Here is a 56,989-nt window from a genome sequence, read left to right as displayed (position 1 = left end):
ATACAGATATGAAATCAAAAATGATTCTTTTTTTTGTAAGTTTTGTCATGTTGTTCAGCGCTTGCCGGAATGAAGATGAACCTACTCTTCCGGCGTATGGTTCGCGTACGGTTTTAATTTATATGATGGCGCAAAACTCTTTGTCTCCATTTGCCCGGCTGGATATGGAAGAAATGATAAAAGGAATGAAGCAGGTGGATGCAACGTCTAATAATCTGTTGGTTTATATCGATGACTATTCGGCTCCCCGTCTGGTTCGTTTGGGTAAAAACAGTAAAGGGCAGGTTGTGGAAGAAGTGGTTGCCAACTATCCGGAACAGAACTCAACGGATGTGGCTGTTATGAAAAAAGTCATTTCAACTGCTTTCAATACTTATAAGGCAGAGAGTTACGGTATGGGCTTCTGGTCGCATGGAGAAGGATGGATACCCTCGCCGGCCAAAACGCGCTGGTTCGGACAAGACGGCAATGATTATATGAATATAGCCGATCTGCACGAAGCCTTACAGGTGGCTCCAAAGCTTGATTTCTTGCTCTTCGATGCCTGTTTCATGGAGTCGGTGGAAGTGGCTTATGCTTTACGTGACTGCGGTGACTATATGATCAGCTCGCCTACTGAAATTCCCGGTGTAGGAGCTCCTTATGAAGACGTGGTTCCCGCTATGTTTACTGCCGGAAACCCGACCATGAAGATTGTCTCTGCTTATTATACCTACTATGAAAACAGGTATAACGACGGGGTAGGGCTGACTAATGAAAACTGGACCGGTGGGGTTTCGGTGGGAGTCGCAAAAATGAGTGAACTTGAAAATCTGGCAGCTGCCACAGCAAAGATACTTCCCAAATATGTGACGGGAAAGACTGATTTCGATCTTTCAGGGGTGATGTGTTATGACCGGAGATACCTGGCGTTATATCATGACCTCGATCAGTATATTTACAAGCTGACAGCCGGTAACAGCGATTATGATGCATGGAAGGCGGCTTTTGATAAGGTAATGGTTTACTGGAAGTCGACTCCGCGCAACTATTCGGCATACGTCGGCATGTTTACCATGGACTCAAAGGCGAAAGGGCTTTCCACTTATATTCCAATGACGAATAGGGAGTCTACCAATACGTCCTACCGGGATACGGGATGGTATAAGGCTTCCGGTTGGGCAGATACCGGTTGGTATAAATAAGCAATAAAAGTGAGGCTGAATCAAAACTCACCACAGAGGACACAGAATAACACAGAGGCGATTTTAAGTTATTGATTATTAGTTAAAAGACTCTGTGCTACTCTGTGTTACTCCGTGGTGAAAAGAGTTTTGACACACTTTTTATGCATTGTGTCAGGTCGGTCACCTGTCACGGTTTTAGTACTTATGGGATGAATTCTCCTTTTGCGGTGATTTTCACTTTTACTTCCAGCTCTCCTTTTTCCAGTTCAACCAGATAGTATTCGCCTGTGGGAGTTTCAAAAAAGTCGGCTTCATCTACGTGATATCCGGCATATTGTGGTGAAGAGGCAATTGCATTGGTCACCTCAACCGGTAGTGCATTCCGGTGTACGTCCCAGGAAGTGTATGCCCATTGGTTGGAGCTGTTGAATACAACCTCTTTGCTGATATTGTTGTGGATAATATCGACTTCTGTCATTCCATGTTCCACTTCAACCTCTGCCAGGCGCGCATTCGGATACTTCTCTTTTATAAAGTTCTCGATGGCTGCGGGGACTTCGGCCGGAAGGTAATTCCCCGAATCATTGTCCGTGTCTGCAACGTTTTTAATAAGGATTCCTTCTGCCGAATAATACAGGTCGAACTCTTGTTTGCCGGATTCTACTTCGATGACATATACGGTTTCCATATCCAGACGTTCCAGCATATCTACATCATCTATTTTCCATTTTGCATATTCACTGCTTTCAAAAGCACTTTTTACCGCTGAGGGCAGAGCCTGATATGGAATGTCGGTTTCTGTCATTTGCCATGTTCCGTCCGGAGTAAACCAAGCAGAGGTTTCATAGTTTTGATGGCGGAAGTCAGCCACATAATAGTTACCTTTTGTTTCCCACTTTTCATTGCTGACTGTCGGGTACTTTGCGGTGAATGCGTTTTTCAGTTCTGCCGGTACATAAGACAGATCATCATCATCATCGTTATCACAGCTTTGTAATCCCAGGGCACCCAGTGCCAAAAGAAGAAAATACATTTTCAGTTTCATTTCTACTATACTTTTTTTAGTTGTCAATTCATGTTATGCGCATATTGTAATAAAGCGGAATTATACCCGTATATGTGCGTAACATCAGTTATCAATATCGATTAAATTAAATTTAGAGTCGAATTTTAGTTCCCATCCGTTGGACAGTTTCACTTCGTAATCCGCTTTATCACGTTCTATTTTCAGAATCTTCGCGTCCGCATAGTTGGTGGTTACGTACTTCTGGATAGGAGCGGGTATTATGCCCTGTGGCACTACACTGAATTTGCAATTTACTTCAGTCCAGTTTCCTTTCTTGTCGAATTCCACTTTGTTGCCGTCGGTGAAAATGACGTCGTAGCTTTTCTGTAAGAAATCGCTTTCAACTTTGGCCATGGCAATGTTGTTGCCGGCAAAATGTTGTTTGATGAACTGCTGTGCCTTCTGCGGCATTTGGCTTACCTGGATAGGTTTATCATCGTCCGCTCTTGCGATGGTTTGCAGAGTGAACAGGCATACGAATAAAATAAGTAACTTTTTCATATTCATCCTTTTTTAATGGTTTTTACTGTTAGCAATTAATTTATATTGCAAAGATGAAGGTCGATTCTGAAAAGAATTGGGAATTCTCTCCATTTTGATACTTTTTTCTAAATAAAAGTTCGATTACTCTTGTTCATCCGGTTGAACTTATACTGTATATTTACACAACATTTAACGCTGAGCGAGAAGTCCTTCTCGCAATAGATATGAAAAGATTTTGTACAGGCAGGTGTGTTGGGGAGTCGCATCCACCACAGATTACACGGATTTGTGCAGATGAATGTCGCCGGCTTTCAGTAGATTAGATTCGTTCTGTGTTAATCTGCGTAATCTGTGGTGAAATTGTTCTTCCGTAATTCGAAACAGTGTTCATCTTTCTCAAAATAATACCTGAGTGTGAGATGCTGTAATTTGCAGATGGAGTCGGCTATGGCAAGTCCCAGTCCGGTCGAACCTTCCTTTTTGCTTCCCTGATAGAATCGTTCAAAGATATGGGTCGCATCCAGGGGACGGTCTGTGCCGCTATTCCTGAAGGTCATGCTATGGCCGGTTATTTCAATCCGGATATGTCCACCGTCTACGTTGTGTACAAACGCATTTTTGAGCAGGTTCGTTATCAGGGCGACTGCTAATGATTCATTCATTTCCGCCCGGAATATTCCCTGTTCATCCAGCGTCAGCTCAATTTCCCGATAGCCGTATACTTCTTCATAATCTTCTATATATCGCTTGAGCATGCTGTTGAATTCCACCGTTTGGGTCTCGGAGAATTGTCCGTTATCTATTTTGGATAGTAACAGCAGCGATTTATTGAGCTTGGTGATATGCTCCAGGGTCTGGTGCGTTTTTATCAGCTCTTCCAACTGTGCTTCAGACAAGGAGTCGTCTTCCATCAGCATTTCCAGGCGATTCCGGCAGATGGCTAACGGCGTTTGCATTTCGTGTGAAGCATTGCCGATGAATTGCTTTTGTTGTTCAAAGATGTGCTCGCTTCGTTCCGCATTGCGGATGGCTGCTTCGTTCAGCTTCCTGAACTCCGTAATTTGCGTTTCATTCTTCAAAGGGCGATTGGGACGGCCTATCCTGTAGGCATCCAGCCAGCGCAGCAGATTGTAAAGTGGCTTCATGCTGCGGTGAAATATCCAGATGCAGACAATCAGGATGGTGAGCAGCAGGACGATGTACAGAAAAATAATCCATCCCAGCATGGCGTCTTTCAGGTCGTCCTTCTCGATCGTCGGTGTCGATACGGTAAGCTCGTAATATTGCCCTTCGTCATCTTTGAATAAGGTGGTCAGTATGCGTGCCGGTTCAGTCTCTTCCTTCTCCACAATATAAACCATGGAGTCTTTGTAGCAGATATCTTCGCGTTCGTCGGCATACTCTTTGCTTACTTTTCTAAGATAGTACTGATTGTTCGACCCATTGTTTTTCGAGGGCAGTTCTTCTCCGGCCAGGGCACGGATAATGATGGTTTCCGAGTAATCCTCCAGAGAGTCGTCTACTTCGTCGTTCACTTCATCTATCACGGCTATATAGAAAAATACAGCCCATGCCCCGAGAACAACTGTCAGCATGAGTGCGATGCGGATGATAATGCGGTATATCAACTTCATGGAGGTAGGGTCTTTTTTTATTCAACAGTCATTTTGTAGCCGAATCCATATACAGCCTTCAGTTCTGCCAAGGCACCGGCATCTTTAAGTTTCTTTCTCAGATTCTTGATTTGCGCATAGATGAAATCAAAATTGTCTACTTGGTCGATATGATCTCCCCACACCGATTCGGCAAGTGTGTTTTTGTTTACCAGTCGTCCGGGACGGTTGGCAAAGTAGAGAAGAATATCATACTCTTTGCGGTTTAATTCTATTTCCTTGTCATCTACGAATACCTGGAATGTATCGGGAACGATACGTATGTTGGCCAGGCGTATGTCCATTTCTCCGTCGCGGCGCTGGCGTCGGATCACACTTTTGATGCGGGCATTTAATTCGGCCAGGTGAAAGGGTTTGGGCAGATAGTCGTCGGCACCCAGTTCCAGTCCCAGTACTTTATCGTCCAGGGAGTCTTTGGCCGAGATGATAATTACATTTTCCCGTTTATGCATCTTCTTCAGTTGCTCCAGCAGATTCAGCCCATTGCCGTCAGGCAACATAATGTCCAGCAAGACGCAGTCGTAATCGTAGTCCTCTATCTTGCGTAATCCCGACTGGAAGTCTGCGGCAGCTTCCACTACATAGCGTTCTTTTTCGAGCGAACGCTGGATAAGTTCCCTCAGTGAGGGTTCGTCTTCGATTATTAATATTTTCATAGGGCTTTTTATTTCTACCTGCAAAGAAAAGGCTTATTTCTGAAATAAAACTGAAAAGAAAAGCTATTTTATTTTTCTATCTCAACAGAAGTGTCTAATTTTGTTTCCAATAAACAAAAATAACACGAGTATGAATCTCTAATACTGTAATTTATCATGTTGACTCAAATTATCAATGGACGCATATTTACTCCGCAAGGTTGGTTGAACGAAGGTTCTGTGTTGATGAGAGATGGAAAAATTCTGGAAGTAACTAATTGCGACCTGGCGCTGATCGGTGCCGATCTGGTGGATGCCAGAGGAATGTATATTGTTCCCGGTTTTGTTTGTATGCATGCCCATGGCGGAGGAGGACACGATTTTACGGAATGTACCGAAGAGGCTTTCCGCACGGCGATAGCTGCACACATGAAGCACGGTGCCACCAGCTTTTTTCCGACACTTTCTTCTTCTCCGTTTTCCGAAATACGCAAAGCTGTAGATATATGCGAAAAACTGATGGCCGAATCCGATAGCCCGATACTCGGCTTGCATGTGGAAGGCCCTTACCTGAACCGTAAGATGGCGGGAGAACAGTTTGCAAACCAAGTGAAAGAAGTCGATGTGGCAGAATACACCTCTTTGCTTGAAAGCACCGATTGCATCAAGCGTTGGGACGCTTCTCCCGAACTGCCCGGAGCACTTGACTTTGCACGTTATCTGAAGTCGAAGGGCATTGTAGGAGCTGTTTCGCATACGGAAGCCGAATATGATGGCATAAAGGAAGCATACGAGGCAGGATTTACACATGCTGCGCACTTCTACAATGCAATGCCGGGCTTTCATAAGCGTCGCGAATATAAATACGAGGGAACGGTTGAGAGTGTCTACCTGACCGATGGCATGACTATCGAGCTGATTGCTGACGGCATTCATTTGCCTTCCACTATTTTGAAACTGGCTTATAAGCTGAAGGGAGTGGAGCATACTTGCCTGGTGACCGACGCACTTTCATATGCGGCTGCTGAAGGCAAGGCAATTGACGATCCCCGTATTATTATAGAAGACGGTGTGTGCAAGCTTGCCGACCGTTCGGCCTTGGCAGGTAGTATTGCTACCATGGATCAGTTGGTGCGTACAATGGTGAAGGCTGATATTCCCCTGGCAGATGCCATACGTATGGCTTCTGAGACTCCTGCCCGTATTATGGGAGTTTATGACCGTAAAGGATCTCTCCAGAAGGATAAAGATGCGGATATTCTGATCCTGGATCGTGATCTGAACGTCAAGGCGGTATGGGCTATGGGGCAGTTGGTGAAGGAGTCGTAAATAGTTCACTACGGATTATATAAATTTACTGTAGTCCTCTTATGCCGGTTATTTGTAAGAAGGGCTTTCAATAGAAATTGTTAGTGTCGTTACTATTCTTATTCTATTCTTATAAATGGAAGGGAAGGAGGATAAGAATAGTAACGACTTACTTTAATCTGTGGTTCAATTACCGTTAATTTTCAACTTCGTCTCTTCTTAAATCGGTATATTTCCTTATTCTCCCTTTTTCTCTGATCATTTCTCAATTTTCTGAAAAACGCCCCTATAGCCTCCTTATACGGCCATCCTTTTACTTTTAAAACCAAGACCCTTTACCTCTAAAATCAACGCTTCCTTGGTTTTAAACCAACGAGCCTTTGGTTTAAAAGGTAGGCTTCTCCCGTTTCCATCCCAAATTTTGCTTGTGAAAATATTGTATAACTAGGCTTTACGGATCGCAAATGTGTTCTTCCGAATTGCATTGGCACTTGCTTTAATTGCACCTATACCTGCTCTGATTGCACCCATATCTGCTTTGATCGCAACTATACTTACTTCAATCGTAACTATCCTTTTCGGTCCGCCACTTATCCCTTTTCCCGGAAAACATTCCCTTGTCTCTCTATTGTCTTCATCTTCAATCTTTTTCTTCCTTTCGTTTCTTCTCTTCCTATTACCTGATTTAACAGGATGTTAAATCAAGGCTTTTGTCTCCAAATAACAAGTCTTTTCGAAGCAAAAGCCTTGTTATTTCCATCCCTGAAATAAATGTTTCCCCAACCGCATTAACAATGTTAACGCAGGATTCCGTTCAATTCCCGTCTGATTCTTGTTTGATCCTTGTCTGATTACTGTTTGACTCCTGCTCAATTTCCATTCAATCCCCGTCTGATTCCTGTTTTAATTTCCGTCCAATCCTCGTCTGATTCCCACCGACTTTTCAGTTTAATCCCTGTTTGACTCCCATCTGACTCCCATCTGATTCCCGTTCACTCTCCATTCAGTCCCTGTCCAATTCCAGTTTCATCCCCTCCAATTTTCCTCCAATTCCCTATTTTTCTCCGCAATTCCACCCCAAAACACTCGTTCTCCTCCCTTTCGTAGCACATATCCTTTCCTTTATCTCCTGAAAATTCCCTTCTTATATATTATAATAATGTGTTCCCTTCACCTTCCCTTTCCCCCTCTTTTAAAAGTATGCTCTAAAACCTGCCTCTCCCTCAGTCCTTTACATCTAAATTTATATTTTTATTTAAAAAACTTCCTTATATATTTGCCTTGTATTGGTAAATCGCGTACTTTTGCACCCGCTTTCCAAGAGAGGGAGAGCCGATTGAAATTGACATGTTGCAAGTGCGTATTGATTGCCTTAACGGATAACAAAAATAATCTCCTTTTTCTTTGGAGTTTAATATTAAAATTCGTTATCTTTGCAGTCCGATTCGCGATAAAAGGCGTTTATTCCGGTGCCTTTTCCTTTCGCTAAGAGAGCCAGAGAACAGACCGGGAAAAACATTTAAAAAAAAACTTCCAAAACATTTGGTGTTTTAAAATAAACCTTTTACCTTTGCACCCGCTTTTGAAACGAAGCACAATCGAAAAGAAGAGTTCTTTGAAAAATTGATAAACAATACAAGTAGTACAAGTAAATTTAGAACCGTCAATACTTATTATATAGGTATATGAAAAAATGACCGTCAATAAATTTTCGACATCCTGAACAGAGCTAATATTATCCCTTACGGGATATATAACAATACTTTTACAATGAAGAGTTTGATCCTGGCTCAGGATGAACGCTAGCTACAGGCTTAACACATGCAAGTCGAGGGGCATCAGGAAGAAAGCTTGCTTTCTTTGCTGGCGACCGGCGCACGGGTGAGTAACACGTATCCAACCTGCCCTTTACTCGGGGATAGCCTTTCGAAAGAAAGATTAATACCCGATGGGATAATTATTCCGCATGGTTTGATTATTAAAGGATTCCGGTAAAGGATGGGGATGCGTTCCATTAGGTTGTTGGTGAGGTAACGGCTCACCAAGCCTTCGATGGATAGGGGTTCTGAGAGGAAGGTCCCCCACATTGGAACTGAGACACGGTCCAAACTCCTACGGGAGGCAGCAGTGAGGAATATTGGTCAATGGGCGCGAGCCTGAACCAGCCAAGTAGCGTGAAGGATGACTGCCCTATGGGTTGTAAACTTCTTTTATATTAGAATAAAGTGCAGTATGTATACTGTTTTGTATGTATAATATGAATAAGGATCGGCTAACTCCGTGCCAGCAGCCGCGGTAATACGGAGGATCCGAGCGTTATCCGGATTTATTGGGTTTAAAGGGAGCGTAGGTGGACTGGTAAGTCAGTTGTGAAAGTTTGCGGCTCAACCGTAAAATTGCAGTTGATACTGTCAGTCTTGAGTACAGTAGAGGTGGGCGGAATTCGTGGTGTAGCGGTGAAATGCTTAGATATCACGAAGAACTCCGATTGCGAAGGCAGCTCACTGGACTGCAACTGACACTGATGCTCGAAAGTGTGGGTATCAAACAGGATTAGATACCCTGGTAGTCCACACAGTAAACGATGAATACTCGCTGTTTGCGATATACAGTAAGCGGCCAAGCGAAAGCATTAAGTATTCCACCTGGGGAGTACGCCGGCAACGGTGAAACTCAAAGGAATTGACGGGGGCCCGCACAAGCGGAGGAACATGTGGTTTAATTCGATGATACGCGAGGAACCTTACCCGGGCTTAAATTGCAGTGGAATGATGTGGAAACATGTCAGTGAGCAATCACCGCTGTGAAGGTGCTGCATGGTTGTCGTCAGCTCGTGCCGTGAGGTGTCGGCTTAAGTGCCATAACGAGCGCAACCCTTATCTTCAGTTACTAACAGGTCATGCTGAGGACTCTGGAGAGACTGCCGTCGTAAGATGTGAGGAAGGTGGGGATGACGTCAAATCAGCACGGCCCTTACGTCCGGGGCTACACACGTGTTACAATGGGGGGTACAGAAGGCAGCTACCTGGTGACAGGATGCTAATCCCAAAAGCCTCTCTCAGTTCGGATCGAAGTCTGCAACCCGACTTCGTGAAGCTGGATTCGCTAGTAATCGCGCATCAGCCACGGCGCGGTGAATACGTTCCCGGGCCTTGTACACACCGCCCGTCAAGCCATGGGAGCCGGGGGTACCTGAAGTACGTAACCGCAAGGAGCGTCCTAGGGTAAAACTGGTGACTGGGGCTAAGTCGTAACAAGGTAGCCGTACCGGAAGGTGCGGCTGGAACACCTCCTTTCTGGAGCGATGTTGGAAACGACGTTCATCGGTTCTAAAATTGTACTACTGGTACTTGTTTATTTATAGAATATAGATCGACCGTCTATAGCAATATAGATAGAGATAAACAAGAGAAAAACAGAAGCCGAGTCTAAAAACAGGACACGGTTGAATTGTCGAGCAAGAGAGAGCAGAAGCGATGCTTGCATCTATTATGCCGAACGCAGCCGACAATGCCGATAGGAACTCAGTCCTATAGCTCAGTTGGTTAGAGCGCTACACTGATAATGTAGAGGTCGGCAGTTCAACTCTGCCTGGGACTACCAAGACGAGATTACTATCTTGTATGATTGGGGGGATTAGCTCAGCTGGCTAGAGCATCTGCCTTGCACGCAGAGGGTCAACGGTTCGAATCCGTTATTCTCCACCATTGATACTCCGGCAACACAAGTTGCCGAATGTTATCATACGATCTTTGACATGATGTACAAAAAAAAGTAAATTTAGTAAGAGCTAAAAGTATATATCGAACCATTTGGTTCAGATCCTTTTTAAGAAAAGGAGATGAACCTGGCGATAAAAGAAAGTAAATAAGGGCGCATGGCGGATGCCTTGGCTCTCGGAGGCGATGAAGGACGTGATAAGCTGCGATAAGCTTCGGGTAGGTGCAAATAACCTTTGATCCGAAGATTTCCGAATGGGACAACCCGGCATTCTGAAGGAATGTCATCCAACCAAGTTGGAGGCTAACGCAGGGAACTGAAACATCTTAGTACCTGCAGGAAAAGAAAATAAATAATGATTCCCCTAGTAGTGGCGAGCGAACGGGGAATAGCCCAAACCACCCATGTTACGGCATGTGTGGGGTTGTAGGACCACGCTCTCGCAAGAAAGTTATTGAGAAGAAGCGACTGGAAAGTCGCGCCATAGACGGTGATAGCCCGGTATTCTAAGGTAACTGAAGCGTAGTGGTATCCTGAGTAGCGCGGAGCACGAGGAATTCTGCGTGAACCAGCCGGGACCATCCGGTAAGGCTAAATACTCCCGAGAGACCGATAGCGAACCAGTACTGTGAAGGAAAGGTGAAAAGCACTTCGAATAGAAGAGTGAAATAGTCCCTGAAACCATGCGCCTACAAGCGGTCGGAGCAGCTTATGCTGTGACGGCGTGCCTTTTGCATAATGAACCTACGAGTTACTTTTTCCGGCAAGGTTAAGCATCTTGAGATGTGGATCCGAAGCGAAAGCGAGTCTGAACAGGGCGGATAGTCGGAAGGAGTAGACGCGAAACCAAGTGATCTACCCTTGGGCAGGTTGAAGGTTAGGTAACACTAACTGGAGGACCGAACCGATAAGCGTTGAAAAGCTTCCGGATGACCTGAGGGTGGGGGTGAAAGGCTAATCAAACTTGGAGATAGCTCGTACTCCCCGAAATGCATTTAGGTGCAGCCTTGAGAATTACTAATGTGAGGTAGAGCGACTGATAAGATGCGAGGGCTTCACCGCCTATCAAGTCTTGATAAACTCCGAATGCGCATTAGTTCGATCTCAGGAGTGAGGGCATGGGTGCTAAGGTCCATGTCCTAAAGGAGAAGAATCCAGACCATCAGCTAAGGTCCCCAAATAAACACTAAGTTGAACTAACGAAGTCAGATTGCTAAGACAGCTAGGATGTTGGCTTGGAAGCAGCCATTCATTTAAAGAGTGCGTAACAGCTCACTAGTCGAGGAGTTTGGCGTGGATAATAATCGGGCATTAAGTGTTTTACCGAAGCTATGGGATACGTAAGTATCGGTAGGGGAGCATTCCACTCTGCGTTGAAGGCGAAGCGTGAGCTTTACTGGAGCGTGTGGAAAAGCAAATGTAGGTATAAGTAACGATAAAGGGGGTGAGAAACCCCCTCGCCGCAAGACTAAGGTTTCCTGATCAACGCTAATCGGATCAGGGTTAGTCGGGTCCTAAGGCTCAGCCGAACGGTGATGCCGATGGCAGAACAGGTTAATATTCCTGTACTAGCATTAAGAGTGACGTGGAGACGGAGGAGTGACAACGCCGCGGACTGACGGAATAGTCCGTTAAAGGGTGTAGATGTTGATTATCCCAGGCAAATCCGGGATAAGAGTCGAACCTGATAGTATACCAATTTCCTCGGAAAACGGTAATAGTGCGTGTAAACATACTCCCAAGAAAATCCGCTAAACTTAATCTTAATGGTACCCGTACCGCAAACGGACACACGTAGTCGGGTTGAATATACTCAGGCGCTTGAGTGAATCACGGTTAAGGAACTAGGCAAATTGACCCTGTAACTTCGGGATAAAGGGTCCCTACCCGGTGACGGGAGGGCGCAGAGAATAGGTCCAGGCAACTGTTTAACAAAAACACAGGGCTGTGCAAAATTGAAAGATCACGTATACAGCCTGACACCTGCCCGGTGCTGGAAGGTTAAGAGGAGATGTCATCGCAAGAGAAGCATTGAATTGAAGCCCCAGTAAACGGCGGCCGTAACTATAACGGTCCTAAGGTAGCGAAATTCCTTGTCGGGTAAGTTCCGACCTGCACGAATGGTGTAATGATCTGGACACTGTCTCAACCGTGAGCTCAGTGAAATTGTAGTATCGGTGAAGATGCCGATTACCCGCGATGGGACGAAAAGACCCCGTGAACCTTTACTATAGCTTAACATTGAATTTGGGTAATTGATGTGTAGGATAGGCCGGAGACTTTGAAGCAGGTACGCCAGTATTTGTGGAGTCGCTGTTGAAATACGGCCCTTTGATTATTTGAGTTCTAACTCGCCGTTGCGAGGACACTGTTTGGTGGGTAGTTTGACTGGGGTGGTCGCCTCCAAAAGTGTAACGGAGGCTTCTAAAGGTGCCCTCACGCCGATTGGTAACCGGCGGCAGAGTGTAATGGCATAAGGGCGCTTGACTGGGAGACTTACAAGTCGATCAGGTAGGAAACTAGAGCATAGTGATCCGGTGTTTCCGTATGGAAGGGACATCGCTCAAAGGATAAAAGGTACTCCGGGGATAACAGGCTGATCCCTCCCAAGAGCTCATATCGACGGAGGGGTTTGGCACCTCGATGTCGGCTCGTCACATCCTGGGGCTGGAGAAGGTCCCAAGGGTTGGGCTGTTCGCCCATTAAAGTGGCACGCGAGCTGGGTTCAGAACGTCGTGAGACAGTTCGGTCTCTATCTATCGTGGGCGCATGAAATTTGCGTGGCTCTGACACTAGTACGAGAGGACCGTGTTGGACTGACCTCTGGTTTACCGGTTGTGCCGCCAGGTGCATTGCCGGGTATCTAAGTCGGGATTGGATAAGTGCTGAAAGCATCTAAGTACGAAGCCAGCCACAAGATTAGATTTCTTTTAGGGTCGTTGTAGACTACAACGTTGATAGGACGCAGGTGTACAGGTGGTAACATCACAGCCGAGCGTTACTAATTGCCCGATGACTTTCTTTTATTGTCTTTTATGGTTTATATATCCGTTTAGCTTTACTATCGGTTTGATAGACGGCTAAGTTTACTTTTGTACATTATGTCTGCCTTATTCAGGTGACTATAGCATCAGGGTTCCACCTCTTCCCATTCCGAACAGAGAAGTTAAGCCTGATCACGCCGATGGTACTGCGTAACAGTGGGAGAGTAGGTAGTCGCCGTTTTTTTCAGAGAGTTCATCCCCTCGGGTCAGAAGACACGAGGGGATGACTTGTTTTTGGGTATAAGCAATATCCCCTGATAATCTTTTTATCGGCTTCATCCCATATACTCCTGACTCAATCTTCATTTTTCCGGTTTTATCATAATTCAATGTTTGATGTATTATCAGACTGTTTATCTTTGCCATCATCTGAAAAGATGAAACGGGAAGATAAATGTGTCGGGATCGTCATAACCTTTACTTTTGGACGCTTCTTTTCGCGATTACGAACAGTTTTCTTCCTCTTTTCTCTTTTTTTATCAGATTGAATTTTGTACTTTTGGCGAGAATCTGATGAGAAACACTTAGATATTATAATATAAACTTCTAAATAGTCCGTGAATATGGAAAACAAAATTCAAGAGTTGACCGATAAGATTTATCGCGAAGGCGTCGAAAAAGGTAATGAAGAAGCCCGCCGTCTTATTGCGAATGCTCAGGAAGAAGCTAAAAAAATCGTTGAAGATGCCCATAAAGAAGCTGAATCAATTATTGCCACCTCTCGTAAATCTGCCGATGAACTGACAGAGAATACCAAATCAGAGTTGAAACTGTTTGCCGGTCAGGCAGTAAATGCGTTGAAATCAGAAATAGCCACTATGGTAACTGATAAAATTGTGACCGCACCGGTAAAGGAGTTTGCACAGAATAAAGATTTTCTGAGTGCTTTTATCGTAGCTCTGGCTTCCAAATGGAGCGTAGACGAGCCGATTATCATCTCAACTTCTGATGCGGAATCTTTGAGAAAGTATTTTGCGGCCAATGCTAAAGCATTGTTAGATAAAGGTGTTACCATAGAACAAGTGAATGGTATTAAGGCATTGTTTTCTGTATCTCCTGCAGACGGTTCATATAAAGTGAATTTCGGAGAAGAGGAATTTATGAATTACTTTAAAGCATTCCTGCGTCCTCAGTTGGTAGAAATGTTATTCTAAAGGGATGCGTTATGAGTAAATATTATTACTTGGTAGCCGGTTTGCCGGAACTCACACTTGAGGACAGTAAGCTGAGCTATACAGTAGCTGATTTTAAAACGGAAATTTACACGGGCTTGTCAGCTTCAGATCAAAAATTAATTGATCTGTTTTATTTGAAGTTTGATAATGCCAATGTACTGAAGCTTCTGAAAGATAAGGAAGCCGCCATTGATACCCGGGGAAATTTCTCCGCGGAGGAACTTGCTGAATATATCTCTGTTCTTAAAGAAGGAGGAGAAATCAGTACTAAAGAATTTCCTGCATATCTTGCTACTTTCATTTCCGACTATTTCAATACTCCGGCAGACAATGCTGTTTTACTGGAAGATCATCTGGCTGCACTTTATTATGATTATGCAATGAAATGCGGAAATAAGTTTGTGGCTTCCTGGTTCGAATTCAATCTTACAATTAACAATATCCTTGTGGCATTGACCGCTCGGAAGTATAAGTGGGATGTTGCCCGCAATATAGTGGGTGATACGGAAATATGTGAGGCTTTGCGAACTTCCGGAGCCCGTGATTTCGGACTTTCCGGTGAAGTGGATTTTCTGGATCAGTTAGTGAAAATCAGTGAAATAACAGAACTGGTAGAACGCGAGAAGAAGTTGGATGCTTTACGGTGGAACTGGATGGAGGAAGCTATTTTCTTTAACTATTTTACCATCGAACGTATTTTTGCTTTCTTATTGGAACTGGAAATGATTGAACGTTGGATCTCTTTGGATAAGGAAAGAGGAAATCAACTGTTCCGCAGTATCATAGAGTCACTGAAGAATGAAGTGCAGATTCCCGCAGAATTCAGGTAATCCTGCCAAACTCGGATAAATAAATTAAAAAAATATATGGCAACAAAAGGAACTGTTAGTGGCGTTATTGCCAACATGGTGACCCTCGTCGTTGATGGACCGGTAGCTCAAAATGAGATTTGTTATATCTCAACCGGTGGCGATAAATTAATGGCGGAGGTGATTAAGGTCGTAGGTACACATGTATATGTTCAGGTGTTCGAAAGCACTCGTGGATTGAAAGTGGGAGCCGAAGCCGAATTTACCGGACACATGCTTGAGGTGACCTTAGGTCCCGGTATGTTATCGAAGAATTACGATGGTCTGCAAAACGACCTTGATAAGATGGATGGCGTATTCCTGAAGAGAGGACAATATACCTATCCGTTGGATAAAGAAAGTGTATGGCATTTTGTTCCCCTTGTCAATGTAGGGGATAAAGTGGAAGCATCTGCCTGGTTAGGACAGGTGGATGAAAACTTCCAGCCATTGAAGATCATGGTACCTTTCACGCAGAAAGGTGTTTGCACGGTGAAATCGATTGTACCTGAAGGCGATTATAAGATTGAAGACGTAATTGCTGTTTTGGTAGACGAAGAGGGAAACAACGTTGAAGTGAATATGATTCAAAAGTGGCCGGTAAAAAGGGCTATGACGAATTATAAAGAAAAACCGCGTCCGTTTAAATTGCTTGAAACCGGTGTACGTGTGATTGACACTGTCAATCCGATAGTAGAGGGGGGGACAGGATTTATTCCCGGTCCGTTCGGTACAGGTAAAACCGTACTTCAGCATGCTATCTCTAAACAGGCAGAGGCCGATATTGTGATCATTGCCGCCTGCGGTGAACGTGCGAACGAGGTTGTGGAAATATTTACTGAGTTCCCAGAACTGGTGGACCCACATACGGGACGTAAACTGATGGAGCGTACCATTATTATTGCCAATACTTCGAACATGCCGGTAGCGGCCCGTGAAGCTTCTGTGTATACGGCTATGACGATTGCCGAATATTATCGTGCGATGGGATTGAAGATCCTGTTGATGGCAGACTCTACTTCCCGTTGGGCACAGGCATTGCGTGAGATGTCGAACCGTATGGAAGAGTTGCCCGGACCGGATGCATTCCCGATGGACTTGTCCTCAATCATTTCTAACTTCTACGGTCGTGCAGGTTATGTAAAACTGAATAACGGTGAGAGTGGTTCTATTACCTTTATCGGTACGGTATCTCCTGCCGGAGGTAACCTGAAGGAACCTGTGACTGAAAATACTAAAAAGGTAGCCCGTTGTTTCTATGCGCTGGAGCAGGATCGTGCCGATAAGAAGCGCTATCCGGCTGTGAATCCGATCGACTCTTATTCTAAATATATCGAATATCCTGAATTTGAGGCATACATTGCCGAACACATCAACGACGAATGGATCGGTAAAGTGAATGAGATCAAAACGCGTTTGCAGCGTGGTAAGGAAATTGCCGAGCAGATCAACATCTTGGGTGATGACGGTGTGCCGGTAGAATATCATGTCATTTTCTGGAAGTCGGAGTTGATTGATTTCGTTATATTGCAACAGGATGCATTCGATGAAATTGACGCCGTTACTCCGATGGAGCGCCAGGAAGCTATCTTGAACATGGTGATAGACATCTGTCATACGGAATTTGAGTTTGACAACTTTAATGAGGTTATGGACTACTTCAAGAAGATGATTAACATCTGCAAGCAAATGAACTATTCAAAGTTCAAATCGGAACAATATGAAGGTTTCCAGAAGCAATTGAAGGAGTTGGTTGCCGAGAGAAGTGTCAAATAGTGGATTGTAACTAAATTGTAAATAATAACATGGCTACAAAAGCATTTCAAAAAATATATACTAAGATTACTCAGATTACCAAAGCTACCTGCTCGCTGAAAGCTACAGGGGTAGGTTATGATGAGTTGGCCACTGTGAATGGTAAACTGGCTCAGGTTGTAAAGATAGCCGGTGACGAAGTGACTTTGCAGGTGTTTGAGGGTACGGAAGGTATCCCGACCAATGCCGAAGTGGTATTTCTGGGTAAATCGCCTACGCTGAAAGTAAGCGAGCAACTGGCCGGACGTTTTTTCAACGCCTTTGGTGATCCTATCGACGGAGGACCGGAGATTGAAGGACAGGAAGTCGAGATCGGAGGTCCTTCTGTGAATCCGGTACGCCGTAAACAACCTTCAGAACTGATTGCAACCGGTATTGCCGGTATCGACTTGAATAATACCCTGGTTTCCGGTCAGAAGATTCCTTTCTTCGCCGATCCGGACCAACCGTTTAACCAAGTGATGGCGAACGTAGCATTGCGTGCGGAAACAGATAAAATCATTCTGGGAGGTATGGGTATGACAAACGATGACTACCTGTATTTTAAGAATGTATTCTCCAATGCCGGTGCGCTCGACCGTATCGTCAGTTTCGTGAATACCACGGAGAACCCTCCGGTAGAACGTCTGCTGGTACCGGATATGGCTTTGACTGCGGCTGAATATTTCGCAGTACAGCACAATCAGAAAGTATTGGTTCTGCTGACCGATATGACTTCGTATGCCGATGCTTTGGCTATCGTGTCGAACCGTATGGATCAGATTCCTTCGAAAGACTCTATGCCGGGTTCTCTTTATTCGGACCTCGCTAAAATCTACGAAAAAGCGGTACAATTTCCCGATGGTGGTTCCATCACAATTATTGCCGTGACTACGTTGTCCGGCGGTGATATCACGCATGCCGTACCCGATAACACCGGTTATATCACCGAAGGACAGTTGTTCCTGCGTCGTGATAGCGATATTGGTAAGGTTATTGTCGATCCGTTCCGTTCATTGTCCCGTCTGAAACAGTTGGTAACCGGTAAGAAGACCCGTAAGGACCATCCACAGGTGATGAATGCTGCGGTACGTCTGTATGCCGATGCCGCTAACGCCAAGACGAAGTTGGAGAATGGTTTTGACCTGACCAATTATGACGAACGTACTTTAGCTTTTGCCAAGGACTACTCCAATCAGTTGCTTGCCATCGACGTCAATCTGGATACGACAGAAATGCTGGATGTGGCATGGGGATTGTTCGGCAAATATTTCCGTCCGGAAGAAGTGAATATCAAGAAGGAACTGGTAGATCAGTATTGGAAAAAATAGTAAATAAACGAGATGGCTATAAAGTTTCAATATAACAAAACCTCCCTTCAGCAGCTCGAGAAGCAACTGAAAGTGCGGGTGCGTACCCTCCCGATTATTAAAAATAAGGAGAGTGCCCTTCGCATGGAAGTGAAGCGCTGTAAAAGCGAAGCTGCCGATCTGGAGGAAAGGCTGGAAAAACAAATCCAGGCTTATGAAGCCATGTTCGCACTTTGGAATGAGTTTGACACCTCATTGATAAAAGTAAATGATGTTCATCTTGGTATCAAAAAAATAGCCGGTGTAAGGGTGCCTTTACTCGAGAATGTAGATTTCGAGATTCGTCCGTACAGCCTGTTTAATGCTCCCAAATGGTATGCCGATGGTATACATTTGCTTAAGGAGTTGGCGCATACCGCTATAGAGCGTGAGTTCACGCTGGCCAAGCTGGGCTTGTTAGAACATGCGAGGAAAAAGACCACTCAGAAAGTTAATCTTTTTGAGAAGGTACAGATACCTGGTTATCAGGATGCTTTGCGTAAGATAAAACGCTTCATGGAAGATGAGGAGAATTTGTCTAAGTCGTCGCAAAAGATTCTGAAATCACAGCAAGAAAAAAGGAAGGAGGCAGAGGCATGATTACAAAAATGAAGAAACTCACATTCCTGGTTTATCATAAGGAGTACGAAGCTTTTCTGAACAGTCTTCGGGAACTCGGAGTCGTTCATATTGTGGAGAAACAGCAGGGAGCGGCTGAGAATGCCGAGTTACAGGATAACATCCGTCTTTCTGCCCGTCTTGCCGCCGCATTGAAATTGTTACAGAACCAGAAACATGGGAAAGATGCGGTCATTGCAACCCATGGAGGCAGTGCTGAACGTGGTCTACAGGTGCTTGACGAAATAGATGCTCTGCAAACCGAACATAGTAAACTGTTGCAACAGCAGCAAATCTGCGGAAAGGAAAAAGATGCCTTGGAAGCCTGGGGCGATTTTGAACCGGGAGGCATACAGCGGTTGAAAGATGCCGGTTATGTGGTCGGATTCTATACTTGTCCCGAAGGTAACTACAAAGAAGAATGGGAAGCGGAATATAATGCAATGGTTATTTGCCGTATTTCTTCAAAGGTCTTTTTCGTCACCGTGACCAAAGACGGAGAAGAGGTCGATCTGGATGTAGAGCAAGCTAAACTGCCGTCGCAGTCATTGGCACAACTTGAAATGCAGTATACCAATACCGGGATTGCACTTGAAGAGAATGAAAAGAAGTTGGTTGCTTTGTCTGAAACCGACATACCTTCGCTGAAGGAGGCTTTGAAACAGGTGCAGACTGAAATAGAATTCTCAAAGGTCGTTTTAAGTACGGAGCAGACTGCCGGTGATAAATTGATGTTGCTTGAAGGATGGGCTCCTGCTGCCAGTAAGGTTGAAATCGAAGCCTATCTGAATGACGCACATGTTTATTACGAGATCACAGACCCGACACCGGAAGACAATGTTCCGATTGAATTGAACAACAAAGGCTTCTTTGCCTGGTTTGAGCCGATTTGCAAATTGTACATGTTGCCGAAATATAACGAACTGGACTTGACGCCGTTCTTTGCTCCGTTCTTTATGATCTTTTTCGGACTTTGCCTGGGAGATTCCGGATATGGCTTGTTCCTGTTTGTGGGGGCTACCGCTTACCGTTTGCTGGCAAAGAAACTGAGTCCGTCGGCCAAATCGATCATCTCTCTGATTCAGATACTGGCTACTTCCACTTTCTTCTGCGGATTGCTGACCGGAACCTTCTTCGGTGCCAATATTTACGACCTGCCCTGGCCGTTCATCCAGCGCCTGAAGAGTGCAGTCTTTATGGATAATAATGACATGTTCCAGCTCTCACTGATTTTGGGTGCGGTGCAGATTCTGTTCGGTATGGTATTGAAGGCTGTCAATCAGACCATCCAGTTTGGCTTCAAATACGCCATTGCGACGATCGGGTGGATCATTCTTCTGTTATCGTTGGCTTTTTCGGCGCTGTTGCCGAAAGTGATGCCGATGGGAAGTACCGTACATCTGATCATTATGGGCATTGCCGGTATTATGATTTTCCTGTTCAACAGTCCCGGAAAGAATATCTTTCTTAATATCGGACTGGGTTTATGGGATTCTTATAACATGGCAACGGGGCTGTTGGGTGACGTTCTTTCATACGTGCGTTTATTCGCTCTGGGATTGTCAGGAGGAATTCTTGCCGGAGTATTCAACAGTCTGGCAGTGGGCATGAGTCCGGACAATGTGATTGCCGGTCCCATTGTGATGGTGCTGATATTCGTTATCGGACATGCCATCAATATCTTTATGAATGTGCTCGGAGCCATGGTTCACCCCATGCGTCTGACTTTCGTGGAGTTTTTCAAGAATTCCGGTTACGAAGGCGGTGGCAAGGAGTACAAACCATTCAGAAAATAGAGAAATAAAAAGAAAAATAGTAGAATAATAAATTAAAAAATAAAATTAAGATTATGGAAATGAATTTGTTTATTGCTTACATTGGCATCGCGGTTATGGTTGGTTTGTCGGGCATCGGAAGTGCTTACGGAGTGACTATCGCAGGTAACGCTGCTATCGGCGCATTGAAGAAGAACGATAGTGCATTCGGTAACTTTCTTGTATTGACAGCTCTTCCGGGTACACAGGGATTGTATGGTTTCGCAGGCTACTTTATGTTCCAGACTATCTTCGGCATCCTTACTCCGCAGATAACTGCCATTCAGGCTTCTGCCGTATTGGGTGCAGGTATTGCCCTCGGACTGGTTGCCCTGTTTTCTGCTATTCGCCAGGGACAGGTTTGCGCCAATGGTATTGCAGCCATCGGACAAGGCCATAATGTATTCAGCAACACATTGATTCTTGCTGTATTCCCCGAACTTTATGCTATCGTGGCATTGGCAGCTACCTTCCTTATCGGTAGTGCGCTGGCATAAATGATAAGCTAATGATTTATAAAAACACTTAAGCGTTTTCAGCAAAACGTCTAAGTGTTTTCTGAAAAGACTTAAGCGTTTTCCAAAAACACTTAAGTCTTTTTTTATGCTCTGAAACCTCGTTGTAAACGCTTGTTTGTGCTATTTTGCTTATATTTTTTGTATAAAGTATTATTTTTCAATAAATAATGCGTACTTTTGCACCTGCGTAATAAAAAGAGTTTTAAACATTTATATGGTAAAAGATTTATTAACCCCCGATTATATCTTCGAAGCCAGTTGGGAAGTGTGCAACAAGGTAGGAGGAATTTATACTGTTTTGTCCACAAGGGCAAATACGTTGCAAACTAACTTCCGTGACAAATTATTCTTCATAGGGCCGGATGTGTGGCAAGGAAAAGAAAACCCTTTGTTTATAGAATCTGACAACCTCTGTGCGGCATGGAAAGAACATGCCCTCAATAAAGATAACCTTTCTGTCCGTGTCGGACGTTGGAATATTCCGGGTGAACCCATTGTTATCCTGGTTGATTTTCAGCCTTTCTTTGAGAAAAAGAATGAAATCTATACTGAAATGTGGAATCATTTTCAGGTAGATTCGTTGCATGCTTACGGCGATTATGACGAAGCATCCATGTTCTCGTATGCTGCCGGAAAAGTGGTAGAGAGCTTCTATCGTTATAATCTGACTGAAAATGATAAGGTTGTTTATCAGGCACATGAATGGATGACCGGTTTGGGAGCACTATATGTGCAGTTGGCCGTACCCGAAATAGGGACTATTTTCACTACCCACGCTACCTCTATCGGCCGGAGCATTGCCGGAAACGATAAACCCTTATATGATTATCTGTTTGCCTATAATGGCGACCAGATGGCCCAGGAACTGAATATGCAGTCGAAGCACTCTATTGAGAAGCAGACCGCACATCATGTCGACTGCTTTACGACAGTAAGCGAAATCACTAATAACGAGTGTAAAGAGTTGCTGGATAAGGCAGCAGACGTAGTGCTGATGAATGGCTTCGAGGACGATTTCGTACCTCAGGGAACGGCCTTCACCGGTAAACGCAAACGTGCCCGTTCGCTGATGTTGAACGTGGCCAATAAACTTCTTGGAACCAATATGGGCGATGATACGTTGATTATCGGTACCAGCGGACGCTATGAATTTAAGAACAAAGGAATCGACGTGTTTCTGGAATCGCTGAACCGCTTGAACCGGGACAAAGATTTGCAGAAGAACGTACTGGCATTTGTCAATGTGCCGGGTTGGGTAGGAGAGCCCCGCGAGGACTTGCAGACCCGCCTGAAGAGCAAAGAGAAGTTCGATACTCCGCTTGAAGTGCCTTTCATTACCCATTGGCTGCATAATATGACCCACGATCAGGTGTTGGACATGTTGAAGTATCTGGGTATGGGAAACCGTCCGGAAGATAAGGTGAAAGTGATTTTCGTCCCGTGTTATCTGGATGGAAAGGATGGAATCCTGAATAAAGAATATTATGACTTGATATTGGGAGAAGACTTGAGTGTCTATCCTTCTTATTACGAACCTTGGGGATATACTCCGCTTGAGAGTGTAGCCTTCCGCGTACCTACCATTACGACTGACCTGGCAGGCTTCGGTCTTTGGGTGAACAGCCTGAAGAATCAGCATGGGCTTGATAATGGAGTAGAGGTGCTGCATCGTTCGGACTATAATTACTCAGAAGTTGCCGACGGTATCAAGGATACGATCGCGCTGTTCTCGGGTAAAACGGAAATTGAGGTGAAAGAAATCCGCAAGCATGCGGCGGCTGTGGCCGAACAGGCTTTATGGAAGCATTTCATCAAGTATTATTACGAGGCTTATGATATTGCTTTGCGCAATGCAATGAAACGTCAACTAAACTAAGTATTTATTCATCAACAAGTAAACAATAACATTATGAAAATTAAAGTAAGTAATGTGAATACTCCGAATTGGAAGGAGGTAACTGTAAAGTCACGTGTTCCTGCGGAATTAGAGAAATTATCTGAACTTGCACGCAACATTTGGTGGGCATGGAATTATGAAGCTACTGAACTGTTCAGAGATTTGGATCCGACCCTTTGGAAAGAAGCTGGTCAAAATCCGGTACTTTTGCTTGAACGTATGAGTTACGAAAAATTGGAAGCTTTATCAAAAGATAAGGTTATCCTGAAACGTATGAATGACGTATATGCTAAATTCAGAGACTACATGGATGTGAAGCCAGACGATAAACGTCCTTCTGTAGCTTACTTTAGCATGGAGTATGGTTTGAATCACGTTCTTAAAATATATTCCGGCGGTTTAGGTGTACTGGCCGGCGACTATCTGAAAGAAGCTTCTGACAGCAATGTAGATCTTTGCGCGGTAGGTTTCCTGTATCGCTACGGTTACTTTACACAAACGCTGTCTATGGACGGGCAGCAGATTGCCAATTACGAAGCACAGAACTTCGGTCAGCTTCCTATCGACCGTGTGACGGATGCAGACGGAAAACCGTTGGTAGTGGATGTGCCTTATATGGATTACTACGTACATGCAAATGTATGGAGAGTAAACGTAGGACGTATTTCTTTGTATCTGCTCGATACAGACAACGAAATGAACAGTGAATTTGACCGTCCTATCACTCACCAACTCTACGGAGGTGACTGGGAAAACCGTCTGAAACAGGAGATCCTGTTAGGTATCGGCGGTATGCTGACACTGAAAGCACTGGGCATCAAGAAAGATATTTATCATTGTAACGAAGGACACGCTGCCCTGATCAACGTACAGCGTATCTGCGACTATGTAGCTACCGGTCTTACTTTCGACCAGGCTATCGAGTTGGTTCGTGCATCTTCTTTATATACGGTTCATACTCCGGTTCCTGCCGGTCACGATTACTTTGACGAAGGTTTGTTCGGCAAGTATATGGGTGGCTATCCCTCAAAGATGGGTATCAGCTGGGACGATCTGATGGATCTCGGACGTAACAATCCGGGTGACAAAGGAGAACGTTTCTGTATGTCGGTATTTGCCTGCAACACTTCTCAGGAAGTGAACGGTGTGAGCTGGCTGCATGGAAAGGTTTCTCAGGAGATGTTCTCTTCTATCTGGAAAGGATACTTCCCGGAGGAAAGCCATGTGGGCTATGTGACCAACGGTGTACACTTTCCTACTTGGAGTGCTACGGAATGGAAACAGCTTTATGCTAAATATTTCAACGAAAGCTTCCTGTATGATCAGTCAAATCCGAAGATTTGGGAAGCTATCTATAATGTGCCCGATGAAGAAATCTGGAAGACCCGTGTAACTATGAAGAACAAGCTGGTGGATTATATCCGCAAGCAGTTCCGTGAAACGTGGTTGAAGAACCAGGGAGATCCGTCACGCATTGTGTCTCTGTTGGATAAGATCAATCCGAATGCGTTGCTGATTGGTTTCGGCCGCCGTTTTGCCACTTACAAACGTGCTCACCTGCTGTTCACCGATTTGGAACGTCTGTCGAAGATTGTTAATAACCCCGATTATCCGGTACAGTTCCTCTTCACAGGTAAAGCCCACCCGCACGATGGTGCAGGTCAGGGGCTGATTAAGAGGATTGTTGAGATCTCTCAGCGTCCGGAATTCCTGGGCAAGATTATCTTCCTCGAAAACTACGATATGCAGTTGGCCCGCCGTCTGGTGAGTGGGGTTGATATCTGGCTGAACACGCCGACCCGTCCGCTTGAAGCATCCGGTACATCGGGTGAGAAGGCTTTGATGAACGGTGTATTGAACTTCTCCGTGCTCGATGGATGGTGGCTTGAAGGTTACCGCGAAGGTGCAGGTTGGGCATTGACCGAGAAACGTACTTACCAGAATCAGGAACATCAGGATCAGCTCGATGCAGCTACCATCTACAGTATTCTTGAAACAGAAATTCTGCCGTTATATTATGCCCGCAACAAGAAGGGGTATTCAGAAGGCTGGATTAGAAGTGTGAAAAACTCAATCGCTCAGATTGCTCCTCACTATACAATGAAGCGTCAACTCGACGATTACTATAGCAAATTCTACTGCAAGGAAGCCAAGCGCTTCAAAGAATTGTCTGCCAATGATAATGCGAAGGCAAAAGAAATTGCAGCATGGAAAGAAGAAGTGGTCGCCAAGTGGGATTCCATCGAGATCGTTTCAAGAGATAGAGAAGCAGACATTGCACAAGGCGATATCGAAAGCGGCAAGGAGTATACGATTACCATCGTCGTTGATGAAAAAGGATTGAACGATGCAGTGGGACTGGAGTTGGTTACAACTTATACGACTCCGGAAGGAAAACAGCATGTTTATTCGGTAGAACCATTCAGCGTGGTTAAGAAAGAAGGCGATCTGTATACATTCCAGGCTAAACACAGCTTGTCGAATGCAGGAAGCTTCAAAGTATCATACCGTATGTTCCCGAAAAATCCGGATTTGCCTCACCGTCAGGACTTCTGTTATGTGCGTTGGTTTGTCTGATTGGTATGTAAAGTAAAGAGAGATTTACTATAACTATTTGAAAGGCTGTTTTGAAGTGTATACTGTCAAAACAGCCTTTTATTGTTTAATATCGATGTATTATGAGAAGGTTTTTTATTTTCATTGCTTTCGCACTGTGCAGTTTCTGGCAGTTGAGAGCCCAGGCCGATACGGCTTCGTTCCTGTTTGATAAGTATGAAGATGCCCAGGTGGTTCTCAGAGCCGGTGGTGAATTGAAGTCAAAAATGAACTACAATATAGTAGCCAACAAGTTCTATTTTGTAGATCCGCAGGATAAGCAGGTGAAGGAACTTGCCAATCCGGGAGATATTTTGCTGATCAAGATAGGAGGGCGTACGTTTTATCCGGAATCCAACGGAGCCGGAATAGAAATGTTGCCGACAAAACCGGTAGTGTATGTTCAGTATAAAGCATCTGCACGTAAGGAAGCCCCTGTGGGAGCCTATGGCACCCGTTCGGAAACAACGGCAGTTCAGAGTTACGGTTCTGTCATGAGCAATGGACAATCATACCAGTTGCAAGGTGAGAAGATGATTGTCGGCAACCGGCATCATATCTATTGGGTGGAGAAAGACGATAAAATGAAACAGTTCCGCAATTTTAAGCAATTTGCCAAAATCTACTCAAAGCATCGTGCGGAAATTGAGAAATACATTGGAGAGAATAAAGTGAATTTTGAGAATGTGGATCAGATTGTCAAGCTCTGTTCCTATGCCGATTCACTGAAATAGGTTTGGTTTTGAAAGCCCCTGTCCGGGACATTTGTGAAATGAAGAGGCTGTGTCGAAACTCTTTTTACCACGGAGTAACACAGAGTCTTTTTGTTAATAATCAATAACTTAAAATCGCCTCTGTGTTACTCTGTGTCCTCTGTGGTAAGTTTTGATACAGCCTATTTGTTCAATACTTCTTCCAGTTTGGCTTGGAGCGCTTCTCCGTGCAGGCCACGTGCAAGAATTGTTCCGTCAGCATCAACCAGCATGGTGTGGGGAATACTGTTTACGGCATACAACTGTGCACCTTCGTTCTGCCAGCCTTTCAGGTCGGACATCTGAGGCCAGGTGATGTTTAGCTTCTTGATGGCATCTTTCCATTTATCGGCATCCTGATCGAGAGACACGCCTACGATTTCGAAGTTCTTGCCTTTGTACTTAGCGTAAGCCTCTACGATGTTCGGCATTTCGCGGCGGCAAGGACCACACCAACTTGCCCAGAAGTCAACCAATACCACTTTGCCTTTTCCTACATAGTCGGACAGTTTTACCGGTTTTCCGTCGGGTGTCAGCATCTCGAAGTCGATAAATTTCTGACCGGCAGCAGTCGCTTTCTGCTTTTCGGTAACTTCTTTGATTTTCATAATCAGTTCGTCATTCTGATAGTTGGCAGGTATTTGTTTCAGCAAAGCATCATTCTCTTCGGTAGAGTTTTCATAGAAACTTTGTTTGAACAACATGATACCCACCGGGTTGGTGATGTTTTTCTGTACACCTTCTTTGATAGCTTGGCTGTATGCCTCTTCCAACTGTGAGTATTCTTTTTGTTTTGCCAACTTCTGATCATCGGTCAGTGTGCTGTCGCCCATAGCCTGGTAGATGGCTGCCTGTTTCTGATCGATCACATTGGTTTTGTTCCGTATCTCCTGATAAGCGTCATTGTTCGGAGTACCGGTTGCCGACTTATTATCTTTAGACAGGTTTACGTTGATTTTACCGTTTTCGAGGAAGAAATCTACATATGCTCCGTCACCGTTTTTAGAGTAAGTGATGTAACGGTTCACTGCGGAATCCTGTACGCCTTCGAATGTAAATGTTCCGTTAGCGATGATGGCTGTATCCAGTTTGTTGAACTGTCTGCTTACACGTTCCTGAATAAATACGGTATCGCCGTCGGAAGCGCCTTCCACAGTACCTGTTATCACATAACCGGGTTTGCTGTTATTACAAGATGCTACTCCCAGAGCAACCGCTGCAACAGCCAGATAAGTTAACTTTTTCATTGCTTTAGTATGTTTTATGAATAAATATTTATGCAAAGATAGCCGTTTTTTTTATTCGGAATAGAATTTCTCTGTTATATTAGATTAACATGTATGTACGAATCGGATAAATGTGTACCTTTGCACCCCAAATTAGTATGAATATGCAAGAAAGCAAATCCATTATTGAGGTGAACGGTGTGTCTAAATTCTTCGGAGAGAAGACTGCCCTGGATCATGTGACCCTGAATGTAAAAAAAGGTGAGTTCGTCACCATCCTGGGTCCTTCGGGTTGTGGTAAGACTACTTTGTTACGCCTTATTGCCGGCTTCCAGACTGCTTCGGAAGGCGAAATTAAAATATCGGGGAAGGAAATCACGCAGACTCCTCCGCACAAACGTCCGGTAAACACGGTGTTTCAGAAGTACGCTTTGTTTCCGCATCTGAATGTATATGATAATATTGCTTTCGGGCTGAAGCTGAAAAAGATGCCGAAGCAGACCATTGAGAAGAAGGTGAAGGCCGCTTTGAAGATGGTGGGGATGACGGACTATGAATACCGCGACGTAGATTCGCTGTCCGGCGGACAACAGCAACGTGTGGCTATCGCACGTGCCATAGTCAACGAACCGGAAGTGCTGCTGCTCGACGAACCATTGGCAGCTCTCGACCTGAAGATGCGCAAAGACATGCAGATGGAACTGAAGGAGATGCACAAATCATTAGGGATCACTTTTGTATATGTCACCCACGATCAGGAGGAAGCATTGACGCTGAGCGATACGATTGTCGTCATGAGCGAAGGACGAATCCAGCAGATCGGCACTCCCATTGATATTTACAATGAACCTACCAATTCGTTTGTGGCCGATTTTATCGGGGAAAGTAATATCCTGAACGGTGTGATGATACACGACAAACTGGTACGTTTCTGCAATACCGAGTTCGAATGTGTGGACGAAGGGTTCGGCGAAAACATGCCCGTAGACGTAGTGATCCGTCCGGAGGATCTTTATATATTTCCGGTTTCGGAAGCGGCACAACTGACCGGCGTGGTGCAGTCGTCCGTCTTCAAGGGGGTACATTATGAAATGACCGTCCTTTGCAACGGCTATGAATTTCTGGTACAGGACTATCATCATTTTGAGGTCGGTGCCCTCGTTGGGCTGTTGGTGAAACCGTTTGATATTCATATAATGAAGAAAGAGCGCGTGTGCAATACCTTCGAAGGCAAGCTGATTGACGAAACCCATGTGGAGTTTCTGGGTTGTAACTTCGAGTGTGCTCCTGTCACCGGAATTGATGCCAGCAGCGAAGTGAAAGTGGAAGTCGGTTTCGACAAAGTGATTCTTCAGGATAACGAAGAAGACGGTACGCTGACCGGAGAGGTGAAGTTCATCCTTTATAAAGGCGACCACTATCATCTGACTGTGCTTTCGGATTGGGACGAGAATGTATTTGTAGATACGAACGACGTATGGGACGATGGAGACCGTGTAGGTATCACCATCCCCCCGGACGGTATCAGAGTAATTAAGAACTAATAAAAATAAGAGTTAAGAGTGAAAAGATTATCGGTCTTTTTTTCATCACGTAAGAGTTGGACGCTCCCTTACATTATCTTTTCGGCGATCTTCGTCGTTATTCCGCTACTCCTTATTGTGGTCTATGCTTTCACCGATGACAGCAGACATCTGACATTGGAAAACTTTGCGAAGTTTTTTCAGCATCACGAGGCTATCAATACCTTTGTTTATTCCATCGGTATTGCCATCATTACCACTATCGTCTGTATCCTGCTGGGCTATCCGGCAGCCTGGATACTAAGCAACGCAAAGCTGAACCGCTCGAAAACGATGGTCGTATTGTTTATTCTTCCCATGTGGGTCAACATCTTGGTGCGTACGTTGGCAACAGTAGCCCTGTTCGACTTCTTCAGTGTCCCGTTGGGTGAGGGAGCTTTGATATTCGGTATGGTCTATAACTTTATACCTTTTATGATTTACCCTATCTACAACACCCTGCAAAAGATGGATCACAGTTACATCGAGGCTGCGCAGGACTTGGGTGCCAATCCCGTCCAGGTGTTTTTCAAGGCGGTGCTTCCGCTTTCCATGCCGGGAGTGATGAGTGGCATCATGATGGTTTTTATGCCCACTATCTCAACTTTTGCCATTGCCGAGTTGTTGACGATGAACAACATCAAACTGTTTGGTACCACTATCCAGGAGAATATCAATAATAGTATGTGGAATTATGGAGCGGCCCTGTCACTGATCATGTTGTTGCTGATTGCGGCGACTTCTCTGTTCAGCACCGACGACAAAGATAATACGAACGAAGGAGGTGGGCTATGGTAAAGAAAATTTTTGCCCAGACCTATTTGTGGATACTCCTTTTGCTGCTCTATTCGCCTATCGTGATTATTATGATCTACTCTTTCACCGAAGCAAAGGTGTTGGGCAACTGGACCGGATTCTCCACGAAACTGTATTCGTCACTGTTTACTACCGGCACGCACCATTCGCTGATGAATGCGTTGATCAATACCGTGACCATTGCTTTGATAGCGGCTACGGCTTCCACTTTGTTGGGCAGCATCACGGCTATCGGCATCTTCAACCTGAAGGCACGTTCGCGGAAGGCCATCAGTTTTGTGAACAGTATCCCTATTCTGAATGGTGATATTATTACCGGTATTTCCCTGTTCCTGCTGTTTGTTTCGCTCGGTATATCTCAGGGATATACGACCGTGGTATTGGCGCACATCACATTCTGTACTCCATATGTGGTGCTCAGCGTGTTGCCCCGCCTCAAGCAGATGAATCCTAATATTTACGAAGCTGCCCTCGATCTGGGAGCAACCCCGATGCAGGCACTTCGCAAAGTGATTATCCCGGAGATTCGTCCGGGAATGATTAGCGGCTTCATGCTTGCGCTGACACTTTCTATCGATGATTTTGCGGTAACGGTATTTACGATCGGTAACGAAGGACTTGAGACACTTTCCACCTATATTTATGCCGATGCCCGCAAGGGAGGGCTTACTCCGGAGCTGCGTCCCCTTTCGACGATTATCTTCGTGGTGGTGCTGGCATTGCTGATTGTCATTAACCGGCGTGCGGGTAAGGAGAAAAAGTGATGGCCTTTTTGTTTTAAATCGAAAAAGAAGAGAATTTACGAGAATCAAGAAACTGTATAAAGTGCTAATGAACAAACTATTAATAACCCTTTCCCTGGCGATGTCACTTTTGTTTTCCGGTTGTTACAACTCCGGTGAACCTCGCGAGAAGGTATTGAAAATCTATAATTGGGCCGATTATATCGGTGATGGGGTGCTCGAAGACTTTCAGGCATATTATAAGGAGCAGACGGGTGAGGATATCCGCATCGTTTATCAAACCTTTGATATTAACGAAATCATGCTCACCAAGATTGAGAAGGGACACGAAGATTTCGATGTGGTATGTCCTTCGGAATACATCATCGAGCGGATGTTAAAGAAAAACCTGCTGTTGCCCATCGACACTGTTTTTCCCCATTCGCCCGATTACATGAATGACGTATCGCCTTATATCCGTGAACAGATTGATAAACTGAGTCAGCCGGGGCGGATCGCCAGTCATTATGCGGTATGCTATATGTGGGGAACCGCCAGGATATTGTATAATAAAGCTTTTGTGCCCGAAGCCGATGCCGAAAGCTGGGATTGTCTTTGGGACCGGAAATATGCCGGTAAGATACTGATGAAAGACAGTTACCGGGATGCATACGGAACTGCCATCATTTACGCCCATGCCCGTGAACTCGCCGATGGTAAGGTGACGGTCGAAGATCTGATGAACGACTATTCTCCCCGTGCGATGGAGATTGCCGAGAAATATCTCAAAGCAATGAAGCCCAATATAGCCGGTTGGGAGGCAGACTTCGGCAAAGAGATGATGACTAAAAATAAAGCATGGCTCAACATGACCTGGAGCGGAGATGCCAAGTGGGCCATCGAGGAAGCGGATGCGGTAGGAGTGGAGCTGGATTATGCCGTACCCCGTGAAGGAAGCAACATCTGGTATGACGGGTGGGTGATTCCTAAGTATGCCGGTAACCCGAAAGCTGCCAGCTACTTCATCAACTTCATGTGCCGCCCCGACATTGCCTTGCGGAATATGGAAGCGAGCGGTTACGTAAGTGCTGTGGCTTCGCCCGAGATCATGGAAGCGAAAGTGGACACAACTCTTACATATTATTCCGATCTGAGCTATTTCTTCGGACCGGGTGCCGACAGCCTGCAGATTGACAAGATTCAGTATCCGGATTGTGAAGTGGTGGAGCGTTGTGCCATGATTCGTGATTTTGGTGATAAGACGAAAGAAGTTCTTGAAATTTGGTCACGCATAAAGGGCGACAATCTCGGAGTGGGCATTACTATTCTGATTTTTGTGGTAGTGGGACTAATGAGTGGCTGGATGATTTATAAACGGGTACAGCGCTATAAACGTGAGAAGATGCAGAGACGCCGGAGCCGCAGACGGAGGAAGCAAAGATGAGATTAAAGTAACGTTGAAATCTGAATTTTGATAAAAAAATAAAAGAAAATGATGATTTTGTTTCTCAATCTATTGTAAATGTCTATATTTACCGCGTATTAAAGATTTCTGATAGGATGTGTTTTATTTCCAAGGTACTTGTAGAGTAATTTATCTCCTTATTAAGACTTCTCTAACATAACAAATTTTATTAATTGTATTAATTATTTTTTTTCAATGAACATTTTTATTGCAGGCATCAGCTATAATCTTAGCAACGCCGATTTAGGAGAATTATTCGAAGAGTTTGGAGAAGTTATTTCAGCCAAAATTGTCATGGACAGAGAGACTGGCCGTTCTAAAGGATTCGGTTTCGTAGAAATGCCGAATGACGAAGAGGGAAATGCTGCCATCGCAGCACTGAACGAAAAAGAAATAGACGGAAAAACACTTTCTGTATCAGTTGCACGTCCGAGAGAAGAAGGACCGCGTCGTAATAACAATTACGGTGGTGGTAGTCGTGGTGGCTACGGTAACAACCGTGGTGGCGGTTACGGCGGTGGTAATCGTGGCGGCGGCTATGGCGGCGGTCGTGACAGATATTAATCAAAAGAGATTACCAGTCTGTCCAAACAGACTTGAAGGAGAGATGTCCGGGATTTATCCCGGGCATCTTTTTTTATGTGGTGTGTGGCGGGTGTATAATTTTGTGTACTTTCGCCACAGAGTGTGCGGAGGGTACAAAGAAAAATATTTCTTTCAGACGTACTTATAAACAAAGGATTAAAACTCTGTGCCTTCTGTAGCGTGCCCTATTTATATAGACAAACTCCGGAATGAATAAAAAAAAACTACGGAATATTCGTAAGATATTCGTTTTTATTTTTATCTTTGTATTTATAGAAAAGGAGGGTATATGAAAAATTCCGGGAAATTACTTTTCTTGAGTTCAATTCTGGGGGGAGTATTTTTAGTCTCTTCTTGTTCGGCTGTTCCGAAGATAGAAGAGAAGGACTTATCGGAGCAATGGCCGGTTGTGGCTTCCCGTCAGTGGACCGGTCAGGATTCTGTTGTGGTATGTGATCTAAATGCACTGAAAGATACGATTGACTTACCGCTCAGCTTCTTTGTAGAGGACTTTCGGATCATCAAGTTGGATAACCGCGATGAAGCGATGGTAGGGGTAAGCAATCTATGTGTCTCTGAAAACTACATTCTCGTTTACGGTTCTGTTTATACACTTCATCCCTGCCGGTTGTTTGATAAAAAGGGAAAGTTCATTACCGATATAGGTGCTATAGGGCAGGGACCGGGAGAGTATCGTTCTATATATAAAGCCCGGATTGATGAAAAACATAATTGCATTTATCTGATCCCTTTTGCTAACAGTAATGTTATCTATGTTTACGACTTGAAAGGGAAACCGCTGCCATCCATTCCGCTGCATCGGCCTGTCTCCAAAGCCATGTTCCGGATCAATACGGACAAACGAGAGATTACAGTGGGGGCACTTCCTTTTACCGGATACCCTTTGGTTGCATGGACACAGGATTTTGAAGGAAATCTGTTGGACTCTGTTCCCACACCTAAGCATCTGTTTGTTGTTCCCGATTATAGTAATGATATCGCGTATGGGGCCAATACGGAAGCAGTCGATCTCTATATCTCGACCTTCTGGGAGTTACGCCCTGATACACTTTATCATTATATACGTTCGGAGAGCAGGCTGACGCCCCGCTTTACGCTCGATATCGGAAATCGGAAACGTTCGATGACGATGTATTACGAGTTACCCCGGGTTTATATCGGAAAGTTGGCGGTAGATAAGCAGGTAGGTGACGGACTGTGGGAATCTCAGGATACTTCGTACTTTGTAGTAGATAAGAAATCGTTGCGCGGAACCTTTTTCCGTATAGTGAATGATTTTATGGGAGGTATGCCGGACCGGCTATGGACACCCTGGGCTTTTTACGACAGGCAGTATATACGGCTCGTGGAGCCTGGATCGCTGAAAGCAGAGATCGAAGCCTATCTGAGCGGTATGGCCGGGGAGAGTGCGAATGCCCTGCGGGAGTTTGGTCAGTCGATAGGAGAAGAAGATAATAGTTATGTAATATACGCTAAGCAGAAAGGAGCTCAATAATGAAAAAAGTATTTGGAATCTTGTTGTCGGTTCTGTTGGCCTGCACTTCGTGTGGAGATGGCAGCAGCAAAAGTGAACCTTCGTTTAAAGTATACGATGAATACTCTAAAGAGAAGAAGGTCGAAAAGAAGAATGATATCGGAAAGGCAACCTATATTTTCTGGATAAACAAAGCGGAAGCCAAGAAATTGCGCGGGTTGACTTTTAATATTAAATGTAAAGTCACGATCAACGAAGACGGTAGTATAACGATTCTGGGATATGAAAAAGAACAACCCTACACGGTGACCAAAAGTCTGAAGAAATACCTCAAAACCTTCCGTGTAGACGAGAAAGCTTTGAAAGAAGGAACGGTTAAAACGGGAGATCAGGTCGTTTTTCTGCGTTATGTTGTGCTGAAATAAAAGGCAGTGTTTTTACTGCGAGGATGTGCTGAAATTCACCAAAGGAGATACAGAGTAACACACATTGAATTTTAAGTCATTGATTATCACTATTGATAATCTGTGGCGAAAAGAACTTTTGAGGCAACCCTCTGTGCCTTCTGTGGTGAATCCGGTTGCCGAATGGCCTTAATAAAAAATCCTCCCCGGCAGGACCGGAGAGGATTTTATCGTTTTAATCCTATTTACTAATGATAGATACTGCCGATTATTATTCAGCAGCAGCTTCAGTTGCAGCTTCTTCTGCCGGAGCAGCTTCTTCTGCGGGAGCTTCAGCAGCAGCCTTAGCAGCTTCTTCAGCAGCTTTCTTTTCAGCCAATGCTTTTGCTTTTGCTTCGTTTACTTTCTTTTCAGCTTCCAGACGTGCTTTTTCGTCAGCCTTTTTAGCTTCATCTTCTTTAGCTTTCAGAGCAGCCAGACCAGACTGTTTGTTGTTCTTCCAAGCTTCGAATTTAGCTTCAGCTTCAGCTTCACCGAAAGCACCTTTAGCTACACCGCCAAGGAGGTGTTTCTTCATGTAAACGCCTTCACGAGAAAGGATGTTGCGAACTGTGTCTGAAGGTTGTGCACCTACCAGTACCCAGTGCAAAGCACGTTCGAAATTCAAATCTACTGTAGCAGGATTGGTGTTAGGGTTGTAAGTACCAATCTTCTCTGTAAATTTACCATCACGTGGTGCTCTGCTGTCTGCAATAACGATAGAGTAGAAAGCGTAGCTTTTACGTCCATGTCTTTGCAATCTAATTCTTGTTGCCATTTTAAATAAATGTTTTTAATGAATGATTTGAATTAATGCTATTAACTCGTAATAGCGGGTGCAAAGATAGGGGTTTTGTTTTGATTGACAAAGACTTCCTGTTCTTTTTTATAATAATAACCTCATTCTGAGCTTTTCGTTTGCCGCACTCTATCCCCATTATTTGCCCGCTTTGCGCTGCCAATGCCCCGAACTGACCCGTAACGACGAACTGCTTTGTATGCTGATTTTGCTGAATCAGAGCACTGACGAGATAGCCCTTGCTTTAGGCATTTCGCGTGCCAGTGTCAATTCCGGACGAAGCCGTATCCGCAAGAAGCTAGGATTGGGCAAAGATGAATCGCTCGAAGCCTATTTACAGAATATCCGGAAGTAAGCCGTCCGCTATTCGGAATACCTCCTCGGATAACGGAATAGAATGGCCAGCAGCGCACAGATACCCATTGTAAACGGATAATACAGGTTTCCGATGATACTGAGCGGAGAGATCTGTGCCAGTCCGGCAGCAATCAGCATTTGTGCTCCGTAAGGGATGATCCCCTGTATCAGGCACGAGAAAGTATCGAGGATACTCGCTGTCTTTCTTCGGTCCAGATGAAACTTCTTCGCGATATCTTTAGCAATCGGTCCGGTAGTGATGATAGCGATCGTATTGTTAGCCGTGCAGAGGTTGGCAATGCTCACCAGTGCGGCAATGCTGAGTTCTGCTCCCCGTTTTCCGTTTACATGCCGGGTCAGTTTGTTAATAATGAAATCTATTCCTCCGTTGTAGCGGATGGTTTCAAGCATTCCACCCGCCAGCAGAGTGATGATGATCAGTTCACCCATTCCGGTAATGCCCGTTCCCATAGCTCCGAACCAATCGAAGAATCCGAGGCTGCCTGTAGTGATACCGATTACACCACTGGTGAAGATGCCTATTATCAAGACCAACATTACGTTCATTCCGGCTATGGCCGTTCCCAATACGATAAGGTAAGGAATCACTTTCACCCATTCGATCTCCTGTACCTGTGGCGGAGCAGCTACCGAAAGTCCCTGAAAGATATAGATACCTAATACCACCAGTGCGGCAGGCACTACGATCATGGAGTTTACCCGGAACTTATCACGCATCACGCATTCCTGTGTCTTGGTCGAGGCAATGGTTGTGTCGGAGATGAACGAAAGATTATCTCCGAAGAATGATCCGCCCACTACCACCGCTACCATAAACGGCAGGTCTATGCCGGTTTTTTCCGCCAGTCCGATGGCAACGGGAGTCAGTGCCACGATGGTTCCCACGCTGGTACCGATAGATAAGGAGATGAAGCAAGAAGCCAGAAAAATGCCTGCCAATAAAAGGTTATCCGGCAGAATATGGAGTGTGAGGTTTACAGTGGCATCGATGGCTCCCATCTGCTTGGCACTCTGCGCAAAGGCTCCTGCCAGAATGAATATCCACACCATCAGCATGATATTTTTATTGGAAGCTCCTACCGAGAACTGATAGACGCGTTGTTCCAGATTCAGTCCCCGTGTGATGGCGATGGCATAGCACGACGAGATGAGGAAGGCCACCGTTATAGGAACTTTGTAGAAATCGTTCACCAGGATGGAGGTGACCAGATAGAGGCACAAGAATACGAATAAAGGGCTGAGTGCCCACCAGCCTGAAGTGCTTTTATGTATCTTTTCTTCGTTTATCATTGAATGATTCTTAAAATTTTGAGGTGCAAAGATAGTGAATGATAGGGAGAAAAACGGTAATTTTGCATCGAGAAGTTACGAAAAGAGTGTAATTTATTGGAAATGAGCGTAGGTTAATTGCTCTTTATAGTAATAGGTTACGATTTAGTTAGTTATCTACTGCATTATCCTTCTGCGCGTTGCGTAACCTTCAAAGAACTCTTCATATGCAAAAGTAGCTATTTAATTCGAGATTTTGATATAAACTCCCGTTTTTTTATCCCCTCATTCATAAGATTTTTCCGTAAAAGCGGTTTTGTCCGTCGGCACACCATTGCCCAAAACGAGTTTTGAACAAACGTGTGCCGACTACCGCATAGCCGGAGAAAAGGGCATTGCCTCACGCCTAAACGATGTTTAGACTGATGATGCGATGCCCCTTTCTTTTGCGCCTATGCCAAGAGGTGCTTTTACGGGTTTTCAAATGATTTTTCTTTTTTCGCTGTCCCTTTTGCCGGAAGCGGAAAGTGAATGCAGAGTGTGTCAGCCTGCCTCATGAATGAAACAGGCGGCCACACACAGCCGGACAAACCGGGAAGAATGATTGTTGCCACCCGGCTGGACAAGTTCCGTCGGATCGGAAACAATCATACTTCCTTTGTTGTGGTTTGCCCTTTTCACGCTTCCGGTGATGTCTTTTTCCTTTTGGTGATTCTTTTTTTTACGGATTTTCCCCTGAAGTTTTTTTCTACCCAATCTGCCTCTGTTTTCGTTTACCTCCTTTTTGCGCCTTTCAGTGAGCCGCATCAGTCAGTCATTTTCGTTCTGGGCGCAAAGGTAATTCCGGGATTGGACGGGAAAGCAAGGTCAAGCCTCCTGTTTTCGGTAAAAATCTCCAGCCCTGCGGGTAGTATTTTGACCGAAAAACCTTGCATTCCCTAATCCCTACCTTTTCAAGCACCCGAAACGAAAACGACCGATGCGACAGAAAGACGCATAAAAAAAATGTCGGATAAACGAGAGGCAGATAAGATAGTTTGAAACTCAACTCCCTCAGCTCTTGAATCCGCATAAAAAACAAAAAATCAAAAACAGCGAAGATATGACAGCAACGGCAAATTTCAGACAAGTGGCGCAATACATCGGGTTGGCGATATGCGGCTTGATGATGCGCACCGCCTTCGGGATGTTCGGCATCCTTTGGGGCATCATCAGAGAGATTGTAAACGGAGTGTTCCGAGTGGCGATAGGTGTAATCGTGGCTATCCTTTCCACCATTGCCTTCTTCGGCTTCATCCTTTGGTTATTCACCCTTTAACCCTTACCGACATGGGAAAGAGAAACAGCAAGACGGCAGCGCAGCAGTGCAGATATTACGAGGTGGACAACATCTTCGTGTATATGGTGGAAACGTACATCAACGGCAATTTTAGCACTTTCCGAAGATTGTACCACGAACTGAACAAGGACGCACGGAGGGATTTCATGGACTTCCTTCTCAACGAGGTAGAGCCGACCTATTGGAGAGAGATACTGAAACAGACAATCTAAAAATGACAGCGATATGAAAGGAACAGACCATTTCAAGAGAACGATACAGATGTATCTGGAACAGCGTGCGGAAGAGGATGCGCTCTTTGCGAAGAACTACCGCAACCCTGCCAAGAACATAGACGATTGCGTGACCTACATCCTGAACTATGTGCAGAAAAGCGGTTGCAACGGCTTCACGGACGGAGAGATATTCGGGCAAGCAGTCCATTACTATGACGAGAACGAGATAGAGGTAGGCAAACCGATGAACTGCCAAGTGGTGGTGAACCACGTTGTGGAACTCACGGCGGAGGAAAAGGCGGAAGCACGTCAGAACGCTGTCCGCAGATACCAAGAGGAAGAACTCCGCAAGTTGCAGAACCGCCACAAGCCGAGAACCGCCACCAAATCGACCGCACAAGAAGTACAACAACCCAACCTATTCAATTTCTGATTATGAAACCGAGAACACGCATACAGCAGGAAGTCGCACGTTTGAGCAAGCGACTACCGATATTGACCGAAGAACAAAGGGCATACGCTTTCCGTCATTGCTTCAAGCATTACGCAATCAAGAGGGCAAACGGCACGAACATCTGCACCGAGTGCGGACATTCGTGGAAAAGCGACCACGACCTTGCCGACACCGTTTGCGGATGCACCTGCCCCCGTTGCGGTATGGAGTTGGAAGCGTTGCGCACCCGAAAGAGCGTTTTCAGCGATATGGAGTATTTCTCCATCGTCACCACCTGCAAGCAGTACCAAGTGATACGCTTCTTCTCCGTCAATTCCCGATACAAGGCAGGACAGCCTGCCGAGTATTCCATCTTTGAGGTAGTGCAGAGGTGGATTGCCCCCGACGGCAGGACAACGACCGTTGCCCGACTGCGTGGAATGTCGATGTTATATTATGACCAGTGGTCGGAATACAGCGATATGGAGGTACGCAAGAACCAAGAAATTCGGGCATACGACATCACTCCGAGATGCACCTACCCCCGACAGCGTTTCATACCCGAAGTGAAGCGAAACGGCTTCAAGGGCGAATACCACAATATCCTGCCTTACGACCTTTTCAAAGGCATTCTTTCCGACAGCCGTGCGGAAACGTTGTTGAAGGCTGGGCAATATCAGATGTTGCGCTACTACCTGCACCACTCTTTCAATATCGGGGAGTATTGGGCGTCAATCAAGATATGTATCCGCAACGGCTACACCATCGCTGACGGCTCTATGTGGCGTGACACGATAGACCTCCTGCGACACTTCGGCAAGGACACGAACAGCCCGAAGTACGTATGCCCCCAAGACCTCAAAGCCGAACACGACAGGTTGGTGGCAAGACGCAACCGCCAAAGGGAACGTGAACGGACTGAACAGCAACGGCAGAAAGCGGTTGAGGACGAAAAGCAATATCTGAAAGCCAAAGGCATATTCTTCGGACTTGTCTTTTCCGACAGCCTTATCTGCGTCAAGGTCATCGAGAGCGTGGAGGAAATGATTGAGGAAGGACGGATGATGCACCACTGCGTGGGTGGCTACCACAATCGGGAAAACTCCCTTATCCTTTCAGCGACCATTGACGGCAGACGCATAGAAACGGTGGAAGTGTCCTTGAAAACCTTTGAGGTGGTGCAGTGTCGTGGCTTATGCAACGAGAACACCGAATACCACAAGCGCATCATCGACCTTGTGAACAAGAACGCCAATCTTATCCGTGAGCGGATGAAAGCGGCATAGCATCAACCCTAAAACAACATTGATATGGAAGTAAGAATTGAAAGCATGATTTGTGTGTGGGACGATAAAATCCCTGCATTGTTCCTTGAATTTGTGAACCTCCTCACTCTCACAACGAGTGAGGGGGAATTGAGAAAGAGTGTGAAGGAGTTTGCCGAGAAGCACGAACTTGACAAGTTTTTCCTTTACGGCTTCGGCTCTCACCATTTCTACCTGCACCAACGCCACACGAGCAATCCCGAAATGGTGATGAAGAACAGAGTTCTGTCAGTACATTTTTAACCATCTAAAAAGCAACATTATGGCAACACGAATGACAATCAACGGAGTAAGCACCTGCACGGAAGCAGGTACGGAGAAATACGAGCGTTTCCAATCGGGTATCGGCAGACGCAGGCGGACACTTGTGCAGTACGACTACCGCCATACGGACGGAGAACTGTTCGCTTGTGTCAAACCCACTTTGGACGAGTGCCGAACCGCACGGGACAAGTGGCTGAACGCAAAGCAGGGAAAGGAGGGCAACCGATGAACACGACCTATCAAACGCTGATAATCAAGTTCAGCGAACCTATCACGGCATTGGACGGCATCTTTGATGATGCCGGAGCGTGGGGAACGGACACCCTCAAAGGGTGGATAGATGATTACGAAAGCACACGTTTCACCGCCACCGATAGCCATACGGCAGTCATCACGAGCGAGTACAACATGGAATGTGTGAAAGAGTGGCTGCAACGGCAGACACCCATTGCCGAGATGCGAGAATTTTGAACAAGTTGGCGGTGTCCGCACCGCCAACATATAAACCTCTAAAAACAAAGGATATGATAGCAAAGACGATATTACAGCAGATAGGCGGAAGAAGATTTACCGCCATGACGGGCAGCCGTGATTTCATAGACATGGGCAACGGCTTACGGATGAGCCTTGCGAGGAACAAGACAAGCGCAAACCGCCTTGACATCATCTATGATGCGGGGGCAGACCTCTACAATATGCGGTTCTACCGCAGGACATTCAGCAAAAAGACGTTCGAGTGCAAGGAAAAGGACATTGCCGTACACGAGGGCATCTATTTTGATATGCTGGAGGAAATGTTCACGATGGTGACGGGACTTTACACACGCTTTTAAGTGGTGGGGCGGCGAGAGCCGCCCTACTTTCTTTCAGTGAGCATGATGGCGGACAAAGAAAGTAGCAAAGAAACCTTTGTCCAATCTGCGATAACTAAAAAATCCGCAAGTAAAACTTGCGGAGGCTATATATTGGGTCGTTATTTTTGGTGGAGGGGAATGATAATCTCGAACCGTTGAACTACACATTTCTGCTTCGTCTCCATTTCCCCCAACGATTTGATACGTTCAATCATTTTTGTTGTTCCTTTCTGAATTTTCCTAAATACTTTCTTCATATTTTCGCTATACTTTTTACGGTTAATAACTATGTTTTGTATTGCTCTCACAACACTTACAACTTGAAGTGTTATTTGGAAACCGATAGGCAAAAATGGCTCAACGATGTCAATTAACGAGAAAATCCTACGATAATCTATCAAGTGATATAGCAAAAGACGTGCCAAGTTGAATATGGCACGTCTTTTGTCAGTTTTGTCAGTCCTTTTATGGAATATACAGCAGTGCAAACTCCGCCTTTCTCCGTTTGAGCAGCATGGCGTGGCGTTTTCCTTTGTAGTTGCAGAAGGAGATATACTCACGGTAGATGTTCCTATCTCCAGCCTCCAACTTTTTTATCAAGGTGCTTTTGGGGATTGTCTTGCTACCCAAAAGCCTGTATGGACCCACGTTGTAGGCAAGCGTGGCAAGCAGAAGACTATCTTTCCCGAACTGCCGGAACATCGCGCAGAACTTCCGCAGGTCTTTTCTAAGTAGTGCGTCCGCCTGCCGTTTCGTCATGGTGCGTGCAGAATATCTTTCGCCCGGCAAAATTTTGTGACCCCACCCCACGTATGGGTGGTGCTTTTCCGAGTGCCAGCCCTCAAAATATTTCGTGCAGCGCACAGCCCTCTCGAAAAGTGGCAGACGGTAGATTGCCGCCTGCCCGTCCGTCCCCTCTTGGCGGCTGATCCGTGCAGACACGGAACAGACCGCCAGAAGCGAACAGAGCATTGTCATGAATACACGCATCATTTCAGCAAGGGTCTGAAGTTGCCGATGGGAACGATGGTCAAACCATCATCCTTTACATTCCGGTTGTTGAAGTCAAATTCCAGCTCGAAGGAGTTGCCGAAGTTGTCCTCCACCACCACGATGAAATTATGCGCCTCGTCACCCTCCGCCGTGTAGTACAGGCGGAACTTTTCGTTCTCCAGCAGGTAGCGGTCATTAGGCAGGAAGGTGATGCCGTTATCCATTTTGAGAGAGCCTTCCCCCTCGAACTGGAAATAGCGGATGGTATAGAGCGTACCCGAAAAGTCGCCCTCCTTTTTCAGTTCACAGCGGATTTCCACCGTCTGCCCCTTTGTCACCTTGTTCGGCACGGGCATGACCTCCACCGTGAAGGGATAGGACTGTTGAATGTCCATGTCGTCGTCGCACGACACGAGTGTGAATGACACAGCGGCTATCAGGCATAACGCCACCGCCTTGAAGATGGATGTTCTCTTGTTTCTGTTATTCAGTATGTTCATTGTTCTTCGATTTTTAGATGGTTGTTTTTCTGTTTTTTCGTTGTCTGTTGCAGGTACTCGTTCAAGTCCTTGCAACTGTCATAGAGTGAGGTACGGTCGGTGACACGCGCCCCATACCGTTTAGTAAGTGCGGCAAGCGTCCGCCGTCCGGCTTCGTCACGGTCGAGGAAGCAGCCGATGCGCCCGTAGCCGTCCAGCAATCCCGTCGCCTTCTCTGCGTTGGCGACGGAGTTCAACACAAGGCAGTCAGCATTACCGGTTACACCAAGCGTCACCGCAGAAAGGAAGTCCATGAAGCCCTCGAACACGAGGCACTCGCCAGCCGGGATGTCCGTTGCCTTCACCAAAGACACATCTTTGGGCGGTATGCACCCCTTGAAATAGCGGCTTCTGACTTCATAGCCACCCGCCATGTTCGGGAAACCGACAGCAAAATACCGTTTCCCACGAACACCGTAATTCAGACGGCAGCAGTGGCGGGATGCGACAGCGTAAGGTATGCACCGTTCCGCCAGATACTCCGTCAGCGGTGAGCGAAACAGCGGAGCGACCTCCACATCCTCAAAGACCGGTTCGGTTGGTTTTGCTTGATAGGTCGGGGGTTCCAACCTGTCAACCACCATATTGGCGGTTTCCGCTATGAACTTCGCCTGCGCCATGAAGTCACCGCTTTGCAGAAACTCCCCGGCAAGCGTGAAGATGTCGCCGCCCTTGCCCAAACCGAAGTCGTACCAGAGCTGTTTCGCCACGTTCACACGGAAAGAGGGTGTGCGCTCGCCCCTGTACGGGGCGATATACCACAGCTCGTTTCCGCTCCTTCTGACAGGCTCATGCCCCAACCGTGCAAGAAAATCCGCAAGCGGCATCCTTCTGACTGCATCTATTTCCGTCCGTTCCATACCCGTGTCAGTTGATGATGAACTTGATGCCGACCCCGAACTGCGTGTGAAACTTCCGTGTGTCGCCACCCCACAGGCAACGCTCACGGAGGTTGGCAAGCAGGGCGATACGGTCTGCCACGTAGCACTCCACATCGAGCGTCAGCGCGCCGCCGTAGATGAAGGCGTCCCGGTCGTGCAGCGTGGAGCCGTCGTGCAGCACCTTCTTTCCCCAATTCACAGACTCATATCCGGCGAGAGCCGAAGCCCCGGCATAGACGAACACGATTTTTCGGGCGTCCGACAGTATCTTGAAGTAATAGCCGCCCTCTGCCGTGAACTGCGCCACGGGTATCTTGGTATCCTTGTAGGGGTTGTTCTTCAGGAGGTATTCGCCACCGAACACCCACTTGTTCCCCTTCTTCGTGTAGGTGGAGAGAGCCGCCCCGAAACTATACCCGCCGTCCTTGCCGCCGGGATTGAAGCCGTCCGCCATGTTCGCCCTTGCCTCGATGCCCTGCATCTTCGGCAGACACCGCTGGGCGTGCGCCTGCCCCGTGAAAAGGGCAAGCGACGCGATGATTATTGCGATGTACTTTCTCATGGTCAGCGCACTTGAAGTTCGTTGATGGTACTGGCGCGTACCAAATCCTCGTTCTCAATCACGAAGGACTGGTGACGGCCGCCGTTCTTCTCATTCAGCTCCACCACGAGGCACTTGTCATCGGGGATGGTGAACTTCGCCATCGTGAAGACCGTGCGCTCACTCTTTTTGCCCGGCACGAGGGTGGCGTAGTTCTGCGCACGGAGCGGCAGGATGACCTGCTCCTGCACGGCGGTACGTTTCGCCACCTTCTTGTCCACGATTTTCCATGTGATGTAGTCCACATCGAAAGGCACGTTGCTCTGGTTCTTTATCTCCGTGTGGAAGTAGAGCAAGCCGTTGTGCGTGTAGATGCCTTTCAACAGATACTGGATGCCGAAACGCTTGCAGCCGATATGCTTCACCTCGCGCTTGTTCTGCTTGTGGATGGACTTCATGATAAGGCGCACCAGCATCGGGCTTTCGCTGCCCAGCTCTTTCAGATAGATTTCCTGCGCATTGTTCGGGCGGTTCACCGTGCTGCCGTCATGGATGAAGTCGCACATCTCCACGTTGAGCAACAGCGGTTCGGCGGCGTACTTCACGTTGAAGGTGTAGAAACTGCCGTCCTCCGTGATGACGGACATGTTGGTTTCGTTGGGGAAATTTCTCACGGTAGCCTTCACACGGATGACGTTCTCCGCTCCGTCGGCTTTCCCGGCAATCAGATCGGGCGAGCCTAAATCGACATAGCGCACTTCCGCCGGAAAGATGATGTGGACGGTCTTGTCATAGGTCACTTCCAGACCGTGCGGCGGTATCATGCGGTCGAAGGTCAGCTTGCGCGACAGACCGTAATACAGGTCTCCATCCACCTCCTTCTGCGGATAGACCTCCTTTGTCAAGGTCGGCTGTTCATTACTTCCGTTGGTCGTTTCAACGGTTACATTCTCCTGCGCGTTGGCAGTTGCGATGCCCATAGCGAGGGCAAACATGATGATTACTTTTCTCATTACTTTTGGATTTTTAGTGGTAATTTTTTTATTGTTCTCAATCTTTTTCTTGGTAAAGCATGACCCTGTACCCGGCTTTCAGATGCACCTTGACGGTGCGCATCTTCTTGGCGATGTACTGGCTCGTGCCTTGTATCAGCCCCTTGCCCAAGTCGGAGGCGAGCTGCGCCCCGGCATTGGTGGAGATGTTGATGCTGCTCCCCAACGAGCCGCCCATGTTGGCGGCGACCTCCCTGACGGCGTTCATCTCCATCGAGTTCGGGATGAAGATGCCGGACTGTCCGTCCGTGTCATAGACCGCAAGTTCCACGGGGATAATCGTGCCGTCGTATTCCAGCGAGGTGATCCCGATGTCGAGCCGCTCACCCTGTATCTTGCCCGTGCCGACCACCACCGCATTGCGGGGGATTGTCCTGCCCGCCACCGCCATAGGCTCCAGCAGGCGCAGCCTTACCGTCTGCCCGTCCGTCACGCTCTGCGCCCCATGCACACATGCCGGTATGGTGTTCCTGTCCGATACCTCCGCCGTGCCGACAGCCGTATTAAAACTTCTGTTGCGCTCCTGCGAGAAAGTGGCGACAAACTCCGCGTTGCTCATGGGCTGTGCAAGCGAGGAAACAACTTGGCGGGTCACCTGCCTTACGGGTGTCGCCGTGTTCTTCTTTCCTTTCTGCACGGTGGCAGGCTCTGCCGCCTGTTCCGGCTTCCCACCATTCTGACCGCCCATGTACTTTGCCGCCAGCTCGTAGGATTTCTCCATAAGAGCCACTTGGTCGTCCACGGCGGAAGCCTTGCCCTTCTCGCTTTCCAGTTCCGACTCCAGCGATGCGATGCGCTCCAACAATTCCTCCATCTCGGCATTGTCATTCTTCGGCTGTTCGTAGAAGTTGCCGAGCGTAGCGTTCAGGTCACGGTAGGCGGCAGCGGAGGATTGGATGGTCTGCGGCGTGGCGGGCTGTGCCTTTTCCTCCTTGCCGCCCGGATTGGCGAGGTCGAAGTCCGTTCCGTCCTCCGTTCCCACAATCTCTCGGTCGAACATGTCGCCCAACTGCCCGATGGCACGGTTGCGGCTCTCCTGACGCTCCTCCATCTCCCCATGCTCGTAGGCTTTCAGCTTGTCGCCGATAATCTGCCGGTTCGCCTTGTCCGCGTCGGGCATCTCGGTGTTGTAGCCGTCCGTTCCCGGCTGTTGCTCCTTGCCGGAGGACGGGGCGAATATCAGCCACATCGCCCCTATGAACACCAGCACCATAGCGGGCAGGACTATCATCTTCTGCCGTTTCAGCCGCTGCGCCTCGGTCAGCGGTTCGCGCTCCTTCTTCGGCTTTCCCGTGTCGGGAGCGGCTTTGTTCTCTTTCGTCGGTTCATTCTTTGGTTCATTCTTCTTCTGTTCCATATAAATAAGGTGTTAAGTGATTGTCTGTTTCCGCCGGGGTCGGCAGCTCCACCCGTCCGGCGTGTCCCGTTTCCATGCGTGAGCCATCATTCCTGCCGATGTCATAGACGGCTCTGCCGAAGGTGTATAGGGCAAGCACCGCGAAGGCGGCGAGCATCCCCAGCACGATGCGGCGGCATGTTTCCGGCGGCAAGCCGTCCAGATACCCTTTGAGCCTTTCCACCAGCCGTTTCCGTTTGTCGTGGAGCTTCCAGTACACGCCCCACATTGTTTTTCTGATACTTTTTACTTTCCGTTTCATAATCCGTTACCGTTTGATTGTCTGTAAATCCTTGTTCTCGATGATGGTGAAACCCTCGATGGTGAAACCGTTTGGGTTATCGTCCGACCGTGATGCGTTCAGCAGGCGGCAGGTGGTCACGAGGCTGCGCTCGGTGACGTTGCTCTGCCGGATGATTTTCTGCGTGGCGTAGGTCACGGCGCGGTAGGGATAGGCGTTGAAGTCGCACACCACGCTGTCCACCTTCAGCACTTGGTTGATGTTCCCGGCGATGATGCGGTTGTAGTACCCCTTCTCGGCGAAGTCCGAATAATAGTGGTACACGCTCTTGTCCGCCAGCAGCAAGGCACGTTTCACGTTGTGTTCAATCGCGCTTTTTTCAGGTGAGAGCGTGAAGAACAGCTCGTGGAAGCGGCGCACATGCTCCCGTGCCTCCGCCGGGCGGTTCTGCGACAGGTCCTGTGACAAGGCGAGCATCAGGCTCTTGCCGTTGTCCAGCACATAGATCTTCTCCCGTTGCTTCTCGGCGAAGCGGTAGGAGTTCCACACGCTCCACACCGTCACCACGGCGCACAGCGAGAGGAAGACGATACCGAACAGGCGTATCTGCCTGAACGACGATTCGATGTTTCTGAGTGACTTGAATTCCATTTTTACTTTTTCCGTTTATAATTGCACATTGATTATTTCAGCAGCTTGCCGATGCGTCCGACGGCGTTCCCTGCGGTAGCTCCCGCAACTCCGCCCGCCATGCCTCCGGCACGTCCAGCCATCTGGTTCATGTTACGGTTGTAGCCGCCCATGCCCCCGGCTTGGATGATCCAGCCCGCCACGGTGGGGATGGTGAAGTAACCGATGATGCCGATGCAGAGGAACACGATGTACACCCCGTCGCTCGAATCCAGCGAGAAGTTCGGGTCTGCCTGCATCCGCTCGATGTCGCTTTGCAGCATCAGCACCTGTATCTTAGCCAGTATGGTGCTGAACATGTCCGACACCGGCAGCCACAGATAGACCTGTATGTAGCGGCATATCCACTGCGTGAGCGTGCTTTGGAAACCGTCCCACACCGATATGGCGAAGGCTATCGGACCGAGTATCGCCAGCACCACGAGGAAGAAGGTGCGGACGGTGTCTATCACGAGGGCGGCGGCTTGGAACAGCAGTTCCAGTATCTCGCGGAAGAAGTCGCGGATGCTCTTTTTCATGTTGTACATTCCCCGGTCGATATACATCCCCGCCATCGTCACCATGTCGGAGGGCGACCAGCCGAGTTCCTCCAGCTGTTTGTCAAACTCCTCGTTGGACACGAGGTAGGCGGTTTCGGGGTTGCGCATCATCGCCTCGTATTCCAACTTGTCCTTCTGCTGGCGGTAGGTGTTCATGTCGAGCGTTTCCGCCTCCAGCATCTTCGCCGTGCCTTGCACGACGGGCGAAAGGATGCTGTTTATCGTACCCAGCACAACCGTGGGGAAGAACATGATGCAAAGACCGATGGCGAAGGGGCGGACCATCGGGAACACGTCTATCGGTTCGGCTCTCGCCAGCGACTGCCATACCCGGTAGGCGACGTAGAACAGCGCGCCCAGCCCGGCGATGCCTTTCGCCACGCCCGCCATGTCCTCGCACAGCGGCATCATCTGCTCGTAGAGCGAGCGCAGAATCTGGTGAAGGTTGTCGAACTCCATAGTCTTACCAGTATCTTTCGTTCATGTTCCCGTACAGCCCCATGATGCGGTCGAGGTCGTTCTTCTTTTTAGCGCGGAGATAGGACACCGATATGTTCTTGTTGGTGTAGTAGCTCACGAGGTTGCGGTAACGCTTCATTTTGGAATGGCAGCGTTCCACCACGTCCATGCGCTCCTTGTCGGTCATGGAGAGCGTGGTGATGTTCACCACGTTTTTCAGTTCGGTCAGTACATCATTGCTCTCTTCCAGCAGCTTCGTGTAGCCGAAGGCGATGGCTCCCAGTTCCTCCACGGTGAAGTTGTCGTCACGCATCATCCGCTGGAAGTTGGTCACATAGATGTCGGTGATGTCGCCCACCATCAGGATGGTCTGTTGCACCTTGCGGGCATCCCGGACAAGGTTGTTCACTGATTTCAGCGCGTCGTAATACTTCTTTCCCTGCTCGTAGATTTTCACGGTTTCCTGAAAATTCTTCACCATGTTCTGGGCGGTGGTCGAGGTATGCACCACGTTCTTGGAGGTGTTCACGATGCTCTGGGCGATGTTGGACGGGTCTATCACCGCCCACTGTGCGCTTGCCCGGCCCGCGAGAAGCAGGCACAGGCAGACAATCATTGTTATTCTTGTTCTCATGTTTACTTTGGATTTTAGCGGTTGTTATTCTTCTGTCTGGTTCTCCGGCTGCGGCTTCACCCGCACATAGTCACCGTTTGGCGAGAAGGTCAGCACGTCCGTTGCCTCGTTGTAGGACACGTCGATGCGGAAGCCGGTGTTCATGAACAGGTTGCCGTTCTCCTCCTGCAAGAGATAGGTTTCCGGCTTGAGTTTGCGGCGCAGACCGCTCCGGCGGAACACCGTCACCTTGTAGGCTTCGCCCTCCTTGTAGATAAGCACGTCGGGCTTCCCCTCCACGCTCTCCCAGTTCCCGCACAGCATGTCACGGCGGTTGTCGGCCACGTCGCAGGATTGCAGCATCATGACCGCCAATCCGATCAGGCACTTGCTGACTTGCAGCATTTTCACTTTTGATAAACTCATACGCATTTTTCTTTTTTCGTTGATAAATTCATTTTTAATTTTAATTGTTGGTTGTTTCCTTGTTTCTCCGCCTTTCGGCAAGCTGCCGGATGGCGGCTTCGATGTCACCGCCTAACTTCTCCGCCAGACGGTAAACTTCCACTTTCTCCGTTTCCTCGGTGGTGTACGCCATATACTCTTCGGCACTGACCTCCGTTGCATAGACCGCCGACTGCGTGCCACCCAAGCCTATCCACACCTCCTTGTAGAGCCGTGAAGGGTTGTTCGCCATGTTGATGGAGAGTATCTGCCCTTTCTCCTTTTCCGTCAGTCCGAGCAACGCCTGTATCTGGTCAAACTTGTTCATGTACTTGCGCTGGTCGAGAAGTATCTTGCAGTCGGAGTTGTTGATGATGCTCTCCTTGACCACGGGAGAGGAAATGATGTCGTCCACCTCCTGCGTTACCACGATTGCCTCGCCGTAATATTTTCTGACCGTCTTGTACATATAGCGCAGGTATTCAGCCATGTTCGCCGAAGAAAGAGCCTTCCAAGCCTCTTCCACGATAAGCTGTTTCCGCACCCCTTTCAGCCGTCGCATCTTGTTGATGAAGGCTTCCATGATGATGATCGTCACGACCGGAAAAAGCTCGCGGTTTTCCTTTATGCTGTCAATTTCGAAGACAATGAACCGCTTGTTGAGCAGGTCGATGTTCTCCGTGGAGTTGAGCAGGAAGTCGTAACGCCCGCCCCGGTAATACTGCCGCATGGTGGTGAGCATGTTGTCGATGTTGAAGTCGGACTTCTCCACCTTGATGTCACGTTCAGCCAGCTCCTTGCGGTAGTCGTCGCGCATATACTCGTAGAAGGTGTTGAAAGACGGCACGATGCTCCGGTCTGCCTTGATGCGCTCGATGTAGGCACTCACGGCACTGCCCAGTTCGCCGCTCTCCGTCTTCGTCACCTTGTCATCCTCCGACTTCCAGAGCGTCAGCAGCAGGGTCTTGATGCTGTCCTTCTTCTCCACGTCGAAGACATAATCATCGGTGTAGAACGGGTTGAACGATATGGGCTTTTCCTCCGTGTAGGTGAAGTACACGCCGTCCGCTCCGCCTGTCTTGCGCCGGATCATGCCGCACAATCCCTGATAAGAGTTTCCCGTGTCCACCAGCACGACGTGCGTACCTTGTTCGTAGTATTGCCTCACGAGGTGGTTCATGAAGAACGACTTGCCGCTGCCCGAAGGACCCAGCACGAACTTGTTGCGGTTCGTGGTGATGCCCCGCTTCATGGGCAGGTCGCTGATGTCGAGGTGCAGCGGTTTTCCCGTGAGCCTGTCCACCATCTTGATGCCGAAGGGCGAGAGCGAAGAGCGGTAATTGGTTTCCTCCGTGAACAGGCACACCGCCTGCTCGATGAAGGTATGGAAACTCTCTTCCGCCGGAAAGTCCGCCGCGTTGCCGGGTATCGCCGCCCAGTAGAGCGTCGGGCAGTCGATGGTGTTGTGGCGCGGCACGCACTCCATGCTTGCCAGCTGGCTGCCCACATCGTTCCTTATATGCTTCAGCTCCTCCGCGTCGTCGCTCCACGCCATGACGTTGAAATGCGCCCGTACCGAGGTCAGCCCGTAGGAATGGGCTTCGTTTAGGTATTGGTCTATCCACTCGCGGTTGATACTGTTGCTCCGGCTACACCGTGAGAGCGACTGCATATTGCGGGCGGATTTCTCGAACTTCTGCAAGGCTTCCTCGCTGTTGTCTATCAGCACATACTGGTTGTAGATATGGTTGCAGGAGAGCAGCAACCCCACGGGGGAGGCGAAGGAGAGGCGGCAGTCGCTCCGGTCGGTGGAGAGCTTCTCGTAACGGGTGTCGGTAGCCACCTTGCCCGGCAGGTCTTCCGCGTCGGAGAGGGTGTGCAGGCACAGTCGGTTGTCGCCGATGCGCATCTCCCTTGCCGAAAGCTCAATATCTTGTAAGGTGGTATTCCCCTCCGGCATGAGCGAGAAGTAGCGTTCAATCAATCCCGTTTTTCCCTCAGTACCCACAATCTCATCGGTGGATAGGCGGCGCAGCCTGACAAGCCCGCTGTCGTTCATGATGCGCTCGAACTGTTCGCAGGCTTCCAAGAACTTGGTCGTGGTTTCCTTGTCCAGTTCCTTCGGGATGATATGCCCACGGCACAGCGTGCTGAAATTGCTCTGCATCCGGTTACGTTCCTTCGTTGTCTTGGTCAGGTAGAGGTAGCAGGTGTGTTTCAGGTACGGACGCTCGTTGAAGTGACGCTCGAAAGAGCGGCTTAAAAAGCTCATGTCGTCCTTCTGAAGCTCCGGTTTGTAGCGTTCCTTGATGAACCAGTCCTGTTTGTGGACGACGGAGTAATCCGGCAGTACCTTGATTGCCTTGCACCAGCAGCCGTGTATCGCCTCGTACTCCGCGCCCGTCACGGTGTAAAGTTCCGGCAGTTCCACCTCGAAAGCCACCGTGATGTCGGCGTCCTTAGAGATGATGCAGCCATGCTCCACCGCAAGCAGGGGGAACTTGTTTTCCAGTGTTGTCATTTTTGATGTATTCCTCATGTTGTTTCTTCCTTTCGTTGTCGTTTGAACAGACGGGGTATCCGCCGCCGGTTGATAAGGTACCGGGGATGGCTCCGTGCCGCTCCTAATTTCATCAGCCCGTGTTCGCCGTACCGGGCGTTAAGCGCGAAGGTCTGCCATACAAGGAGGGAGGACGATGCCGCGCCGAAGCCGATACATATCCACTGGTCGATGCCGACCATGTAGAGGATGACGAACAGGACGAAGAGAGCCAGCAGACCTCCGCAGAAGATGAAGAGGTACTGAGCCTTCAAGCCCTTGAACTCTACCGGACGACCGATACCCTTGTTGATTGGGTATTCAGCCATACATTATTATATTAGAGGAAGAATGAGCGCAGGATGGTGGCGGCTACAATCAGGAAGATGCACGCGCCGAACCAGCTTGCCGCTGTTTTTGAGGTGTCGGGGTCGCCCGATGAAAATTTCCCGTACACTTTCACGCCCCCGATAAGCCCGACGACCGCGCCGATGGCGTATATCAGTTTCGTGCCGGGGTCGAAATAGGAACTCACCATAGAGGTGGCTTCGTTGATGCCCGCGATGCCGTTTCCCTGCGCGAAGGCGGAGGCGGTTGCGGCGATGATGAGTGCCGCAGAGAGGATTGTTTTTCTGTTTCTTACGATGTTCTTGTTCATAAACTGTCCTTGTTTTTTGCCGTCGAAAGGGTGGATGGTCCTTTGTCGGGCGGTTGATACTTTTTTACTTTACTTTGGTTTAGTGGTCGCCCTTTTGTTTCCACGGACTTGGGTGTGTCCGTTGCGTACCGGATGCGCCTTGCGCTTCCTCGCCGCGTGGGTTGATTGTCATTCCTTCATGTTCTTTCCTTTTTCAGTTGTCATACATAGTTGCGGATGTCGAACTCCTCGATGTTGTCAGGCACGACGAACACTTTGCTTTTTGCTTGTGCCACGGTAGTGTTTACCGTGTCCACAAAGACTGCCATTGCTTTGGCAAGCCTCTCGCTCATTGCTTCGTCGGTCAAGCGTTCCGTTATTCTGGAGTAAAGCTCCGTCCCGTCAAGCTCCGTCATGACTTTTCCAGCGTGTCGCATCTCCGCTTCGGACGGTGAGTCCTTCTTTATTGTTCGTACTGCCATGTCGATGTCCTCGAATGCACTTCCCGAAGCCTGTCCCTTGCCCGGTTCATCATCCTCCGGCTCATCCTCTCCGTATTCCAGTTCCTCCGGAGATATGCTCGTGAAGGTTTCATCGAGTTTATCCTCCGGGACTTGTGTCGGGCGCGATGCGGTTTCCGTGTTTCCGTCGTCAAAAGTAGCCTCTTCTTCCGACAGCTCAATGCCTTTTTCCGAAATGGCTGCTTCTTGCGTCGATATGGCAGCGGTTGTCCGAGTTGGAGCCATCCTGAAACGGCTCTTACCGATGATGTCCGCATCTTCATCCGAGGCTTCACTATGCAAGGTATCTTGCTTTTCACTCTTCGTTCCCAACGACCGCCATAATCCGGCAGCCCCTTTGAGGAACCGGACGAATTTTGTTTCCGTTATTCTGTCAGACAATAACATGAGCAGGAACCAGACGTTGCAGGCAACCGATACAATCAAGAATACTTTTGTCATAATCTCACTTTTTTGGCGTTTTCAATCTGTTCCATGTACTTCTCACCGTATTGTCTGAAATGGTCACGGAGAACATTGTCCACGAACTTGCCGATGCTCAATCCGTTTCCCAATCGGTTGGCGACAATAGCGACTTTCTCATGGACTTCACGAGAGATGTATATGCACTGTCGTGTTTTGATTTCCGACGATTGCAGGAAAGCCGCAATAGGCTTGCTGCCCTTTCCCTTTCCGGGAACATCACAGGTCTTTCCCAGACCTTTGTCGGTTGCACACTTCGCTGCACGGGCAACGTTTCTCTCACTCTTTCTTGTTTGCAGGCTGTCCGCCTGACTGTCATTCATCTTTCTTCTCATGTTGTTATTGATTAAAATGTTTATAAATTGTATGACTCCATGTGTCGCTTGAAGGATTCCGCTATCTCGTCTTGAAACTGTGTGAAATGGTAGGTCAGCACGTTGTCAAGAAAACCGGCGATAGTCACCTCGTTACCTCCGATGATATGTAGCATTTTCAGTATGCGGTCGTGGTACTCCTTTCGGATGTACACCTGTTTTCCGAGCCTTGCCGTGACATTGGACTCCCGCACGAACATGGAATCGTAATCCGTCTTCTCCGGCTTGCCGTTCCTGCGCCTGCGTTCCGTTTCTTCTTTGGGACGTGATGCAGGTTGGGGTCCGGCCGACTGCGGTTCTTCCTTCGGTGGTAGATCCGATACATTGCCGTCCGTGCTTCTTGCTTCCGGCGGTATGCTTGCATCGTCCATACGGAACGAGTTGATTATGGCATCACTGTCGATGTCCTCGATTCTTGCTTTCTTTGCCATGACACTCAATTTTTGATGATACCGAGAATTTCATCCACAAGGCGGTCAAGGTTGCTGCCGCGTACCAGTGTCTTGTCCGCAGGGAACGCCGTGGAACGGAACACCGCCTTGCGCTCCGCCGCTGTTTCCTTGCGGAAACGCTTGCTGTCCGGCAGGAATGTTTCGAGGATAGGCAGGGCGAACTCGGCGCATACCTTGTCGTATGCCTTGTATAGTTCCGTCTTCTCGCGTCCGTCCACCATGTTCCACACAAGGTAGATTCCTTTGATGCCGGATTTTCCCGTGCTTATCATCTGTTCGTTAATGACTGTGGCGAACTTGATGGAACTTTCCATCACCACCCTGTCTGCGATGATGGGTGTGAAGATGTAGTCCATCTTGGCGATAGTCTGTACCACATCGGCATTGTTGATAGTACCCGGCAGGTCGAAGAACACGAAATCAAGGTCGGGCTGTGCCTCCGTCAGATTTTCGGCGGTTCTTATCGCATCCTCCGCGCGGCTGCATCTGATTGTGTACGGGTTTTTCTTCAGCCGCTTGAGCTGCTCATACGCCATCACTTTGTAATGCCCGTCCTCCATGACGGCTTTCAGGTCACGCTTGCGCATGTCATGAATACTGTACTGCGGAAAGTCGCAGTCCACCACGGCCACGTTGTAGCCTTTCACATAGTGCAGGTAGCTTGCCACAAGCACTGTCAGGGTTGTCTTTCCGGCCCCTCCTTTCTGCGTGGAGATTGCCACATAAGTTGTCTCTTTCATTTGTTTGATAATTTATTAAGTTACACATCTGTCCGGTCACGGCAGCGTATTGCCATTCATACGCACGCACGCTTTACCGTCCGTTCATTTACCTGTTCACCAATCCGTCCAAGCCTTGGTTCATACGCATGAATACGGGAATGGAAATCCGGTTGTCCGTTCACACCCGCTTCCGACCGTTTGGACAGATGCCCGGATTGCTGTCCGAACATCCGATTGAAGGGGTGTGCTTTCAGTCCTTCATCCGAATCATGCTGCAAATAAACAATGATATTTTGAAACTTGTATCACTTCCCAAGCAAGTGGCAGCACGTTGCGCCGGTTGGCAGTCATTGACCGGGTCAAGCATCTGTCCGATACCGCTTTAAGGGCGTAACTTTGCCCCCGGACAGCAGGGTTCGCCGATGGTGGCGCAGCCGGAGTCCCGAAAGGTATCTTCCCAATCCGTCCCCTGACGGATTTTTATGTTCACCTGAACATAGCAAGGTATGTTTTCAGCCGCTCAAAATATTTTGAGCATCCCGGAAAACGCCTTGCCCTTGCAGGGGGCGGGCTTTCCCTCCGAAGTCGGAAAGCCTTTCAGAACTGCGGTGCTGTGATCCGAAGCGGCGGCTTATGCCGTCAATCCGCTAAATCCAAAGTAATATGAAAGAGAAAAGGAAAAGCAAAGCAGGGAGAAATCCCAAACTTGATCCGGCGGTGTACCGTTACACCGTCCGTTTCAACGAGGAGGAACACAATCGTTTCCTCGCCATGTTCGGAAAATCGGGTGTCTATGCACGGTCGGTTTTCCTCAAAGCGCACTTCTTCGGACAGCCGTTCAAGGTGCTGAAGGTGGACAAGACGCTGGTGGACTATTACACCAAGCTATCGGATTTTCATGCGCAGTTCCGCGCCGTGGGTACGAATTACAACCAAGTCGTGAAGGAACTGAGGCTGCATTTTTCAGAGAAAAAGGCGATGGCGTTGCTCTACAAATTAGAGCAACACACCGTCGAACTCGTGAAACTGAGCCGCCGGATTGTGGAACTTTCAAGGGAAATGGAGGCGAAATGGTCGCAAAAATCAGTGTAGGAAACTCGTTGTACGGCGCGATTGCCTATAACGGGGAGAAGATTAACGAGGCGCAGGGGCGGTTGCTTACGACCAACCGCATCTACAATGACGGTTCGGGAAAGGTGGACATCAACAAGGCGATGGAGGGTTTTCTCACCTTCATGCCGCCACAGAT

Annotated in this window: 56 protein-coding genes, 2 tRNA genes, 3 rRNA genes and 3 pseudogenes (1 of these 64 only partly in view); 36 read left to right on the top strand and 28 right to left on the bottom strand. The window is 47.6% G+C overall.

Features of this window, described 5'->3' with window-relative positions:
* Positions 1-8: 8 nt before the first annotated feature.
* Positions 9-1,184, top strand: a complete 1,176-nt coding sequence (locus R3O62_RS17755; RefSeq protein WP_032530485.1) for a clostripain-related cysteine peptidase — start codon at positions 9-11, stop codon at positions 1,182-1,184.
* A gap of 184 nt (positions 1,185-1,368) precedes the next feature.
* Here the strand turns inward: R3O62_RS17755 and R3O62_RS17750 are convergent, their stop codons facing one another.
* The 4 genes from R3O62_RS17750 to R3O62_RS17735 form a co-directional block, all read right to left on the bottom strand.
* Positions 1,369-2,211 (bottom strand): PepSY-like domain-containing protein, encoded by an 843-nt coding sequence (locus R3O62_RS17750; protein ID WP_032530486.1) that lies wholly within the window; start codon positions 2,209-2,211, stop codon positions 1,369-1,371.
* An 84-nt stretch (positions 2,212-2,295) separates the two neighbouring features.
* Positions 2,296-2,733, bottom strand: coding sequence for a PepSY-like domain-containing protein (locus R3O62_RS17745; RefSeq protein ID WP_005806767.1), 438 nt, complete (start codon positions 2,731-2,733; stop codon positions 2,296-2,298).
* Between the two features lie 317 nt (positions 2,734-3,050).
* Positions 3,051-4,349, bottom strand: a complete 1,299-nt coding sequence (locus tag R3O62_RS17740; protein ID WP_022012485.1) for a sensor histidine kinase — start codon at positions 4,347-4,349, stop codon at positions 3,051-3,053.
* 17 nt (positions 4,350-4,366) lie between these two features.
* Positions 4,367-5,044, bottom strand: coding sequence for a response regulator transcription factor (locus R3O62_RS17735; protein ID WP_005779794.1), 678 nt, complete (start codon positions 5,042-5,044; stop codon positions 4,367-4,369).
* A 156-nt stretch (positions 5,045-5,200) separates the two neighbouring features.
* Between R3O62_RS17735 and nagA the strand changes: the two genes are divergently transcribed.
* From nagA to R3O62_RS17655, 16 genes are all read left to right on the top strand, one after another.
* The gene (gene nagA / locus R3O62_RS17730) at positions 5,201-6,352 is read left to right on the top strand and encodes an N-acetylglucosamine-6-phosphate deacetylase (RefSeq protein WP_032530488.1); all 1,152 of its coding nucleotides are present in this window, start codon (positions 5,201-5,203) and stop codon (positions 6,350-6,352) included.
* Positions 6,353-8,098: 1,746 nt separating this feature from the next.
* Positions 8,099-9,627, top strand: a 16S ribosomal RNA gene (locus R3O62_RS17725).
* Positions 9,628-9,857: 230 nt separating this feature from the next.
* A tRNA-Ile gene (locus R3O62_RS17720) sits at positions 9,858-9,934 on the top strand.
* Positions 9,935-9,961: 27 nt separating this feature from the next.
* Positions 9,962-10,038: transfer RNA gene (locus R3O62_RS17715), tRNA-Ala, on the top strand.
* A 150-nt stretch (positions 10,039-10,188) separates the two neighbouring features.
* A 23S ribosomal RNA gene (locus R3O62_RS17710) occupies positions 10,189-13,076 on the top strand.
* Between the two features lie 89 nt (positions 13,077-13,165).
* Positions 13,166-13,276: ribosomal RNA gene (gene rrf / locus R3O62_RS17705) — 5S ribosomal RNA — on the top strand.
* Together the 16S, 23S and 5S rRNA genes with 2 tRNA genes alongside form the textbook arrangement of a ribosomal RNA operon.
* Positions 13,277-13,658: 382 nt before the next feature.
* Complete coding sequence (locus R3O62_RS17700; RefSeq protein ID WP_005778476.1) at positions 13,659-14,249, top strand: V-type ATP synthase subunit E family protein; 591 nt, start codon at positions 13,659-13,661, stop codon at positions 14,247-14,249.
* Positions 14,250-14,260: 11 nt separating this feature from the next.
* Positions 14,261-15,100: a DUF2764 domain-containing protein gene (locus R3O62_RS17695; RefSeq protein WP_005778475.1), complete on the top strand. Its 840-nt coding sequence runs from the start codon at positions 14,261-14,263 to the stop codon at positions 15,098-15,100.
* 36 nt (positions 15,101-15,136) lie between these two features.
* A complete protein-coding gene (locus tag R3O62_RS17690; RefSeq protein ID WP_005778474.1) occupies positions 15,137-16,894 on the top strand; it encodes a V-type ATP synthase subunit A in 1,758 nt (585 codons plus the stop codon).
* 29 nt (positions 16,895-16,923) lie between these two features.
* Positions 16,924-18,243 (top strand): V-type ATP synthase subunit B, encoded by a 1,320-nt coding sequence (locus R3O62_RS17685; RefSeq protein ID WP_005778472.1) that lies wholly within the window; start codon positions 16,924-16,926, stop codon positions 18,241-18,243.
* A gap of 12 nt (positions 18,244-18,255) precedes the next feature.
* The gene (locus R3O62_RS17680; RefSeq protein WP_005778470.1) at positions 18,256-18,861 is read left to right on the top strand and encodes a V-type ATP synthase subunit D; all 606 of its coding nucleotides are present in this window, start codon (positions 18,256-18,258) and stop codon (positions 18,859-18,861) included.
* Positions 18,858-20,675 (top strand): V-type ATP synthase subunit I, encoded by a 1,818-nt coding sequence (locus R3O62_RS17675; protein ID WP_005778468.1) that lies wholly within the window; start codon positions 18,858-18,860, stop codon positions 20,673-20,675. Before R3O62_RS17680 ends, R3O62_RS17675 begins: the two co-directional genes overlap by 4 nt.
* A gap of 53 nt (positions 20,676-20,728) precedes the next feature.
* On the top strand, positions 20,729-21,190 hold the full coding sequence (locus tag R3O62_RS17670; protein WP_002562679.1) for a V-type ATP synthase subunit K: 462 nt from the start codon (positions 20,729-20,731) through the stop codon (positions 21,188-21,190).
* 235 nt (positions 21,191-21,425) lie between these two features.
* On the top strand, positions 21,426-23,087 hold the full coding sequence (locus R3O62_RS17665; protein WP_005778464.1) for a glycosyltransferase: 1,662 nt from the start codon (positions 21,426-21,428) through the stop codon (positions 23,085-23,087).
* Between the two features lie 33 nt (positions 23,088-23,120).
* A complete protein-coding gene (locus tag R3O62_RS17660) occupies positions 23,121-25,685 on the top strand; it encodes a glycosyltransferase family 1 protein (RefSeq protein WP_005806753.1) in 2,565 nt (854 codons plus the stop codon).
* A 101-nt stretch (positions 25,686-25,786) separates the two neighbouring features.
* Positions 25,787-26,437 carry a hypothetical protein gene (locus R3O62_RS17655; protein ID WP_005778461.1) on the top strand — a complete coding sequence of 217 codons (651 nt, stop codon included), beginning with the start codon at positions 25,787-25,789 and terminating at the stop codon, positions 26,435-26,437.
* 161 nt (positions 26,438-26,598) lie between these two features.
* Here the strand turns inward: R3O62_RS17655 and R3O62_RS17650 are convergent, their stop codons facing one another.
* The gene (locus tag R3O62_RS17650) at positions 26,599-27,702 is read right to left on the bottom strand and encodes a TlpA disulfide reductase family protein (RefSeq protein ID WP_005778459.1); all 1,104 of its coding nucleotides are present in this window, start codon (positions 27,700-27,702) and stop codon (positions 26,599-26,601) included.
* 137 nt (positions 27,703-27,839) lie between these two features.
* Between R3O62_RS17650 and potA the strand changes: the two genes are divergently transcribed.
* The 7 genes from potA (at position 27,840) to R3O62_RS17615 (ending at position 34,751) form a co-directional block, all read left to right on the top strand.
* Positions 27,840-29,225 carry a polyamine ABC transporter ATP-binding protein gene (gene potA / locus R3O62_RS17645; RefSeq protein ID WP_175413949.1) on the top strand — a complete coding sequence of 462 codons (1,386 nt, stop codon included), beginning with the start codon at positions 27,840-27,842 and terminating at the stop codon, positions 29,223-29,225.
* 18 nt (positions 29,226-29,243) lie between these two features.
* A complete protein-coding gene (locus R3O62_RS17640) occupies positions 29,244-30,041 on the top strand; it encodes an ABC transporter permease (RefSeq protein ID WP_317472542.1) in 798 nt (265 codons plus the stop codon).
* Positions 30,035-30,823 (top strand): ABC transporter permease, encoded by a 789-nt coding sequence (locus tag R3O62_RS17635; protein WP_005778454.1) that lies wholly within the window; start codon positions 30,035-30,037, stop codon positions 30,821-30,823. Before R3O62_RS17640 ends, R3O62_RS17635 begins: the two co-directional genes overlap by 7 nt.
* Positions 30,824-30,890: 67 nt before the next feature.
* Positions 30,891-32,225, top strand: a complete 1,335-nt coding sequence (locus tag R3O62_RS17630) for an ABC transporter substrate-binding protein (RefSeq protein WP_317472541.1) — start codon at positions 30,891-30,893, stop codon at positions 32,223-32,225.
* Positions 32,226-32,441: 216 nt separating this feature from the next.
* Complete coding sequence (locus R3O62_RS17625; RefSeq protein ID WP_005778451.1) at positions 32,442-32,810, top strand: RNA recognition motif domain-containing protein; 369 nt, start codon at positions 32,442-32,444, stop codon at positions 32,808-32,810.
* 310 nt (positions 32,811-33,120) lie between these two features.
* Positions 33,121-34,347 carry a 6-bladed beta-propeller gene (locus R3O62_RS17620; RefSeq protein WP_122330262.1) on the top strand — a complete coding sequence of 409 codons (1,227 nt, stop codon included), beginning with the start codon at positions 33,121-33,123 and terminating at the stop codon, positions 34,345-34,347.
* Positions 34,347-34,751, top strand: coding sequence for a DUF4891 domain-containing protein (locus tag R3O62_RS17615; RefSeq protein ID WP_032530025.1), 405 nt, complete (start codon positions 34,347-34,349; stop codon positions 34,749-34,751). Before R3O62_RS17620 ends, R3O62_RS17615 begins: the two co-directional genes overlap by 1 nt.
* Positions 34,752-35,001: 250 nt before the next feature.
* On the opposite strand, the gene R3O62_RS17610 is transcribed toward R3O62_RS17615, so the two are convergent.
* Positions 35,002-35,547 carry a 30S ribosomal protein S16 gene (locus R3O62_RS17610; protein ID WP_005778447.1) on the bottom strand — a complete coding sequence of 182 codons (546 nt, stop codon included), beginning with the start codon at positions 35,545-35,547 and terminating at the stop codon, positions 35,002-35,004.
* A 136-nt stretch (positions 35,548-35,683) separates the two neighbouring features.
* On the opposite strand from R3O62_RS17610, the pseudogene R3O62_RS17605 reads away from it, so the two are divergent.
* Positions 35,684-35,923: pseudogene (locus R3O62_RS17605) on the top strand (helix-turn-helix transcriptional regulator); the annotation flags it as partial.
* A gap of 8 nt (positions 35,924-35,931) precedes the next feature.
* Here the strand turns inward: R3O62_RS17605 and R3O62_RS17600 are convergent.
* Both R3O62_RS17600 and R3O62_RS17595 read right to left on the bottom strand, forming a co-directional pair.
* A complete protein-coding gene (locus R3O62_RS17600) occupies positions 35,932-37,236 on the bottom strand; it encodes a Na+/H+ antiporter NhaC family protein (RefSeq protein ID WP_269095562.1) in 1,305 nt (434 codons plus the stop codon).
* Between the two features lie 202 nt (positions 37,237-37,438).
* Positions 37,439-37,619 (bottom strand): annotated as a pseudogene (locus R3O62_RS17595) (hypothetical protein).
* 127 nt (positions 37,620-37,746) lie between these two features.
* Here R3O62_RS17595 and R3O62_RS17590 point away from each other — a divergent pair.
* From R3O62_RS17590 to R3O62_RS17550, 9 genes are all read left to right on the top strand, one after another.
* Positions 37,747-38,157 (top strand): hypothetical protein, encoded by a 411-nt coding sequence (locus R3O62_RS17590; protein ID WP_234130062.1) that lies wholly within the window; start codon positions 37,747-37,749, stop codon positions 38,155-38,157.
* A gap of 160 nt (positions 38,158-38,317) precedes the next feature.
* Entirely contained in the window at positions 38,318-38,533 is a 216-nt protein-coding gene (locus R3O62_RS17585) for a hypothetical protein (RefSeq protein ID WP_128703195.1), read from the top strand.
* Positions 38,534-38,544: 11 nt separating this feature from the next.
* Positions 38,545-38,766, top strand: a complete 222-nt coding sequence (locus R3O62_RS17580; RefSeq protein WP_317472540.1) for a hypothetical protein — start codon at positions 38,545-38,547, stop codon at positions 38,764-38,766.
* Positions 38,767-38,779: 13 nt separating this feature from the next.
* Positions 38,780-39,202, top strand: coding sequence for a PcfK-like family protein (locus tag R3O62_RS17575; protein ID WP_123550755.1), 423 nt, complete (start codon positions 38,780-38,782; stop codon positions 39,200-39,202).
* A 2-nt stretch (positions 39,203-39,204) separates the two neighbouring features.
* Complete coding sequence (locus R3O62_RS17570) at positions 39,205-40,488, top strand: PcfJ domain-containing protein (protein ID WP_317472539.1); 1,284 nt, start codon at positions 39,205-39,207, stop codon at positions 40,486-40,488.
* A 24-nt stretch (positions 40,489-40,512) separates the two neighbouring features.
* Entirely contained in the window at positions 40,513-40,770 is a 258-nt protein-coding gene (locus R3O62_RS17565; protein WP_234130060.1) for a hypothetical protein, read from the top strand.
* A gap of 19 nt (positions 40,771-40,789) precedes the next feature.
* Positions 40,790-41,020, top strand: coding sequence for a DUF3873 domain-containing protein (locus R3O62_RS17560; RefSeq protein ID WP_087388426.1), 231 nt, complete (start codon positions 40,790-40,792; stop codon positions 41,018-41,020).
* A complete protein-coding gene (locus R3O62_RS17555; protein WP_123550758.1) occupies positions 41,017-41,262 on the top strand; it encodes a DUF6956 domain-containing protein in 246 nt (81 codons plus the stop codon). The genes R3O62_RS17560 and R3O62_RS17555 overlap by 4 nt, the downstream gene beginning before the upstream one ends.
* Before the next feature lie 53 nt (positions 41,263-41,315).
* On the top strand, positions 41,316-41,624 hold the full coding sequence (locus R3O62_RS17550; protein WP_234130059.1) for a hypothetical protein: 309 nt from the start codon (positions 41,316-41,318) through the stop codon (positions 41,622-41,624).
* 33 nt (positions 41,625-41,657) lie between these two features.
* Here R3O62_RS17550 and R3O62_RS17545 read toward each other — a convergent pair.
* From R3O62_RS17545 to R3O62_RS17450, 20 genes and pseudogenes are all read right to left on the bottom strand, one after another.
* Positions 41,658-42,046, bottom strand: a pseudogene (locus tag R3O62_RS17545) (hypothetical protein).
* A gap of 64 nt (positions 42,047-42,110) precedes the next feature.
* Complete coding sequence (locus R3O62_RS17540; protein ID WP_317472538.1) at positions 42,111-42,638, bottom strand: glycoside hydrolase family protein; 528 nt, start codon at positions 42,636-42,638, stop codon at positions 42,111-42,113.
* Entirely contained in the window at positions 42,635-43,138 is a 504-nt protein-coding gene (locus R3O62_RS17535) for a DUF3872 domain-containing protein (RefSeq protein ID WP_195337305.1), read from the bottom strand. The genes R3O62_RS17540 and R3O62_RS17535 overlap by 4 nt, the downstream gene beginning before the upstream one ends.
* Positions 43,135-44,037 (bottom strand): toprim domain-containing protein, encoded by a 903-nt coding sequence (locus R3O62_RS17530; RefSeq protein ID WP_195337306.1) that lies wholly within the window; start codon positions 44,035-44,037, stop codon positions 43,135-43,137. Before R3O62_RS17530 ends, R3O62_RS17535 begins: the two co-directional genes overlap by 4 nt.
* Positions 44,038-44,044: 7 nt before the next feature.
* Entirely contained in the window at positions 44,045-44,620 is a 576-nt protein-coding gene (locus tag R3O62_RS17525) for a conjugal transfer protein TraO (RefSeq protein WP_317472537.1), read from the bottom strand.
* Positions 44,621-44,622: 2 nt separating this feature from the next.
* Positions 44,623-45,612, bottom strand: coding sequence for a conjugative transposon protein TraN (traN, locus tag R3O62_RS17520; protein WP_317472536.1), 990 nt, complete (start codon positions 45,610-45,612; stop codon positions 44,623-44,625).
* A 37-nt stretch (positions 45,613-45,649) separates the two neighbouring features.
* Positions 45,650-47,008: a conjugative transposon protein TraM gene (gene traM / locus R3O62_RS17515; protein WP_293564070.1), complete on the bottom strand. Its 1,359-nt coding sequence runs from the start codon at positions 47,006-47,008 to the stop codon at positions 45,650-45,652.
* Positions 46,989-47,276, bottom strand: a complete 288-nt coding sequence (locus tag R3O62_RS17510) for a TraL conjugative transposon family protein (RefSeq protein WP_005790789.1) — start codon at positions 47,274-47,276, stop codon at positions 46,989-46,991. The genes traM and R3O62_RS17510 overlap by 20 nt, the downstream gene beginning before the upstream one ends.
* A gap of 39 nt (positions 47,277-47,315) precedes the next feature.
* The gene (gene traK, locus R3O62_RS17505; protein WP_004293887.1) at positions 47,316-47,939 is read right to left on the bottom strand and encodes a conjugative transposon protein TraK; all 624 of its coding nucleotides are present in this window, start codon (positions 47,937-47,939) and stop codon (positions 47,316-47,318) included.
* 32 nt (positions 47,940-47,971) lie between these two features.
* Positions 47,972-48,976 carry a conjugative transposon protein TraJ gene (traJ, locus tag R3O62_RS17500; protein ID WP_317472535.1) on the bottom strand — a complete coding sequence of 335 codons (1,005 nt, stop codon included), beginning with the start codon at positions 48,974-48,976 and terminating at the stop codon, positions 47,972-47,974.
* Between the two features lie 4 nt (positions 48,977-48,980).
* On the bottom strand, positions 48,981-49,610 hold the full coding sequence (locus tag R3O62_RS17495) for a DUF4141 domain-containing protein (RefSeq protein ID WP_005790794.1): 630 nt from the start codon (positions 49,608-49,610) through the stop codon (positions 48,981-48,983).
* Positions 49,611-49,634: 24 nt separating this feature from the next.
* A complete protein-coding gene (locus R3O62_RS17490; RefSeq protein ID WP_317472534.1) occupies positions 49,635-50,015 on the bottom strand; it encodes a DUF3876 domain-containing protein in 381 nt (126 codons plus the stop codon).
* A 40-nt stretch (positions 50,016-50,055) separates the two neighbouring features.
* On the bottom strand, positions 50,056-52,572 hold the full coding sequence (locus R3O62_RS17485) for a TraG family conjugative transposon ATPase (protein WP_317472532.1): 2,517 nt from the start codon (positions 52,570-52,572) through the stop codon (positions 50,056-50,058).
* Complete coding sequence (locus R3O62_RS17480; RefSeq protein WP_317472531.1) at positions 52,569-52,901, bottom strand: DUF4133 domain-containing protein; 333 nt, start codon at positions 52,899-52,901, stop codon at positions 52,569-52,571. The genes R3O62_RS17485 and R3O62_RS17480 overlap by 4 nt, the downstream gene beginning before the upstream one ends.
* 11 nt (positions 52,902-52,912) lie before the next feature.
* On the bottom strand, positions 52,913-53,230 hold the full coding sequence (locus R3O62_RS17475; protein ID WP_005790801.1) for a DUF4134 domain-containing protein: 318 nt from the start codon (positions 53,228-53,230) through the stop codon (positions 52,913-52,915).
* A gap of 200 nt (positions 53,231-53,430) precedes the next feature.
* The gene (locus tag R3O62_RS17470; RefSeq protein ID WP_005790803.1) at positions 53,431-54,171 is read right to left on the bottom strand and encodes a hypothetical protein; all 741 of its coding nucleotides are present in this window, start codon (positions 54,169-54,171) and stop codon (positions 53,431-53,433) included.
* Positions 54,168-54,527, bottom strand: a complete 360-nt coding sequence (locus R3O62_RS17465) for a DUF3408 domain-containing protein (protein ID WP_005790806.1) — start codon at positions 54,525-54,527, stop codon at positions 54,168-54,170. Before R3O62_RS17465 ends, R3O62_RS17470 begins: the two co-directional genes overlap by 4 nt.
* Before the next feature lie 20 nt (positions 54,528-54,547).
* Entirely contained in the window at positions 54,548-54,997 is a 450-nt protein-coding gene (locus tag R3O62_RS17460) for a DUF3408 domain-containing protein (RefSeq protein WP_005790808.1), read from the bottom strand.
* A gap of 5 nt (positions 54,998-55,002) precedes the next feature.
* Positions 55,003-55,758, bottom strand: coding sequence for a ParA family protein (locus R3O62_RS17455; protein WP_005790809.1), 756 nt, complete (start codon positions 55,756-55,758; stop codon positions 55,003-55,005).
* 56 nt (positions 55,759-55,814) lie between these two features.
* The gene (locus R3O62_RS17450) at positions 55,815-56,018 is read right to left on the bottom strand and encodes a hypothetical protein (protein ID WP_317472545.1); all 204 of its coding nucleotides are present in this window, start codon (positions 56,016-56,018) and stop codon (positions 55,815-55,817) included.
* A gap of 385 nt (positions 56,019-56,403) precedes the next feature.
* On the opposite strand from R3O62_RS17450, the gene mobA reads away from it, so the two are divergent.
* Entirely contained in the window at positions 56,404-56,832 is a 429-nt protein-coding gene (gene mobA, locus R3O62_RS17445) for a conjugal transfer protein MobA (protein ID WP_002560988.1), read from the top strand.
* A protein-coding gene (gene mobB / locus R3O62_RS17440; RefSeq protein ID WP_002560989.1) for a conjugal transfer protein MobB crosses the window boundary here: on the top strand, positions 56,811-56,989 show its 5' end (the start). It continues 1,069 nt past the right edge of the window; 179 of the gene's 1,248 nt are visible here — the first part of the coding sequence; it begins with the start codon at positions 56,811-56,813; the stop codon falls past the right edge of the window. The genes mobA and mobB overlap by 22 nt, the downstream gene beginning before the upstream one ends.

It is taken from the genome of Bacteroides hominis, assembly GCF_033042785.2.
Taxonomy (GTDB): domain Bacteria; phylum Bacteroidota; class Bacteroidia; order Bacteroidales; family Bacteroidaceae; genus Bacteroides; species Bacteroides hominis.
The sequence above is the reverse complement of the archived record's forward strand: the minus strand, read 5'-3'. Positions and strand labels throughout refer to the sequence as shown.

Coding starts and splice junctions, on each gene's coding strand:
- R3O62_RS17675 (WP_005778468.1), top strand. CDS start 18,858: ATGATTACAAAAATGAAGAAACTCACATTCCTGGTTTATCATAAGGAG.
- R3O62_RS17455 (WP_005790809.1), bottom strand. CDS start 55,758: ATGAAAGAGACAACTTATGTGGCAATCTCCACGCAGAAAGGAGGGGCC.
- R3O62_RS17580 (WP_317472540.1), top strand. CDS start 38,545: ATGGGAAAGAGAAACAGCAAGACGGCAGCGCAGCAGTGCAGATATTAC.
- R3O62_RS17620 (WP_122330262.1), top strand. CDS start 33,121: ATGAAAAATTCCGGGAAATTACTTTTCTTGAGTTCAATTCTGGGGGGA.
- R3O62_RS17575 (WP_123550755.1), top strand. CDS start 38,780: ATGAAAGGAACAGACCATTTCAAGAGAACGATACAGATGTATCTGGAA.
- R3O62_RS17655 (WP_005778461.1), top strand. CDS start 25,787: ATGAGAAGGTTTTTTATTTTCATTGCTTTCGCACTGTGCAGTTTCTGG.
- R3O62_RS17690 (WP_005778474.1), top strand. CDS start 15,137: ATGGCAACAAAAGGAACTGTTAGTGGCGTTATTGCCAACATGGTGACC.
- traJ (WP_317472535.1), bottom strand. CDS start 48,976: ATGGAGTTCGACAACCTTCACCAGATTCTGCGCTCGCTCTACGAGCAG.
- R3O62_RS17745 (WP_005806767.1), bottom strand. CDS start 2,733: ATGAAAAAGTTACTTATTTTATTCGTATGCCTGTTCACTCTGCAAACC.
- R3O62_RS17510 (WP_005790789.1), bottom strand. CDS start 47,276: ATGTGGGGCGTGTACTGGAAGCTCCACGACAAACGGAAACGGCTGGTG.
- R3O62_RS17475 (WP_005790801.1), bottom strand. CDS start 53,230: ATGAACAAGAACATCGTAAGAAACAGAAAAACAATCCTCTCTGCGGCA.
- R3O62_RS17610 (WP_005778447.1), bottom strand. CDS start 35,547: ATGGCAACAAGAATTAGATTGCAAAGACATGGACGTAAAAGCTACGCT.
- R3O62_RS17625 (WP_005778451.1), top strand. CDS start 32,442: ATGAACATTTTTATTGCAGGCATCAGCTATAATCTTAGCAACGCCGAT.
- R3O62_RS17600 (WP_269095562.1), bottom strand. CDS start 37,236: ATGATAAACGAAGAAAAGATACATAAAAGCACTTCAGGCTGGTGGGCA.
- traM (WP_293564070.1), bottom strand. CDS start 47,008: ATGGAACAGAAGAAGAATGAACCAAAGAATGAACCGACGAAAGAGAAC.
- R3O62_RS17490 (WP_317472534.1), bottom strand. CDS start 50,015: ATGAGTTTATCAAAAGTGAAAATGCTGCAAGTCAGCAAGTGCCTGATC.
- R3O62_RS17525 (WP_317472537.1), bottom strand. CDS start 44,620: ATGAGAAAGTACATCGCAATAATCATCGCGTCGCTTGCCCTTTTCACG.
- R3O62_RS17530 (WP_195337306.1), bottom strand. CDS start 44,037: ATGGAACGGACGGAAATAGATGCAGTCAGAAGGATGCCGCTTGCGGAT.
- nagA (WP_032530488.1), top strand. CDS start 5,201: ATGTTGACTCAAATTATCAATGGACGCATATTTACTCCGCAAGGTTGG.
- traN (WP_317472536.1), bottom strand. CDS start 45,612: ATGAGAAAAGTAATCATCATGTTTGCCCTCGCTATGGGCATCGCAACT.
- R3O62_RS17485 (WP_317472532.1), bottom strand. CDS start 52,572: ATGAGGAATACATCAAAAATGACAACACTGGAAAACAAGTTCCCCCTG.
- R3O62_RS17535 (WP_195337305.1), bottom strand. CDS start 43,138: ATGAACATACTGAATAACAGAAACAAGAGAACATCCATCTTCAAGGCG.
- R3O62_RS17565 (WP_234130060.1), top strand. CDS start 40,513: ATGGAAGTAAGAATTGAAAGCATGATTTGTGTGTGGGACGATAAAATC.
- R3O62_RS17495 (WP_005790794.1), bottom strand. CDS start 49,610: ATGAGAACAAGAATAACAATGATTGTCTGCCTGTGCCTGCTTCTCGCG.
- potA (WP_175413949.1), top strand. CDS start 27,840: ATGAATATGCAAGAAAGCAAATCCATTATTGAGGTGAACGGTGTGTCT.
- R3O62_RS17755 (WP_032530485.1), top strand. CDS start 9: ATGAAATCAAAAATGATTCTTTTTTTTGTAAGTTTTGTCATGTTGTTC.
- R3O62_RS17615 (WP_032530025.1), top strand. CDS start 34,347: ATGAAAAAAGTATTTGGAATCTTGTTGTCGGTTCTGTTGGCCTGCACT.
- R3O62_RS17700 (WP_005778476.1), top strand. CDS start 13,659: ATGGAAAACAAAATTCAAGAGTTGACCGATAAGATTTATCGCGAAGGC.
- R3O62_RS17695 (WP_005778475.1), top strand. CDS start 14,261: ATGAGTAAATATTATTACTTGGTAGCCGGTTTGCCGGAACTCACACTT.
- R3O62_RS17465 (WP_005790806.1), bottom strand. CDS start 54,527: ATGAGAAGAAAGATGAATGACAGTCAGGCGGACAGCCTGCAAACAAGA.
- R3O62_RS17555 (WP_123550758.1), top strand. CDS start 41,017: ATGAACACGACCTATCAAACGCTGATAATCAAGTTCAGCGAACCTATC.
- R3O62_RS17585 (WP_128703195.1), top strand. CDS start 38,318: ATGACAGCAACGGCAAATTTCAGACAAGTGGCGCAATACATCGGGTTG.
- R3O62_RS17665 (WP_005778464.1), top strand. CDS start 21,426: ATGGTAAAAGATTTATTAACCCCCGATTATATCTTCGAAGCCAGTTGG.
- traK (WP_004293887.1), bottom strand. CDS start 47,939: ATGGAATTCAAGTCACTCAGAAACATCGAATCGTCGTTCAGGCAGATA.
- R3O62_RS17660 (WP_005806753.1), top strand. CDS start 23,121: ATGAAAATTAAAGTAAGTAATGTGAATACTCCGAATTGGAAGGAGGTA.
- R3O62_RS17550 (WP_234130059.1), top strand. CDS start 41,316: ATGATAGCAAAGACGATATTACAGCAGATAGGCGGAAGAAGATTTACC.
- R3O62_RS17750 (WP_032530486.1), bottom strand. CDS start 2,211: ATGAAACTGAAAATGTATTTTCTTCTTTTGGCACTGGGTGCCCTGGGA.
- R3O62_RS17680 (WP_005778470.1), top strand. CDS start 18,256: ATGGCTATAAAGTTTCAATATAACAAAACCTCCCTTCAGCAGCTCGAG.
- R3O62_RS17670 (WP_002562679.1), top strand. CDS start 20,729: ATGGAAATGAATTTGTTTATTGCTTACATTGGCATCGCGGTTATGGTT.
- R3O62_RS17740 (WP_022012485.1), bottom strand. CDS start 4,349: ATGAAGTTGATATACCGCATTATCATCCGCATCGCACTCATGCTGACA.
- R3O62_RS17540 (WP_317472538.1), bottom strand. CDS start 42,638: ATGATGCGTGTATTCATGACAATGCTCTGTTCGCTTCTGGCGGTCTGT.
- R3O62_RS17470 (WP_005790803.1), bottom strand. CDS start 54,171: ATGACAAAAGTATTCTTGATTGTATCGGTTGCCTGCAACGTCTGGTTC.
- R3O62_RS17650 (WP_005778459.1), bottom strand. CDS start 27,702: ATGAAAAAGTTAACTTATCTGGCTGTTGCAGCGGTTGCTCTGGGAGTA.
- R3O62_RS17570 (WP_317472539.1), top strand. CDS start 39,205: ATGAAACCGAGAACACGCATACAGCAGGAAGTCGCACGTTTGAGCAAG.
- R3O62_RS17480 (WP_317472531.1), bottom strand. CDS start 52,901: ATGGCTGAATACCCAATCAACAAGGGTATCGGTCGTCCGGTAGAGTTC.
- R3O62_RS17460 (WP_005790808.1), bottom strand. CDS start 54,997: ATGGCAAAGAAAGCAAGAATCGAGGACATCGACAGTGATGCCATAATC.
- mobA (WP_002560988.1), top strand. CDS start 56,404: ATGAAAGAGAAAAGGAAAAGCAAAGCAGGGAGAAATCCCAAACTTGAT.
- R3O62_RS17560 (WP_087388426.1), top strand. CDS start 40,790: ATGGCAACACGAATGACAATCAACGGAGTAAGCACCTGCACGGAAGCA.
- R3O62_RS17735 (WP_005779794.1), bottom strand. CDS start 5,044: ATGAAAATATTAATAATCGAAGACGAACCCTCACTGAGGGAACTTATC.
- R3O62_RS17685 (WP_005778472.1), top strand. CDS start 16,924: ATGGCTACAAAAGCATTTCAAAAAATATATACTAAGATTACTCAGATT.
- R3O62_RS17590 (WP_234130062.1), top strand. CDS start 37,747: ATGCAGAGTGTGTCAGCCTGCCTCATGAATGAAACAGGCGGCCACACA.
- R3O62_RS17635 (WP_005778454.1), top strand. CDS start 30,035: ATGGTAAAGAAAATTTTTGCCCAGACCTATTTGTGGATACTCCTTTTG.
- R3O62_RS17630 (WP_317472541.1), top strand. CDS start 30,891: ATGAACAAACTATTAATAACCCTTTCCCTGGCGATGTCACTTTTGTTT.